44 protein-coding genes and 2 riboswitches (1 of these 46 running past the window's edge) are annotated in these 57,671 nt (G+C 61.0%); of the genes, 8 read left to right on the top strand and 36 right to left on the bottom strand.

The window, feature by feature from the left end; all coding sequences use genetic code 11:
- The 3 genes in view from rplD to rpsJ are tightly spaced (at most 14 nt apart) and all read right to left on the bottom strand, a layout consistent with a single transcriptional unit that may run on beyond the window.
- On the bottom strand, positions 1-133 hold the 5' end (the start) of the coding sequence (gene rplD, locus ACEE43_RS00220; RefSeq protein WP_449107459.1) for a 50S ribosomal protein L4. It extends 491 nt beyond the left edge of the window; only the first 133 of its 624 coding nucleotides appear in the window; its start codon is at positions 131-133; its stop codon lies off the left edge, out of view.
- Between the two features lie 6 nt (positions 134-139).
- Positions 140-796 carry a 50S ribosomal protein L3 gene (gene rplC / locus ACEE43_RS00215; RefSeq protein WP_135012885.1) on the bottom strand — a complete coding sequence of 219 codons (657 nt, stop codon included), beginning with the start codon at positions 794-796 and terminating at the stop codon, positions 140-142.
- A gap of 14 nt (positions 797-810) precedes the next feature.
- The gene (gene rpsJ, locus ACEE43_RS00210; RefSeq protein WP_449107458.1) at positions 811-1,119 is read right to left on the bottom strand and encodes a 30S ribosomal protein S10; all 309 of its coding nucleotides are present in this window, start codon (positions 1,117-1,119) and stop codon (positions 811-813) included.
- Positions 1,120-1,665: 546 nt separating this feature from the next.
- Between rpsJ and ACEE43_RS00205 the strand changes: the two genes are divergently transcribed.
- From ACEE43_RS00205 to ACEE43_RS00195, 3 genes are read left to right on the top strand one after another with little or no spacing between them, the layout of a single operon-like run.
- Positions 1,666-2,709 (top strand): tripartite tricarboxylate transporter substrate binding protein, encoded by a 1,044-nt coding sequence (locus ACEE43_RS00205; RefSeq protein ID WP_449107457.1) that lies wholly within the window; start codon positions 1,666-1,668, stop codon positions 2,707-2,709.
- Complete coding sequence (locus ACEE43_RS00200) at positions 2,706-3,272, top strand: tripartite tricarboxylate transporter TctB family protein (protein WP_449107456.1); 567 nt, start codon at positions 2,706-2,708, stop codon at positions 3,270-3,272. The genes ACEE43_RS00205 and ACEE43_RS00200 overlap by 4 nt, the downstream gene beginning before the upstream one ends.
- On the top strand, positions 3,272-4,783 hold the full coding sequence (locus tag ACEE43_RS00195; RefSeq protein WP_449107455.1) for a tripartite tricarboxylate transporter permease: 1,512 nt from the start codon (positions 3,272-3,274) through the stop codon (positions 4,781-4,783). The genes ACEE43_RS00200 and ACEE43_RS00195 overlap by 1 nt, the downstream gene beginning before the upstream one ends.
- 178 nt (positions 4,784-4,961) lie before the next feature.
- Here ACEE43_RS00195 and tuf read toward each other — a convergent pair whose 3' ends face one another.
- The 5 genes from tuf to ACEE43_RS00170 form a co-directional block, all read right to left on the bottom strand.
- Positions 4,962-6,152, bottom strand: coding sequence for an elongation factor Tu (gene tuf, locus ACEE43_RS00190; RefSeq protein WP_449107454.1), 1,191 nt, complete (start codon positions 6,150-6,152; stop codon positions 4,962-4,964).
- Between the two features lie 194 nt (positions 6,153-6,346).
- The gene (gene fusA / locus ACEE43_RS00185) at positions 6,347-8,461 is read right to left on the bottom strand and encodes an elongation factor G (RefSeq protein ID WP_449107453.1); all 2,115 of its coding nucleotides are present in this window, start codon (positions 8,459-8,461) and stop codon (positions 6,347-6,349) included.
- Positions 8,462-8,535: 74 nt separating this feature from the next.
- Complete coding sequence (gene rpsG / locus ACEE43_RS00180) at positions 8,536-9,006, bottom strand: 30S ribosomal protein S7 (protein WP_135012878.1); 471 nt, start codon at positions 9,004-9,006, stop codon at positions 8,536-8,538.
- A complete protein-coding gene (gene rpsL / locus ACEE43_RS00175; RefSeq protein ID WP_083090707.1) occupies positions 9,006-9,380 on the bottom strand; it encodes a 30S ribosomal protein S12 in 375 nt (124 codons plus the stop codon). The genes rpsG and rpsL overlap by 1 nt, the downstream gene beginning before the upstream one ends.
- A gap of 450 nt (positions 9,381-9,830) precedes the next feature.
- Entirely contained in the window at positions 9,831-11,921 is a 2,091-nt protein-coding gene (locus ACEE43_RS00170; protein WP_449107452.1) for a neutral/alkaline non-lysosomal ceramidase N-terminal domain-containing protein, read from the bottom strand.
- 152 nt (positions 11,922-12,073) lie between these two features.
- Here ACEE43_RS00170 and ACEE43_RS00165 point away from each other — a divergent pair, with 152 nt between their 5' ends.
- The gene (locus ACEE43_RS00165) at positions 12,074-12,979 is read left to right on the top strand and encodes a shikimate dehydrogenase (protein ID WP_449107451.1); all 906 of its coding nucleotides are present in this window, start codon (positions 12,074-12,076) and stop codon (positions 12,977-12,979) included.
- Positions 12,980-13,112: 133 nt separating this feature from the next.
- Here the strand turns inward: ACEE43_RS00165 and ACEE43_RS00160 are convergent, their stop codons facing one another.
- From ACEE43_RS00160 to modA, 17 genes are all read right to left on the bottom strand, one after another.
- On the bottom strand, positions 13,113-17,003 hold the full coding sequence (locus tag ACEE43_RS00160; protein WP_237237621.1) for a DNA-directed RNA polymerase subunit beta': 3,891 nt from the start codon (positions 17,001-17,003) through the stop codon (positions 13,113-13,115).
- Between the two features lie 56 nt (positions 17,004-17,059).
- Positions 17,060-20,560: a DNA-directed RNA polymerase subunit beta gene (rpoB, locus tag ACEE43_RS00155; RefSeq protein ID WP_237185973.1), complete on the bottom strand. Its 3,501-nt coding sequence runs from the start codon at positions 20,558-20,560 to the stop codon at positions 17,060-17,062.
- 282 nt (positions 20,561-20,842) lie between these two features.
- A complete protein-coding gene (locus tag ACEE43_RS00150) occupies positions 20,843-22,360 on the bottom strand; it encodes an L-serine ammonia-lyase (RefSeq protein ID WP_449107450.1) in 1,518 nt (505 codons plus the stop codon).
- Positions 22,361-22,488: 128 nt separating this feature from the next.
- The gene (gene gcvT / locus ACEE43_RS00145; protein ID WP_449107449.1) at positions 22,489-23,607 is read right to left on the bottom strand and encodes a glycine cleavage system aminomethyltransferase GcvT; all 1,119 of its coding nucleotides are present in this window, start codon (positions 23,605-23,607) and stop codon (positions 22,489-22,491) included.
- Positions 23,608-23,628: 21 nt separating this feature from the next.
- Positions 23,629-26,472, bottom strand: coding sequence for an aminomethyl-transferring glycine dehydrogenase (gcvP, locus tag ACEE43_RS00140; protein WP_449107448.1), 2,844 nt, complete (start codon positions 26,470-26,472; stop codon positions 23,629-23,631).
- 56 nt (positions 26,473-26,528) lie between these two features.
- Positions 26,529-26,641: riboswitch (glycine riboswitch) on the bottom strand.
- Positions 26,642-26,755, bottom strand: a riboswitch (glycine riboswitch).
- 191 nt (positions 26,756-26,946) lie between these two features.
- The gene (locus ACEE43_RS00135; RefSeq protein WP_449107447.1) at positions 26,947-28,167 is read right to left on the bottom strand and encodes an MFS transporter; all 1,221 of its coding nucleotides are present in this window, start codon (positions 28,165-28,167) and stop codon (positions 26,947-26,949) included.
- A gap of 10 nt (positions 28,168-28,177) precedes the next feature.
- Positions 28,178-28,966 carry a respiratory nitrate reductase subunit gamma gene (narI, locus tag ACEE43_RS00130; RefSeq protein ID WP_449107446.1) on the bottom strand — a complete coding sequence of 263 codons (789 nt, stop codon included), beginning with the start codon at positions 28,964-28,966 and terminating at the stop codon, positions 28,178-28,180.
- Positions 28,963-29,751 (bottom strand): nitrate reductase molybdenum cofactor assembly chaperone, encoded by a 789-nt coding sequence (gene narJ / locus ACEE43_RS00125; RefSeq protein WP_449107445.1) that lies wholly within the window; start codon positions 29,749-29,751, stop codon positions 28,963-28,965. Before narJ ends, narI begins: the two co-directional genes overlap by 4 nt.
- A gap of 2 nt (positions 29,752-29,753) precedes the next feature.
- A complete protein-coding gene (gene narH, locus ACEE43_RS00120; protein ID WP_449107444.1) occupies positions 29,754-31,388 on the bottom strand; it encodes a nitrate reductase subunit beta in 1,635 nt (544 codons plus the stop codon).
- Positions 31,388-35,110 carry a nitrate reductase subunit alpha gene (locus tag ACEE43_RS00115; RefSeq protein ID WP_449107443.1) on the bottom strand — a complete coding sequence of 1,241 codons (3,723 nt, stop codon included), beginning with the start codon at positions 35,108-35,110 and terminating at the stop codon, positions 31,388-31,390. Before ACEE43_RS00115 ends, narH begins: the two co-directional genes overlap by 1 nt.
- A gap of 119 nt (positions 35,111-35,229) precedes the next feature.
- Positions 35,230-36,450: a ThiF family adenylyltransferase gene (locus tag ACEE43_RS00110; RefSeq protein WP_449107442.1), complete on the bottom strand. Its 1,221-nt coding sequence runs from the start codon at positions 36,448-36,450 to the stop codon at positions 35,230-35,232.
- 12 nt (positions 36,451-36,462) lie between these two features.
- Positions 36,463-36,984, bottom strand: a complete 522-nt coding sequence (locus tag ACEE43_RS00105) for a molybdenum cofactor biosynthesis protein MoaE (RefSeq protein ID WP_449107441.1) — start codon at positions 36,982-36,984, stop codon at positions 36,463-36,465.
- Positions 36,974-37,477, bottom strand: a complete 504-nt coding sequence (locus tag ACEE43_RS00100) for a MogA/MoaB family molybdenum cofactor biosynthesis protein (RefSeq protein WP_237204761.1) — start codon at positions 37,475-37,477, stop codon at positions 36,974-36,976. The genes ACEE43_RS00105 and ACEE43_RS00100 overlap by 11 nt, the downstream gene beginning before the upstream one ends.
- Positions 37,474-37,965, bottom strand: a complete 492-nt coding sequence (gene moaC / locus ACEE43_RS00095) for a cyclic pyranopterin monophosphate synthase MoaC (protein ID WP_449107440.1) — start codon at positions 37,963-37,965, stop codon at positions 37,474-37,476. Before moaC ends, ACEE43_RS00100 begins: the two co-directional genes overlap by 4 nt.
- A gap of 81 nt (positions 37,966-38,046) precedes the next feature.
- The gene (locus ACEE43_RS00090) at positions 38,047-39,399 is read right to left on the bottom strand and encodes a molybdopterin molybdotransferase MoeA (protein ID WP_449107439.1); all 1,353 of its coding nucleotides are present in this window, start codon (positions 39,397-39,399) and stop codon (positions 38,047-38,049) included.
- Positions 39,396-40,265 (bottom strand): ABC transporter permease, encoded by an 870-nt coding sequence (locus ACEE43_RS00085; RefSeq protein WP_449107438.1) that lies wholly within the window; start codon positions 40,263-40,265, stop codon positions 39,396-39,398. The genes ACEE43_RS00090 and ACEE43_RS00085 overlap by 4 nt, the downstream gene beginning before the upstream one ends.
- 9 nt (positions 40,266-40,274) lie before the next feature.
- A complete protein-coding gene (gene modA / locus ACEE43_RS00080; RefSeq protein WP_449107437.1) occupies positions 40,275-41,042 on the bottom strand; it encodes a molybdate ABC transporter substrate-binding protein in 768 nt (255 codons plus the stop codon).
- A gap of 144 nt (positions 41,043-41,186) precedes the next feature.
- Between modA and moaA the strand changes: the two genes are divergently transcribed.
- The 4 genes from moaA to ACEE43_RS00060 all read left to right on the top strand — a co-directional run bounded on the left by moaA (position 41,187) and on the right by ACEE43_RS00060 (position 45,635).
- Complete coding sequence (moaA, locus tag ACEE43_RS00075; protein WP_449107436.1) at positions 41,187-42,320, top strand: GTP 3',8-cyclase MoaA; 1,134 nt, start codon at positions 41,187-41,189, stop codon at positions 42,318-42,320.
- A gap of 16 nt (positions 42,321-42,336) precedes the next feature.
- A complete protein-coding gene (locus tag ACEE43_RS00070) occupies positions 42,337-42,618 on the top strand; it encodes a MoaD/ThiS family protein (RefSeq protein ID WP_237194747.1) in 282 nt (93 codons plus the stop codon).
- Between the two features lie 12 nt (positions 42,619-42,630).
- Positions 42,631-44,484 (top strand): NTP transferase domain-containing protein, encoded by a 1,854-nt coding sequence (locus ACEE43_RS00065; protein ID WP_449107435.1) that lies wholly within the window; start codon positions 42,631-42,633, stop codon positions 44,482-44,484.
- A 140-nt stretch (positions 44,485-44,624) separates the two neighbouring features.
- Positions 44,625-45,635 (top strand): LacI family DNA-binding transcriptional regulator, encoded by a 1,011-nt coding sequence (locus ACEE43_RS00060; RefSeq protein ID WP_449107434.1) that lies wholly within the window; start codon positions 44,625-44,627, stop codon positions 45,633-45,635.
- 90 nt (positions 45,636-45,725) lie between these two features.
- On the opposite strand, the gene ACEE43_RS00055 is transcribed toward ACEE43_RS00060, so the two are convergent.
- The 11 genes from ACEE43_RS00055 to rplK form a co-directional block, all read right to left on the bottom strand.
- Positions 45,726-46,370, bottom strand: coding sequence for an N-acetyltransferase family protein (locus ACEE43_RS00055; RefSeq protein WP_449107433.1), 645 nt, complete (start codon positions 46,368-46,370; stop codon positions 45,726-45,728).
- A 279-nt stretch (positions 46,371-46,649) separates the two neighbouring features.
- Positions 46,650-48,635 carry a sucrose-specific PTS transporter subunit IIBC gene (locus ACEE43_RS00050; RefSeq protein WP_449107432.1) on the bottom strand — a complete coding sequence of 662 codons (1,986 nt, stop codon included), beginning with the start codon at positions 48,633-48,635 and terminating at the stop codon, positions 46,650-46,652.
- A gap of 197 nt (positions 48,636-48,832) precedes the next feature.
- Positions 48,833-49,399 carry a PTS sugar transporter subunit IIA gene (locus ACEE43_RS00045; protein ID WP_449107431.1) on the bottom strand — a complete coding sequence of 189 codons (567 nt, stop codon included), beginning with the start codon at positions 49,397-49,399 and terminating at the stop codon, positions 48,833-48,835.
- Between the two features lie 164 nt (positions 49,400-49,563).
- Positions 49,564-51,045, bottom strand: a complete 1,482-nt coding sequence (locus ACEE43_RS00040; RefSeq protein ID WP_449107430.1) for a glycoside hydrolase family 32 protein — start codon at positions 51,043-51,045, stop codon at positions 49,564-49,566.
- Between the two features lie 150 nt (positions 51,046-51,195).
- A complete protein-coding gene (locus tag ACEE43_RS00035; RefSeq protein ID WP_449107429.1) occupies positions 51,196-52,218 on the bottom strand; it encodes an endonuclease/exonuclease/phosphatase family protein in 1,023 nt (340 codons plus the stop codon).
- Positions 52,219-52,351: 133 nt separating this feature from the next.
- Positions 52,352-52,729, bottom strand: coding sequence for a 50S ribosomal protein L7/L12 (rplL, locus tag ACEE43_RS00030; RefSeq protein WP_185174250.1), 378 nt, complete (start codon positions 52,727-52,729; stop codon positions 52,352-52,354).
- 120 nt (positions 52,730-52,849) lie between these two features.
- Positions 52,850-53,359 carry a 50S ribosomal protein L10 gene (gene rplJ, locus ACEE43_RS00025; RefSeq protein WP_237185947.1) on the bottom strand — a complete coding sequence of 170 codons (510 nt, stop codon included), beginning with the start codon at positions 53,357-53,359 and terminating at the stop codon, positions 52,850-52,852.
- A 239-nt stretch (positions 53,360-53,598) separates the two neighbouring features.
- Complete coding sequence (locus tag ACEE43_RS00020; protein ID WP_449107428.1) at positions 53,599-54,657, bottom strand: ABC transporter ATP-binding protein; 1,059 nt, start codon at positions 54,655-54,657, stop codon at positions 53,599-53,601.
- Positions 54,658-54,812: 155 nt separating this feature from the next.
- Entirely contained in the window at positions 54,813-55,724 is a 912-nt protein-coding gene (locus ACEE43_RS00015; RefSeq protein WP_449107427.1) for a hypothetical protein, read from the bottom strand.
- 205 nt (positions 55,725-55,929) lie between these two features.
- On the bottom strand, positions 55,930-56,622 hold the full coding sequence (gene rplA, locus ACEE43_RS00010) for a 50S ribosomal protein L1 (protein ID WP_185174246.1): 693 nt from the start codon (positions 56,620-56,622) through the stop codon (positions 55,930-55,932).
- Between the two features lie 140 nt (positions 56,623-56,762).
- Entirely contained in the window at positions 56,763-57,194 is a 432-nt protein-coding gene (gene rplK, locus ACEE43_RS00005) for a 50S ribosomal protein L11 (protein ID WP_135012423.1), read from the bottom strand.
- Positions 57,195-57,671: the final 477 nt, after the last annotated feature.

Genomic DNA, 57,671 nt, shown 5'->3' with positions numbered 1-57,671 from the left:
GGTTCTTGGTCTTGTGGGTACCCTGGCGTGCTGCTGCGAGCTGGGCTACTACTACCTGGTGAAGCAGGGGAATAGAGGCCTGAGCGTCGAAGATGTCAGCGGGCAGGTCTACCTTTACGGTCTTGACAGCCATGGTTTATTAGGCTCCCTTCACAGCGGTGCGAACCAGAACAACGCCGCCCTTAGGACCGGGGATAGCACCCTTGATCAGAAGAACGTTGTTTTCGGCGTCTACACCCTGAATAGTGAGGTTCATGGTGGTGTGGCGTGCAGCGCCCATACGGCCTGCCATGCGCATACCCTTGAAAACGCGTGCGGGGTATGATGCGCCACCGATTGAGCCGGGCTTACGGTGGTTCTTGTGGGCACCGTGTGATGCACCTACACCTGCGAAGCCGTGACGCTTCATAACACCGGCGAAGCCCTTACCCTTGGTCTTGCCAACTACGTCGACCTTCTGGCCAGCTTCGAAGAGCTCAACGGTCAGTTCCTGACCGAGTGAGTATTCAGCGGCGTCTGAGGTACGCAGTTCAACGAGGTGACGGCGAGGAGTTACGCCTGCCTTCTCGAAGTGACCGGCGAGGGGCTTGGTTACCTTACGAGCTTCGATTGCACCGAAACCGATCTGGATAGCTTCGTAGCCATCGGTCTCAGCGTTGCGCAGCTGGGTAATAACGTTGGAATCGGCCTTGACGACAGTAACGGGCACGAACTTGCCGTTTTCGTCCCAGACCTGGGTCATGCCAAGCTTGGTGCCCAGCAGGCCCTTAACCTGGCGCTCGAACTTGTTAGTCATTTAGATGCGATCCTCTACAGCTTGATTTCGATGTTTACGTCTGCCGGAAGGTCAAGACGCATGAGGGCATCAACAGCCTTGGGGGTCGGATCAACGACGTCGATCAGACGCTTATGCGTGCGCATTTCGAAGTGCTCGCGGCTGTCCTTGTACTTGTGAGGCGAACGGATAACACAGTAAACGTTCTTTTCGGTGGGCAGCGGCACGGGGCCTACTACCATCGCGCCTGCACGCGTAACTGTCTCAACGATTTTCCGAGCTGAAGAATCAATGACCTCGTGGTCGTATGACTTCAGACGGATGCGGATTTTCTGTCCCGCCATCTGTCGGACTCTCTTTCTTGTCTACTTCCCTGTAACGGAGCGGTTGCTCCTTTATCTGGCGCTTGAGGTAAAGAGATGATTCTTCGTCTCTTTCGCGCCACCTCTGCGTAGGCTGAATCCGACATTTGCCGGGTTCCTCACCCTACCGAGGCACCGACCCCCGAACTCGGGCGTGTCGCTTTTTTGCCAGGGCAAAAAGGAGCGCACTTTTCCCTCGAACTGATCGATTGGGTCATATTTGGGCTTACCTTCACCCGATTCGAGAAGGAATCAGAGCTACTTTCACGGGGTAAGCGCTTGAACAACGTTATCCATCTTGCCAGAGTCCAAGCTTCCCCGCAAGGTTTTTCTGCGGGAAGTGCCCAGTCCCACATTTCACCTTCGTTTACAGACAGATTCAGCACCACACCCAAGCATCGGTCAACATATACCCTCTCTATTGAGTGCCATTCTTGCCATCTCAAGGAGAGATATATTCAACCCATCAAGTAGCGCAGGTCACTTATTTTCCTATAATCTGGCTCACACGCACTAGATGGAGACTACATGAAATCTACGCACCCACCACAGGATACGGTATCGCCCGCTACACAGGGCATCCGCATTACAAAACCACAATCCACAGCACTTCGTATTATTGGAGCTCTCTTTGCCGTAGCCACCATCGGCACGGCATCGGTCGCGTCCGTCCTTTCAGCCGACGACGGCGCCGATCTGACGTCCTCTCTCACGCTTGTCGCTCCGGCAGCAGCCGGTGGCGGCTGGGATACCCTCGCACGAGAAATGCAGCAGGCCCAACGAGCAAACGGAATTGTCAACAACACCCAGGTCATCAACATGCCCGGAGCGGGCGGAACAATCGCCCTCAACAACCTGGGGGCAATGACCGGAGACCCCACAACGCTCATGGTGGGTGGAACCGGTCAACTTGCTGCCACTATCCAGTTCGACAGCGACACAACCTACGAGGACATCACCCCGCTTGCCGTCACCATTGAAGAACTCGACGTTATCGTTGTCCCGGCTGATTCCCCCTACACCTCACTTGAAGAGCTGATGACGACGTGGAAGGCCGACCCCACGAGCGTCCCCTGGACCGGTGGCGGGTCCTTTGACCGTCTCGTTGCTACCGAAATGGCCATGAGTGCCGGCATCCCCGTTAGTGACATGATCTACGTCAACTCTGACGGCGGAGGTGAAGCTACCGCTGCCCTTCTCAACGGCACCGTCGCTGCTTCAGCGTCCGGCTACCCCGATTCAATTGACCAAATCGAATCAGGCCGCCTGCGAGCCCTAGCCCTCGTAGCACCGAACAGGATAGACGGTGTTGATATCCCGACCACCGTTGAGCAGGGGTACGACGTCACCATGACTAACTGGCGCCTCATCGCAGCACCCGGCGGTGTCACCGACGAAGAAAAAGCTGAACTAGAAAATATCATTCAAGAAACTGTTGATACCCCTGAATGGGATGCAGCTATAACCCGCTACAACTGGAACGAGAATCTCATGATGGGCGACGAACTAACTGATTTTCTAGCAGACGAAAAAGCACGTATTGAAACCCTGTACCAGGAGCTAGGACTATGAGTGCACCAGCTCTCCCCGAAACCATCACTCCCGTCAATGTCGGGCGCGAGTTGCTTATGCCGGCTTTGCTCCTGGCTCTTGCCGCCTATCTCAGCTACGGCATGCTCACCATGCAGGTACCCGACTCGGTAGCCTTTCCCGGTCCCCGTTTCTTCCCGCTTCTCATCACCATTGGTCTAGTCGCCCTCACAATACTCGATATAGCGGATATCTTCAGACGCGCTGCCCGCTACCGACAGCACACCGCCGCCCAGACAGATCAGGTAGAACTCGCCTACACCGCCCCCATCATGGTCTCTGCAGCCGAACCAACTAAAGCACTAGACCACCGTTCGCTGGCCTGGGTTACCCTAGGGTTTCTCTTTTTCGCGCTCACCCTGCCCTACACCGGGTGGGTCATCGGTGCAGGTCTACTCTTCTGGTGCGTAGCCCGAGGTTTTGGAGCCACAAGACCAATCTTCTCTTTGGTTGTCGGTCTAACCGTCAGCTCTTTCGCCTACATTATGTTCGATATGATTCTTGGGCTTTCGCTGCCCTCTGGCATTTTAGGAGGTAGCTTCTAGTGGAAGCTCTCACTATGCTCGCTGAGGGCTTTGCCAACGCCCTCACCTTACAAAATTTATTCTGGGTGGTTTTAGGCTGCCTCCTTGGAACTGCCGTGGGCGTCATGCCCGGGCTGGGTTCATCAATGGCTGTAGCGCTACTCTTACCCGTTACGTTTGCTCTTGAGCCCACAGCTGCCTTCATCATGTTCTCCGGCGTTTACTTCGGTGGACTTTTCGGAGATTCCACCATGGGTATCCTCATGAATACCCCGGGTCAGGCCTCGGCTATCGCCTCCACCTTTGAAGGCCACCGCATGGCAAAGAACGGACGGGCCGCCCAGGCACTTGCAGTCGCGGCTATCGGTGCTTTTATCGGCGGGTTTGTCTCGTCCATCGTGGTGGTTTTCGCTGCGCCTCTCTTGGCTGACTTTTCTACCAATTTTGGGCCAGCTGAATACTTTGCCCTAGCCCTGTTTGCTTTCATTGCAACTTCATCGGTGGTCACCGATTCAGCAATCCGTGGTTTACTGTCGCTTTTATTGGGTCTGGGTATAGCTGTTATTGGTATCGACGGGGTCACCGGTGTCCCCCGGTTTACGATGGGGTCACCTCAACTCTTCGACGGCATTTCACTCGTCACAGTGACAGTCGCTGTGCTAGCGCTAGGTGAGGTCATACACCAGGCTGTGGTTGCCCGTCACCACGCCGCCGGTCGCATGATTCGGCCTAAGGGACGCCCCTGGCTGTCTAAGGCTGAGCTCAAAGAAGCAGCCCCTGCCTGGGCTCGCGGCACCGCAATTGGTCTACCCTTTGGCGTTATCCCCGCTGGTGGTGCTGATATTCCGACCTTCTTGGCCTACGGTACCGAACGCCGTCTCGATGCTAGACGCAAAAATCCGCAGTTCGGCAAGGGCGCTATTCGTGGTCTGGCAGCACCCGAAGCCGCTGGTAACTCCACCACCGGCATGGCAATGGGAGCCCTGCTAGCCCTCGGTCTTCCCATTTCAGCAACCGCAGCAATCATGCTGGGGGCGTTTAGGCAGTACGGCCTTCAGCCTGGGCCCTTGCTCTTTGAACGGGCACCTGAACTTGTATGGGCTCTCTTGGCTAGCTTCTTCATCGCGATGATTGTTCTGCTCCTCATCAATCTACCTTTCGCAATGCTCTGGGCTAAGCTGCTCCTCATCCCCCACCACTACCTCTACGCAGGCATTACCGTCTTCTGTGGGCTCGGTATCTATGCTGTTTCGAACTCCACGTTCGATTTAGTCTTAGTGCTTCTCGTAGGCATCGTAGGTTTTGTCATGCGCATGAACGACTACCCGCTTGCGCCTCTCATTATCGGGATGGTCCTAGGGCCTCTCGCTGAGACGAGTCTACGAGACGCTCTAACAGCCTCAAACGGTGATTACTCGGTACTCGTTACAGGCCCAATTGTTATAGCTCTCTACAGCCTGTTGGCACTCGTTCTTGTTTTGACAGTTACAAAGAAGGTACGTGAGAGCCGCTCCGCTAAGGCAGCGCGTTAGTCTCTCCCCTCACCGAGGTAATACTCAGGGGCCGGTAGCTCAGCTACCGGCCCCATCTTTTTATGTGAAGGTAAGAAAAAAGGGGTTGGCCCCCGCAGATTGCTCTGCGGGGGGCCAACCCTCTATCGTCCTCCGCTAGCTGGACGCTAGCAGGAGTTCAGATCGGGAAGTAAGAAACTTACTTGATGATCTTGGTAACGCGACCTGAACCAACGGTGCGGCCACCTTCGCGGATTGCGAAGCCGAGGCCCTCTTCCATTGCGATTTCCTGGATGAGCTCAACGGTCATCTCAGTGTTGTCGCCGGGCATAACCATTTCGGTGCCCTCGGGAAGGGTGATAACACCGGTAACGTCGGTGGTGCGGAAGTAGAACTGGGGGCGGTAGTTCGAGTAGAAGGGGTTGTGGCGGCCGCCTTCATCCTTGGAAAGGATGTAGACGTTAGCCTCGAACTGGGTGTGGGGGGTGATTGAGCCGGGCTCAACAACAACCTGACCACGCTCTACGTCGTCGCGCTTCAGACCGCGAAGCAGCAGACCACAGTTCTCGCCTGCCCATGCTTCGTCGAGCTGCTTGTGGAACATCTCGATACCGGTAACGGTGGTCTTCTGGATGGGGCGGATACCAACGATCTCAACTTCGGAGTTGATCTTCAGGGTACCGCGCTCGGCGCGACCGGTAACAACGGTACCGCGACCGGTGATGGTGAAGACGTCTTCGATGGGCATGAGGAAGGGCTTGTCCTTCTCACGAACGGGGTCGGGAATGTAGTTGTCAACCTCGTCCATGAGCTCTTCAACCTTAGCAACCCACTCGGGATCGCCTTCGAGAGCCTTCAGAGCGGAAACGCGAACAACGGGAGCGTTGTCGCCGTCGAACTCCTGTGAGGAGAGCAGTTCGCGAACTTCCATTTCAACGAGGTCGAGCAGTTCCTCGTCCTCAACCATGTCTGACTTGTTCAGAGCAACGAGCAGGGTGGGAACACCAACCTGGCGAGCCAGCAGAACGTGCTCGCGGGTCTGAGCCATGGGGCCGTCGGTGGCAGCAACAACGAGGATTGCGCCGTCCATCTGAGCAGCACCGGTGATCATGTTCTTGACGTAGTCAGCGTGACCGGGGGCGTCAACGTGTGCGTAGTGACGCTTTTCGGTCTGGTACTCGATGTGAGAGATGTTGATGGTAATACCGCGCTGGCGCTCTTCAGGAGCGGAGTCGATCATACCGAAGTCGCGCTGCTCGTTCAGGTCGGGGTACTTGTCAGCCAGAACCTTGGAGATTGCAGCGGTCAGGGTGGTCTTACCGTGGTCAACGTGACCGATGGTACCGACGTTTACGTGAGGCTTGGAGCGCTCGAACTTAGCCTTAGCCAAGAGTATTCCTCCTATAGAGAAGATTTGAGAACCTGCACTCGGGTTTCACACCGGCGCACTCCGCCGTAAAAGGCGGTCTAGCTACCACAATAGCGGATAAGGCCGGTGGGGCGAAACCCGAATGCGGGTTCATTTACTAGGTTTTTTTGAAAAGCGGTGCGGCTCACACGGGGTGAGCCGCACCCGGGCAAGTATTACTCGCCGCGGCTCTTCTGGATGATTTCATCAGCAACGTTCTTGGGAACCTCGGCGTAGCTGTCGAACTCCATGGAGAAGACTGCACGACCCTGGGTCTTTGAACGGAGGTCACCGATGTAACCGAACATTTCTGACAGCGGAACAAGAGCGTGAACGATCTTGACGCCTGCTGCATCTTCCATGGACTGGATCTGACCACGACGTGAGTTCAGGTCGCCGATAACATCGCCCATGTAGTCCTCGGGGGTACGTACTTCAACAGCCATCAGGGGCTCCAGCAGGACGGGAGCGGCGCGGCGGGCGCCTTCCTTGAAGACCATTGAGCCAGCGATCTTGAACGCCATTTCTGACGAGTCAACATCGTGGTAAGCACCGTCGATCAGGGTTGCCTTGACACCAACAACGGGGTAGCCAGCGAGGATACCGAGCTGCATTGCGTCCTGGATACCGGCGTCAACAGAGGGGATGTATTCGCGGGGAACACGACCACCGGTGACGACGTTGTCGAACTCGTAGAGCTCTTCAGCATCGAGGGCGATGGGTTCGAAGGAGACCTGAACCTTCGCGAACTGACCGGAACCACCGGTCTGCTTCTTGTGGGTGTAGTCAACCTTTTCGACAGCCTTGGTGATGGTTTCGCGGTAGGCCACCTGGGGCTTACCAACGTTAGCCTCAACCTTGAATTCGCGCTTCATACGGTCAACGATGATGTCCAGGTGGAGCTCGCCCATACCGCCGATTTCGGTCTGGCCGGTTTCTTCGTTGAGTGAAACGGTGAAGGTGGGGTCTTCAGCAGACAGCTTCTGGATAGCGGTTGACATCTTCTCCTGGTCGCCCTTGGTCTTGGGCTCGATGGCCACGAAGATCACGGGGGCGGGGAAGGTCATGGATTCCAGAACTACGGGGTTAGCAGTGTCGCAGAGGGTGTCACCGGTGGTGGTGTCCTTCAGACCGATTGCTGCGTAGATGTGACCTGCCTGGATCTCTTCAACAGGGTTCTCCTTGTTGGAGTGCATCTGGAAGAGCTTACCGATACGTTCCTTCTTACCCTTGGTGGCGTTCAGAACCTGCTGGCCCTGTTCTGCCTTACCGGAGTAAACGCGGATGTAGGTCAGCTGGCCGTAGAAGGGGTGAGCTGCAACCTTGAAGGCCAGAGCTGCGAAGGGCTCGTCAGCTGAGGGCTTGCGGGTTACCTCAACCTCTTCATCAGAGGGCAGGTGGCCGATCATCGCGGGGACGTCCAGCGGTGAGGGCAGGTAGTCGAGAACTGCGTCGAGCATGGGCTGAACGCCGCGGTTCTTGAATGCTGAGCCACAGAAGACGGGGTAGGCTTCGTTAGCAACGGTCAGGGCGCGAACGCCTGCCTTGATTTCCTCGATGGTCAGTTCGCCCTCTTCGAGGTACTTTTCCATGAGGTCTTCAGAGGCTTCTGCTACGTTTTCAACGAGCTCGGCACGGTACTGCTCTGCCTTTTCCTGCAGGTCAGCGGGGATTTCCTGGATTTCGTAGGAAGCACCCATGGTAACGTCACCCTTGGCATCGCCGGGCCAGACGTAGGCCTGCATGGTGAGCAGGTCAACGACGCCGATGAAGTCGTTTTCAGCGCCGATGGGCAGCTGCATAACGAGGGGCTTAGCGCCGAGACGCTTGACGATGGTGTCTACGGTGAAGTAGAAGTCTGCACCCAGCTTGTCCATCTTGTTGACGAAGCAGATACGGGGAACTTCGTACTTGTCAGCCTGGCGCCAAACGGTTTCAGACTGGGGCTCAACGCCTTCCTTGCCGTCGAACACTGCAACAGCGCCGTCGAGGACGCGCAGTGAACGCTCAACTTCAACGGTGAAGTCAACGTGGCCGGGGGTGTCGATGATGTTGATCTGGTTGTTCTTCCAGAAGCAGGTGGTTGCCGCGGAGGTAATGGTAATACCGCGTTCCTGTTCCTGAGCCATCCAGTCCATGGTTGAAGCACCGTCGTGGGTCTCACCGATCTTGTGGTTGATACCGGTGTAGAAGAGGATGCGTTCGGTGGTGGTGGTCTTACCGGCGTCAATGTGCGCCATAATACCGATGTTGCGGACCTTATTCAGGTCGGTAAGCACGTCTAGTGCCACTTTGTTCTCCCTTGTGAGAAACTCCGAAAGCCTGCCGCTATGTACTTGTGCAATAACGGCAGGCTACGAAGAAATTACCAGCGGTAGTGTGCGAAGGCCTTGTTGGACTCGGCCATCTTGTGAGTGTCTTCGCGACGCTTCACAGCGGCACCGAGACCGTTGGACGCATCCAGGATCTCGTTCATGAGACGCTCGGTCATGGTCTTCTCGCGGCGGAGCTTTGAGAAGCCAACGAGCCAGCGCAGAGCCAGAGCGGTTGCGCGGCCTGCACGAACCTCGACGGGGACCTGGTAGGTCGCGCCGCCAACGCGGCGTGAGCGAACCTCGAGTGAAGGCTTGACGTTGTCCATTGCCTTCTTGAGGGTTACTACGGGGTCTGCGCCGGTCTTCTGGGCAACGCCTTCGAGGGCACCGTAAACGATGCGCTCAGCGGTTGACTTCTTACCGTCCAGCAGAACCTTGTTGATGAGCTGGGTAACCAGCGGTGAGCCGTAAACGGGGTCGTTTACGAGGGGACGCTTAGGAGCGGGACCCTTACGAGGCATTACTTCTTCTCCTTCTTTGCGCCGTAGCGTGAACGAGCCTGACCGCGGCCCTTAACGCCCTGGGTATCCAGTGCGCCACGTACAATCTTGTAACGAACACCGGGGAGGTCCTTCACACGACCACCGCGAACGAGCACGATGGAGTGTTCCTGAAGGTTGTGGCCCTCACCGGGGATGTATGCGGTAACCTCGACGCCGCCGTTGAGCTTAACACGTGCGACCTTACGCAGTGCTGAGTTCGGCTTCTTCGGGGTGGTGGTGTATACACGGGTGCATACGCCACGCTTCATGGGGTTGCCCTTAAGTGCGGGCGCCTTGGTCTTAACGACCTTGGGTGCACGGCCCTTACGGACCAACTGCTGAATTGTAGGCACTTGTTCTCCGTTTGGTATCGGTGGCCCCGTTAGGAGCTACCGGTTTACTTGCCTTCTGTCACTTGGGATAAGCGCAAAAGAAAATCTTCATGACTTAGCAGGAGCCCAGACACAACAAAAAATGGCATTTAGGCCTCAAGATCGCTGGTCGGGCTGAGTGCCCGGGCGAACAAGGCCAAAGGACGGTGTCCATTCTGCCATTGGTTCTTATGTACTGCTCAGAACGTGTCTGTGCGGGCAGTAGATACTACTGCTAAGTACTCCAGGTACTACTCTAGCTGGTTAGAAAGGCTTAATCTACCCCCTGCGTGCTCTGGGGGCAGCTTTAAGCTCTTTAATCGGGTGATGTCTGGCACTTAAGGCTTTTAAAAGCGCAAGGACGCCGGCGCTCCCCTCCCCTGCCAGGGGAAAGGGGTTGCCGGCGTCCGCGTCCTGAAGGAACCTGCCCGCCTAGCTGACGGTGAAGTTCTGGGTTGCCCCGGTGAAGGGGGTGATAGTACCGACACCGTTCTTGGAGTCCCCGTGGTAGAGAATCCGGTAGGTACCGGGAAGTGCGTCAGCGGGAATCTGCCATTCGATGGTTACGCGGGACTGGGCTGCCAGGTGGCGTTTCCAGTGGAAGCGGGTGGCCGGGTCGTTATCGCCGGCAACGGTCACCCACTGGTTACCCTCTAGACGCTGCACTTCAAGGTAGCTGGAATTGAGCTGCTGGTCGTTGTTGGGGTGGGCACCCACAAAGAGGGCACTGACGGTTGCGCCCCGGGCCGTGTTGGCGGGCTGGGTGAGCACCTTACCGTAGTAGTGGCCAGCGCCGGGCAGGTCGTACCAGACCTTACCCACGGCGCTCTTCATGGGGGTGCGCACGGAAGGCTTATCGCCCAACGGCAGCTCCGTGCCATCACGGAGGGAAGTCGCCACGGTGTTGAGGGTCTGACGGAAGGCCCCCATGGTGTTGATGCCAAAGACAGTAGCACCACCCTCGTACTGCTGAGAAAGATATTCCTGCGGGGTGGTCACATAGTGACTGTAGGCGTTGGTGTAGCCCTGCACGATAATCTGCGACTCGTCAACGCCCAGCAGGGCTGCCATATCCTGGCGGTACTGTACGCCGACTGCGCCGTTGTGTTCACCGGGCATACCCAGTAGGTAGTAGTTGCCAAAGCGCATGACCTGCACCGGCAGCTTCTGCTGCACCTTCTCGTGGACGGCAAGCAGGTTGGCCTTGGGGTACTGGCAGGCACTCAGGCTGGCAGATGAGCTGTAGGCCAGCCAGTTGAAATCGCTCCAGACCTTGTTCGCGTTAGCCCCCTCATTGAAGCCTGCCGCACCGGGGCCGTCCTCCACGCTGCCGGCGGCGAAGGGGGCACCGAGCGAGGCGTTACAGGTGGAACCTGCATAGCCGGTGCCCGTCCACCGGGCATCCACCTGCACCTTGGAGAAATCTACATACGTAATGCGGGAATCCAGCCCCTGCCCCACCGGGGTACCGGCGCTGGCGAGCTGGGTGCGGACGGCGTCCGCCTGCTTGGTTCCCTGAATCTCAAGGTTGGTGAACATGTCGTTGGTGGGGCCCATACCCGGTTGCAGCTGGGTGTTGGGTGAGACGTCACCGGTGTTGCTGTTGGCAAAGGCCGCGATGAAGGCATCGTCCTCGGAACCCGCGTTGAGGTTCACCCCGTGATCAACAGTTTCGAGCAGGTACTGGGCGTAGCCCTTGTTATCGGATGAGACCAGGGTGTTTTTGTTGGTGAGGGAGGTGGGGTGGATAGCAAACCAGTTGAGGACGGCGCGGGTCACCCCGTCGTGCTCAAATCGGAAGGTGGTGCTGGTAGGGTCTACCCCGTCGATCAGCGCATCGGTGAGGTTAGCCGGGTCTTGCTCCAGGGCCACCGCCGAGCGGTTGACGCCCACACCGGTGAGCTGGCTACTAGAGACCGTCACGTTACCGGGGGCAAGGTCAGCCAGTGCCTCGCGGATAGCCTGCATAGACCCGTTGACCTGGTTGTTAAAGGTGGGCTCGTTGAAGCCCAGGGTTGCCAGGTTGTACAGTACATCCTTACTCACACCGCCAGGGGTAGCATGACTGTGGGAGGCTGTAATCATAATGTTCGCTTCGGTGAACTCGGGGCCGAGCTCCGTCTGAATACGGTTCACCAGTTCAGCGCGAATACTGTTCCAGGCGCTTAGAGCATCGAGTACCACAATCAGGTTGCGGGAGCCGCTAGCAGGGTCAATGACCACGAAGGCGCGGGCGTACTGGCGGGTATGAATACCCGAGCCCTTTTGGGTGTCGGTACCGTAACCTACGAAGGCCACCTCTGCGACCTCACCGGTGATATCGGCAACGCCCGCCCCGACCAGGTAGGGGTTCGTGGCGGTTGGCTGGGTGGAGTTCACCAGCTGAGCCAGGCTCTGGGCATTGACACCCGCTGGCGTTAGTTCAACGTCGGCCTGGGACGGAATCAGATAGGCCCCGGCAGCTAGCGATAGGGCAGCCCCAAAGACGCCAAGTTTGACCCCTACATGTCGTGATAGTTTCATTCAACCCTCAAAGTGTGCGAAAGGTGAGCAGCTGAGGCCGCTCAAGTGTGCTCAAATAAGCCTACCGATGAGACAGCCATCTAGCTAGCTAGGCTTACCCAGCGATTCGTGGTAGAACGGAAGAGCTTTACTCGTAGACAAAGGACAGCCCCGTGAGCACACCCCAAGAGTCATACCTGGTCGGGTTACTGGGAAGCGGTATTACAGCTTCCTTGACTCCCCCGTTGCACGAGTTTGCGGCCGATCGAGCGGGACTGCGATATCTTTACCGTCCCATTGACCTTGATGCTTTAGGCCCTAGCCAGCGGGCAGCTGGCGCCCTGCCCATCGGTGAGCTCCTACACTGGGGCTTTGATTTTGGCTTCAACGCTTTCAACATCACCTTCCCCTACAAGCAAGCGGTACTTGAGCACCTGGATGAGGTGTCGGACGCCGCCGCCCGCCTGGGGGCTGTCAATACGGTGGTAGCACAGGAAGGTAGGCTTCTGGGCTATAACACCGATGTCAGTGGTTTTGCCTCGGCTCTGGGTCAGGGCCTCGCACCTGCCCCCGGCGATCTGAGAGAGGTCACCCAGCTAGGTGTGGGTGGTGCGGGGTCTGCCACCGCAGATGCCCTCCTCAGCCTAGGAACTAGAACGCTCAATCTATTTGACCTCGATACTCAAAGGGCTATAGCCAAAGCCCAGCAGCTGGCCGAGCTCTACCCGGGCGCAACCGTCCGCGCCGTCACGGAGGATGAGCTAGCTGCTGTTCTTGCTGCCTCTACCGGCCTGGTCAACGCCACCCCTATCGGTATGCACCATCACCCCGGCACTCCCCTACCCCTGGACTACCTGCACCCACAGCTCTGGGTCTTCGACGTCATCTACCTACCGCAAAACACACCGCTGATACAGAAAGCCCGTTCTATAGGGTGCAGGGTACTACCCGGCGGGATTATGGCAGTGGGACAGGCAGCCGATGCCTTTGAACTCATCACCGGCCTGAGCCCAGACAGGACAGAACTCCTTACTCATTTCGAAAGGCTCCTGGTAGCACAGGGCAACCAGCTCACCTAAGGGTTCCCCGCAAACAGGCGCCTGTCCGTCCGCCTGTTCCTTCGCGCAGACTCAACATACACCTACAAGCAAGGCCCTCCCCCGCAGAAGTGCGGGGAAGGGCCTTACCTATACCGGGCTAACGGCGGACGGTTTACTTACCGAACTCGTAGTCATCCAGCGGAATAGCCTGGAACTCGGGGCTGATAGCACCCTCGTTGGTCTCGGCGTAGCTGAAATCATTGTAGGGAGTTGCGGTCTGAGCAAACAGAGCCTCGCGAGCCTCGTCGGTGGGCTCAACCTCGATGTCGTTGTACATGGCAAGGCCAGTACCGGCGGGGATGAGCTTACCGATGATGACGTTTTCCTTGAGGCCGACCAGCGGGTCTTCCTTACCTTCCATCGCAGCCTGAGTAAGGACGCGGGTGGTTTCCTGGAAGGACGCGGCAGACAGCCAGGACTCGGTAGCCAGTGACGCCTTGGTAATACCCATCATCTCGGGGCGACCTGAGGCAGGACGCTTACCCTCAGCCAGAGCCGCACGGTTGGCGTTCTGGAAGGCGATGTTCTCAACCAGCTCACCGGGGAGCAGGTTGGTCTCACCGGAGTCGATGACGGTGATACGACGCAGCATCTGGCGAACGATAACCTCAACGTGCTTATCGTGGATGCCTACACCCTGGGAGCGGTACACGCCCTGGACCTCGTCCACCAGGTGCTTCTGAGCCTCACGGGGACCGCGGATACGCAGGATCTCCTTGGGGTCAACAGCACCGGCGACCAGCTGGGTACCGACGGTGATGTGGTCACCTTCAGCAACTTCCAGGCGGGCACGACGCAGCACGGGGTAGGCTACCGGGTCATCGCCGTTATCGGGGGTGACAACGACCTTGAGGGACTTGTCGGTGTCCTCGATGGTAACGCGACCGGTGACCTCTGAGATCGGGGCAACACCCTTGGGGGTGCGGGCCTCGAAGAGCTCCTGAATACGGGGCAGACCCTGGGTAATATCGTCAGCCGATGCGACACCACCGGTGTGGAAGGTACGCATGGTCAGCTGGGTACCGGGCTCACCAATGGACTGAGCCGCGATAATACCGACGGCCTCACCAATGTCGACCAGGTTGCCTGAGGCCATGGAACGGCCGTAGCAGAGGGCACAAACACCAACTGCTGACTCACAAGTCAGGACGGAGCGGACGCGAACCTCTTCGATACCGGCCTTGAACAGGTCGTCAATGACGATATCTGAGACGTCTGCGCCAGCAGCAGCCAGTACGGTGCCGTCTTCAGCCACAACGTCAACAGCCAGAGCGCGGCCGTGGATTGAAGACTCGACGTTCTCGTGCAGGGAGACGTTGCCAGCGGCGTCCTTCTCGATCAGGGGCAGAGTCAGGCCGCGGCGGGTGCCACAGTCGTGCTCGCGCACGATGACATCCTGAGAAACGTCGACCAGACGACGGGTCAGGTAACCGGAGTTTGCGGTACGCAGCGCGGTATCTGCCAGACCCTTACGAGCACCGTGGGTTGCGATGAAGTACTCCAGAACCGACAGGCCTTCACGGTAGGAAGACTTAATCGGGCGGGGCATAATCTCACCCTTGGTGTTGGACACCAGACCACGGATACCTGCAATCTGACGAACCTGCATCCAGTTACCGCGTGCACCCGAGGTGACCATGCGGTTAATGGTGGTGTTCTTCTCGGCCAGGTTTTCCTTCATGGCCTCGGCGACCTCGTCGGTTGCCTTGGTCCAAATGTCGATCAGTTCGGTACGGCGTTCGACGTCGTCGATCAGACCCATGGCGAACTGGGATTCGATGTTGGCTGCCTGCTCCTCGTAGCCTTCCATAATGGCGGGCTTGGTGGGGGGCGCTGCGATATCGGAGACCGCAACGGTCACACCTGAGCGTGAAGCGTAGTAGAAGCCGGTGTTCTTGAGCGCGTCAAGGGTCTTGGCTACCACGTGCATGGGGTACTTCTCAGCAAGGTCGTTGATGAGGGCACCCAGGGACTTCTTGTCGGCAATACCGGTGTACCAGGGGTAGTCGGCGGGCAGGGTCTCGTTGAAGATGACCTGACCGACGGTGGTTTCTACCAGGACGGGCTGACCGGGCTCGTAGCCTTCGGGGGCTTCCCAGCCCTCGTAGGGTACGAAGTCGTCCAGCACGATCTTGACCTTGGTGTAGAGCTCAATCTCGTGGCGGTCCATGGCCATGATGGCTTCTGCGTAGGACGAGAACAGGCGGCCTTCGTTCTTCTCACCGTCACGGGCGGTGGTCAGGTGGAAGAGACCGATGATCATGTCCTGGTCAGGTACCGCAACGGGGCGGCCGTCTGAGGGCTTCAGGATGTTGTTGGAGGACAGCATGAGGATGCGGGCCTCGGCCTGAGCCTCGGGTGACAGGGGCAGGTGGACTGCCATCTGGTCGCCGTCGAAGTCAGCGTTGAATGCTGAACAGACGAGCGGGTGCAGCTGGATAGCCTTACCTTCGACCAGCTGGGGTTCGAAGGCCTGAATACCCAGGCGGTGCAGGGTGGGTGCGCGGTTCAGCAGCACGGGGTGCTCGGTGATGATCTCTTCGAGGACGTCCCACACCTGGGGGCGGAAACGCTCGACCATGCGCTTAGCAGACTTGATGTTCTGGGCGTGGTTGAGGTCCACCAGGCGCTTCATCACGAAGGGCTTGAAGAGCTCCAGAGCCATCTGCTTGGGCAGACCACACTGGTGCATCTGCAGGGTGGGGCCACCGACGATAACGGAACGACCCGAGTAGTCAACGCGCTTACCGAGCAGGTTCTGACGGAAGCGGCCCTGCTTACCCTTGAGCATGTCAGAAAGTGACTTCAGGGGGCGGTTACCGGGACCGGTGACGGGGCGACCGCGACGGCCGTTGTCGAACAGGGAGTCAACAGCTTCCTGCAGCATGCGCTTTTCGTTGTTCACGATGATCTCGGGAGCACCAAGTTCCAGCAGACGCTTGAGGCGGTTGTTGCGGTTGATGACGCGACGGTAGAGGTCGTTCAGGTCGGAGGTCGCGAAGCGGCCACCGTCGAGCTGCACCATGGGGCGCAGTTCCGGCGGGATGACGGGAACGTAGTCCAGTACCATACCGAGCGGTGAGTTGTCGGTGGTCAGGAAGGCATTGACAACCTTCAGACGCTTGAGGGCGCGGGTCTTCTTCTGGCCCTTGCCGGTCTGGATGATGTCCTTGAGAGCCTCTGCTTCAGCTTCCATGTCGAAGTTCTCAAGACGCTTCTTGATTGCTTCTGCACCCATGGAGCCTTCGAAGTACATGCCGTACTTGTCGACCATGCCACGGTAGAGAGCCTCATCGCCTTCAAGGTCGGCGACCTTGAGGTTCTTGAAGCGGTCCCAGACGCGCTCGAGCTGCTCGATTTCGCGTTCTGCGTTCTTGCGGACGGACGCCATCTGGCGCTCGGCTGCGTCGCGCAGCTTGCGCTTTTCGGCGGCCTTGCCACCGTCAGCCTCGATCTTGGCGAGTTCCTCTTCGGTTTCGCGAGCGATCAGGTTGATGTCGGCTGCGAGCTGGTCCTGCAGGACCTTCTTGTCGCGGTCGTGGGCGGCCTGCAGGTTGGGCAGGTCCTCGTGGCGGGCTTCTTCGTCCACATGGGTAATCATGTAGGCGGCGAAGTAGATGATCTTTTCCAGGTCCTTGGGAGCCAGGTCAAGCAGGTAGCCCAGGCGTGAGGGTACGCCCTTGAAGTACCAGATGTGGGTCACGGGAGCCGCCAGCTCGATGTGGCCCATACGCTCGCGGCGCACCTTGGCACGGGTTACCTCTACGCCACAGCGCTCACAGATGATGCCCTTGAAGCGTACGCGCTTGTACTTACCGCAGTAGCATTCCCAGTCGCGGGTAGGGCCGAAGATGCGCTCGTCGAAGAGGCCTTCCTTCTCGGGCTTCAGGGTTCGGTAGTTGATGGTTTCGGGCTTCTTAACCTCGCCGTAGGACCAATCCAGGATGTTCTGGGAGGTCGCTAGGCCAATACGCATCAAACCAAGTGAAGATTCGTTGGACATTTGGTCCTTATCTCTTTCCTAGTGTTTTGAAGTCTTGTTCGAACAGATGGGAGGGTTTAGACCTCTTCGACAGAGCTGGGCTCTGCGTGGGACAGGTCGATGCCCAGGTCATCTGCTGCTCGGAAGCCTTCGTCTTCTACATCGCGCATTTCGATGGTCTTACCGTCGGTTGAGAGAACCTCAACGTTCAGGCAGAGGGACTGCATTTCCTTGATCAAGACCTTGAAGGACTCGGGCACACCGGGTTCGGGGATGTTCTCGCCCTTGACGATGGCTTCGTAGACCTTCACGCGGCCGTGAACGTCGTCAGACTTGACAGTCAGGATTTCCTGCAGGGTGTAGGCGGCACCGTATGCTTCCAGTGCCCACACTTCCATTTCACCGAAGCGCTGGCCACCGAACTGGGCCTTACCGCCCAGGGGCTGCTGGGTGATCATGGAGTAGGGGCCGGTGGAGCGTGCGTGGATCTTGTCGTCCACCAGGTGGTGCAGCTTCAGGATGTACTGGTAGCCAACGGATACCGGCTCGGGGAAGGGCTCGCCGGAGCGGCCATCGAGCAGGCGGGCCTTACCTGAGCGGTTGATCAGGCGGTCGCCGTCGCGGTTGGGGTTAGCGTGGTCCAGTAGCTCGAAGAGTTCCTCTTCGCCGGCACCGTCGAACACGGGGGTTGCGACGTTGGTGGGGCCGGTTTCCTTGGGGAAGTTGTGGAGCTTGTCCAGCCAGGCGGGGTTGCCCTCGATCTTCCAGCCCTGCTTAGCCAGCCAGCCGGTGTGAACTTCGAGTACCTGACCGATGTTCATACGACCGGGGACGCCCAGCGGGTTGAGGATGATGTCAACGGGGGTGCCGTCTTCCATGAAGGGCATGTCCTCGATGGGGAGGATCTTGGTAATAACACCCTTGTTACCGTGGCGGCCTGCCAGCTTATCGCCGACGGTGATCTTACGCTTCTGGGCAACGTAGACGCGCACCAGCTGGTTAACGCCGCTGGGCAGGTCTTCGTCGTCGGTTTCGCGGTCAAAGATACGGACGCCGATAACGGTACCGGACTCGCCGTGGGGAACCTTGAGTGAGGTGTCACGGACTTCGCGGGACTTCTCACCGAAGATGGCGCGCAGCAGGCGCTCTTCGGGGGTCAGTTCGGTTTCGCCCTTGGGGGTGACCTTACCGACCAGGATGTCGCCGGCCTCAACCTCGGCACCGATGTGGATGATGCCGCGCTCGTCGAGGGCTGAGAGCACCTCTTCGGAGACGTTGGGGATGTCGCGGGTGATCTCTTCGGCACCCAGCTTGGTGTCGCGGGCATCGATTTCGTGCTCTTCAATGTGGATTGAGGTGAGCACGTCGTCGGAGATCATGCGCTGGGACAGGATGATGCCGTCCTCGAAGTTGAAGCCTTCCCATGACATGTAGGCCACGAGTAGGTTCTTACCGAGTGCCAGTTCGCCCTTGTCGGTTGAGGGGCCGTCAGCAATCAGGCTGCGCTCTTCAACGCGGTCGCCCACCTTAACAACAACGCGGTGGTTGTAGCAGTTACCGGGGTTGGAGCGCTGGAACTTGAGGATGGGGTAGGAGGTGGTGGTGCCATCATCGTTGCGGACGACAACCAGGTCAGCAGAGACCTCGGAGACCACACCGGCCTTCTTAGCGACAACGGAGTCACCGGAGTCAAGAGCCGCGTAGCGTTCCATACCGGTACCAACGACAGGTGCCTCTGATTCGAGCAGGGGCACAGCCTGACGCTGCATGTTAGCACCCATCAGTGCTCGGTTAGCGTCGTCGTGTTCCAGGTAGGGAATCAGAGCGGTTGCCACAGACACCATCTGGCGGGGGGAGACGTCCATGAACTCAATCTCGGAGGCGTCTACCAGCACAGCTTCACCAGAGCCGTCGCCTGCACGGCAGAGGACCTGCTCTTCGGCGAAGGTCATGTCTGCGTTCAGGGGCGCGTTAGCCTGAGCGATGGTGTTGCCCTTTTCGTCATCGGCGGTGAGGTACTTGACCTCGTCGGTGACCTGACCGTTCTTGACGATACGATAGGGGGTCTCGATGAAACCGAAGGGGTTGATGCGGGCGTAGGTTGCCAGCGAGCCGATCAGACCGATGTTGGGGCCTTCAGGGGTTTCGATGGGGCACATACGGCCGTAGTGGGAGGGGTGCACGTCTCGCACTTCCATGCCTGCGCGGTCACGGGAGAGACCACCGGGGCCCAGAGCTGAGAGACGACGCTTGTGAGTCAGACCTGCCAGCGGGTTGTTCTGATCCATGAACTGGGAGAGCTGGGAGGTACCGAAGAATTCCTTGATGGAGGCAACCACGGGGCGGATGTTAATCAGGGTCTGAGGGGTGATGGCCTCGACGTCCTGGGTGGTCATACGCTCACGAACGACGCGCTCCATGCGGGACAGACCGGTACGAATCTGGTTCTCGATCAGTTCGCCCACGGCGCGGATGCGGCGGTTACCGAAGTGGTCGATATCGTCAACGTCAACGCGGATGTCGACTTCCTGGCCGTCGCGGATGCCCTTGATGCTGGTGCCACCTGCGTGCAGGGTGACCAGGTAGCGAATCATGGCTGCGATGTCGTCCTGGGACAGCACTGATGCTGAGGGGTCGTTGACGGGGGTGTCGATGCCGAGCTTGCGGTTGACCTTGTAGCGGCCGACCTTTGCCAGGTCGTAGCGACGGGGGGTGAAGTACATGTTGTCCAGCAGGTTCTGGGCAGCATCAACCGTCGGGGGTTCGCCCGGGCGCAGCTTGCGGTAGATGTCAAGCAGGGCCTCTTCGCGGGTCTGGACGGTGTCCTTCTCGAGGGTGGCGCGGATGGAGTCAAATTCACCGAACTCAGCCAGAATCTTGGCTTCGCTCCAGCCCAGGGCCTTGAGCAGGGTGGTGACTGACTGCTTACGGCGGCGGTCCAGACGGACGCCTACCTGGTCACGCTTATCGATTTCGAGTTCGAACCAGGCACCGCGGGAGGGGATAATCTTCGCGGTGTAGATGTCCTTATCGGAGGTGCGGTCGGCGGTCTTTTCGAAGTAGGCACCGGGTGAGCGAACCAGCTGGGAAACAACGACGCGCTCGGAGCCGTTGATGACGAAGGTGCCGGATTCGGTCATCAGGGGGAAGTCACCCATGAACACGGTCTGCTGCTTGATTTCGCCCGTGTTGTTGTTCATGAATTCGGCCTTGACGTACAGGGGAGCTGCGTAGGTCGCATCGCGATCCTTGCACTCTTCCATGGTGTACTTGGGGTCGGCGAATTCGGGATCGGAGAAGGACAGGGACATGGTGCCCTGGAAGTCTTCGATCGGGGAGATTTCTTCGAAGATGTCGGCAAGACCTGAGGTCTGGCTGACGGAGGTATCGCCGGTTTCTGCTGCTACAGCTGCTTTAGCTGCCCAGCGTTCGTTACCGACGAGCTGATCAAAGCTGTCGAGCTGGAGCGCGAGCAGGTTGGGAACCTGCAGGGGCTCAGCAATTTTTGCGAATGAGATTCGGCGCTGCGAACCTACGCCGTTAGCGGCTTCAGTATTAGAGGTGCTCGAGGCGACCAAGATTGGATCCTTCCACAGACATGTCTGTTCGTACCCGCTCCCCCACCAGGGGCGGTACACTCAAGGACCCTTTGAAAAGGCAAACTAGCCTGTTATAGCACCTGTGCCGTGCTGGGATAGTGGCTAGATTGATGTTCGGGGTACTGGGGCGTACTTAAAACCTGTTACAACCTGCCCACCGCTATATGAAGGCACAGAAGATTAGGGAAGCGCAAATATTCATGCTACAGCAAAACATTTGCGCTGTCTATACCCAATCTCTGCAACTTTTGCAAACTCCGGCTAGCACTCCACCACGTTGACGGCCAGGCCACCCATGGAGGTTTCCTTGTAGCGGTGCGACATATCTTCGCCGGTCTGGCGCATGGTTTCGATGACCTGGTCCAGGGAGACCCGGTGCTGGCCGTCCCCGCGCAGGGCCATCTTGACGGCGGTAACGGCATTGGATGCTGCCATGGCGTTGCGCTCAATGCAGGGAATCTGCACCAGGCCACCGACGGGGTCGCAGGTCAGACCGAGGTTGTGCTCCATGGCAATTTCGGCGGCGTTTTCTACCTGCTCGTTGGTGCCGCCCATAACCTGGGCAAGACCGGCTGCGGCCATGGACGAGGCGGTGCCTACCTCACCCTGGCAGCCCACTTCGGCTCCAGAGATGGAGGCCCGCTTCTTGTAGAGGGCCCCGATGGAGGCGGCAGCTAGGAAGAAGTCAACCACGGCGTCATCGATGACCTTTTGGCCGCGGTGGCGCACTGCGGGCACGTAGTTGAGGGCGTAATGCAGCACAGCCGGGATAATGCCGGACGCCCCGTTGGTGGGGGCGGTGACGATCCGCCCGCCAAAGGCGTTTTCCTCGTTGACGGCCAGGGCGATGAGGTTAACCCAGTCAATGGCGAACTCGGGTGACTTCTTAGGGTCTTCTGCCAGCAGGTCTCGGTGCCACTGGCCAGCACGGCAGCGCACTTTAAGCGGGCCGGGCAGGTAACCCATTCGCTCTAGAGACGAGCCAATGCATTCCTTCATAACCTGCCGAATATGCAAGATCCCGGCGCGTACTTCGCTCTCGCTGCGCTCGGTCTTCTCGTTTTCCATCTTGAGCTGGGCGATGGACAGGCCCGCACTATTGGCCATGTCAAGGAGCTCTTCGCCCGACCCGAAGGGGTAAGGAGCCTTAGATAGCCCGGTGGAACCCGATGATTCTTCGTTTTCTTCAACGATGAACCCGCCGCCGATGGAGAAGTAGGTGCGCTCTAACAGTAGGCTCTCCCCCGCGTAGGCGGTGACCTTGATACCGTTGGTGTGGCGGGGAAGTACGGTGAGCGGACGCAGGGTGATATCGGCTTCCTTGTAGGCCAGGACGGGCCCGCTCACCTTGGTTGTCTCGGGGCCGGGGGCACCGGACTCGAAGGCTGCCGAGGGGTAGCCTGCCAGGGGCAGGGTACCGTCCACCTGGTTGCGGTCCATGAGGGCCTCGGCGGCAGCAATGTCGATGGTTTCGGGCACGAAACCAGCCAGCCCCTTAATGGCTGCGCTCATGGTGCCGTGCCCGGCGCCGGTGGCTGCTAGAGAGCCGTAGAGGTCGATATGGACCCGGGTGACGTCCTTGAGTGTGCCTACGTCAATCAGTTCGGCGATGAACCGGTTGGTGGCTCGCATCGGGCCCACGGTATGGGAGCTGGAGGGGCCAATACCGATGGAGAACATCTCGAAGACAGAGATGTCATAGTCCAGGGCTTCTGCTTTGGTCTGCGCTTCTGAATGGGGCGGATCAGAAAGGTAGTCGGGGGTGTCGTTGAGGTCCATCGGTGATGCTCCTGCGGGGTGTCAAGGGGGCCTAGGTCAGAAAGAACCCTGTGCTACCAACCGATCCAAGGCCGGTTGTGACGGGGTGGCAGTAGCACAGGGTTCTAAAAAGGGGCGCGCTGAGCGGCTTACTTCTCGCGCTTGTAGAAGGGCAGCTCGACGATATCGAAGGGAGCAACCTTACCACGGATATCGACGTTGACGGTCGCACCTGCGGTAGCGTGCTCGGTGGCCAGTAGAGCCATAGCAACGGGGTAGCCCAGGGTGGGTGAGGGAATACCCGAGGTAATCTCACCGATCTCGGTGCCATTCTCGTCTACCAGCTTGGAGCCCGCTCGGCCGGGGCGCTTGCCCTGGGCCTTGAGGCCCACCAGAGAACGAGCCGGGGTCTGCTCGGAGAGCTGGACCAGGGCGTCCTTACCCACGAAGTTGGCGGACTTCTTGGTCAGGGCGATCTCAACCAGCTTGCCCATGCCCGACTCGAAGGGGGTAATGTCGCGCCCCAGTTCGTGGCCGTAGAGGGGCATACCGGCTTCAAGGCGCAGGGAGTCACGGGCCGCGAGGCCTGCGGGAATAGCCCCGTGCTTCTCGCCGCGCTCGGCGGCCAGAGCCCAGAGCTTGGCGGCGTCCTCGTTAGCGACATAGATTTCGAAGCCGTCCTCACCGGTGTAGCCGGTGCGAGCCAGCAGGGCCTCAATATCGCCGAAGCGGATGGGGGCAGCTGCGTAGTAGCCCATGGAGGTGATGGTCTCGGCGTCGGAGGGGTCCATGTCGAGCAGGATGGCTTCAGAGGCCGGGCCCTGAACAGCAACCAGGGAAGTCGCCTCAGTCTCATTGACCAGCTGCACGTCGAAGCCTGCGGTGCGGGCGCTCATGGCCTCGTAGTCGGCGGCGACGTTGGCGGCGTTGGGAATGACCAGGAACTCTTCCTCGCCCAGGCGGTAGGTAATCAGGTCGTCAATGACGCCGCCGTCCTCAGCCAGAAGCAGGGAGTACTTGGCCTTGCCCACCTTGAGAATCGACATGTTAGAGAGCAGGGCGTAGTCCAGGAAGGCGCCGGCGTCGGGGCCGGTGACGCGGAATTCGCCCATGTGGGAGAGGTCGAAGAGACCGGCAGCTGAGCGCACAGCCTTGTGCTCTTCAACGTCGTTGGTGTACTTGAGGGGCATGTCCCAGCCGCCGAAGTCGGTGAAGGCGGCGCCCAGGTCTGCGTGGACCTGGTAAAGGGCAGTTTTCTGGGGTGACATAGGGGTTAGACCTTTCTCGCCTTAGGCACTGTGGACTTCGATGTCGAAGGCTTCCATGGGCGGGCATTCGCAGACAAAGTTACGGTCGCCGCCGGCACCGTCGATACGGCCAACGGGGGTGAAGTACTTGTTCAGGCGCAGCTCGTGCACGGGGTAGGCGGCCTGCGAACGGGGGTAGGGGCGGGTCCATTCGTCGGCGGTGACGACCTCGGCGGTGTGCGGGGCGTTGCGCAGCACAGACTCCTCGGCGCTGACCTTACCGTCGATGACTTCCTGAATCTCAGCGTGGATCTGGGTCATGGCCTCAATGAAGCGATCCAGCTCAGCTAAGGACTCTGATTCGGTGGGCTCGACCATGAGGGTGCCGGGCACGGGGAAGGCCAGGGTGGGGGCGTGGAAGCCGTAGTCCATGAGGCGCTTACAGACGTCCTCGGCGGTGATTCCGGACGCCGCGGTCAGCTCGCGCAGATCCAGGATGCACTCGTGGGCGACCAGGCCGGTCTCACCCGCGTAGAGCACGGGGTACAGGGAGCCCAGCTTCTTGGCGATGTAGTTGGCCGAGAGGATGGCGGTTTCGGAAGAAGCTCGCAGGCCCTCAGCACCGGTCATAGCGATGTACATCCAGGAGATGGGGAGCACACCGGCAGAACCAAACATAGCCTGGGAGATGGGCAGGGGTGCATCTGCCAGCTTGCCTTCGGCGTCCGCCTCGAAGCCGTTACCGGGCAGGTACTTCTCGAGGTGGGCGCCGACAGCAACGGGGCCGACGCCGGGGCCACCACCGCCGTGGGGGATGGCGAAGGTTTTGTGCAGGTTCAGGTGGGAGACGTCGCCACCAAACTTGCCGGGCTGGGCCAGACCCATCTGGGCGTTGAGGTTGGCGCCGTCTACGTAAACCTGGCCACCGGCGTCATGCACCAGCTGGCAGACCTCAACGACCTGCTCCTCAAAGACACCGTGGGTGGAGGGGTAGGTGATCATGATGCCGGCGATGGTGTCACCGTATTTTTCGATCTTGGCCTTGAGGTCTTCAACGTCGATGGAGCCGTCGGGGGCGGTTGCCACACCGGCGACGGACAAACCTGCCAGGGCAGCGGAGGCGGCGTTGGTGCCGTGAGCGCTCATGGGAATCAGGACGACGGTGCGCTGGGTATCGCCGTTAGCCTCGTGGTAGGCGCGGATAGCACGCAGGCCAGCGTACTCGCCAGACGCACCGGAGTTGGGCTGCAGGGAGATAGCGTCGTAGCCGGTAATTTCAACCAGCCAGGCTGAGAGCTCATCAATCAGGGCCTTCCAGCCGGCAGCCTGGTCGGCAGGCACGTTGGGGTGGATGGAGGCGAACTCGGGCCAGGAAATGGGTTCCATCTCGGCTGCTGCGTTCAGCTTCATGGTGCAAGAGCCCAGGGGAATCATGGTACGGTCCAGGGCCAGGTCCTTGTCTGAGAGGGAGCGCAGGTAGCGCATCATGGAGGTCTCAGAGCGGTAGAGGTGAAAGACCGGGTGGGTCATGTAGTCGTCGGTGCGCAGCAGAGCCTCGGGCAGCTCGTAGGCATCGGTCTCCCCCAGTTCACCGCCCAGGGCAGCGGCCAAGGCTTCCAGTACCTCATCGGTGTGGGACTCGCCCACTGAGATGGAGATACGATCTGCTGAGATTTTACGGACGTTAATACCGGCGTCCAGGGCCTTGGCAACCAGCTCGTCGGCGCGTCCTTCGGCCTCAAAGGCAACGGTGTCGAAGAAGGTCTCGTGGACCAGCTTCAGGCCGGCTGCGGTACCAGCGGCGGCGATACGGGCGGCATTATCGTGCAGGCGACCCGCGATAACCCGCAGGCCCTCAGGGCCGTGGTAGACGGCGTAGGCACCGGCGGCGATAGCCAGCAGGGCCTGGGCGGTACAAATGTTTGAGGTGGCCTTTTCGCGGCGGATATGCTGCTCGCGGGTCTGCAGGGCCAGGCGGTAGGCGGGCTTGCCGAAGGCGTCCTGGGAAACACCGACCAGACGGCCGGGCAGGTTACGTTCCATACCCTTAGAGACAGCCATGAAAGCTGCGTGGGGTCCGCCGTACCAGAGGGGCAGGCCAAAGCGCTGGGAGGAGCCAACAGCGATGTCAGCGCCCTGGTGGCCGGGGGCGGTCAGCAGGGTCTGGGCCAGCAGGTCGGCGATGACGGTAACCAGGGCGCCACGCTCCTTGGCGGCCTTGATGACCGGCTCAATATCGCGGACTTCACCATCGTGGCCGGGGTTGGAGATAATGACGCCGTAAAGGTCGCCCTCGGGCAGGCCATCGGCAAAATCGGTAATCACAAAAGGAATGCCCAGGGCTTCAGCGCGGCCACGGACAACCGAGAGGGTCTGGGGCAGGGCACGGGAGTCAATAGCGAAGAAGCCGTTCTTGACCTTGCGGTTGGCCCGGTGCATCATGACGGCGGCCTCAGCAACGGCGGTTGCCTCATCCAGCAGAGAGGCGTTAGCGATGGGCAGGCCGGTCAGTTCCATAACGGTGTTCTGGAAGTTCAGTAGCGCTTCGAGACGACCCTGGGAGATTTCGGGCTGATAGGGGGTGTAGGAGGTGTACCAGCCCGGGTTTTCAAGAATGTTGCGGCGAATCACAGCCGGGGTGATGGCGTCATAGTAGCCGGCGCCAATCATCTGGTGCTTGACCTGGTTAAGGGCGGCGTAGGAGGCAATCTTGTTCTGGGCCTCAAGTTCGGTCAGGGGGGCGGGCAGGTTGAGGTCGCCCTCTAGACGAATATTGGAAGGGATGACCTCGTTGATGAGGGCGCCAAGGCTGTCATAGCCCAGCACCGAGAGCATGGTTTCTTGGTCGTTTGAGCGGGGGCCAAGGTGGCGGTCGATAAATGACATGGTGACTCTCCAGGGTAGAGGGTAAACCTGCCCACAGGGGTGCCCTGTGGTGGTGCCCTCCCCGCTCTGTTAAAACCTGAGAGTTTTGGTTCGCAGCTACCCATCACGCTTGGTAGCGGGCGCGAATTTTGCCCCTTCGGTGGGGGTTTAACGCCCCTCTCCAGAGTTGCCTAACTGAGCGGTACATGTGCCTGAGAGTTTCCCGGGGAGGGTTTGCTCCTTCGGCGCCGGTGCCCGTGGTCCCTCAACCTCGAGCATGTACGGTCTCTCCCGCACCAGTTGTAACGGCGTTTTAGTTGTAACAACCCTTATTGTGCCACACCTTACACCCAAAGCACCACATGAGGGAATTTTGGGGTGGAAAAGTCGATTTTACGGGGGGCGGACGCAACCGCGCCCCGCCCCTGCCCAAAGGCAGGAAAGCGGGGCGCGGGCGTCCGGAAATCTCCCTGGACGGAGAGTGCCAAGCCAAGCTTAGGCGGCGCGGGCGGGTTTCTTATCTGAAGCCATCCAGAGGGAAACCAGAATAGAAATCACGCAGGTAGAAGCCAGGGCCAGCACGCCCCAGAAATAGTTGCCGAAAGCGGTGTAGGCAGCGCCCATAATCAGGGGCGGGAAGTAGCCGCCCAGGCCACCGGCAGCCGAGACCAGACCAGACACGGTACCGGTATCTTGCGAGCGCACAACCTTGCCCAGCCAGCCGTAGATGGTGCCGGTACCGAAGCCCACAAAGAGGGCCATGACCACGTGAATCAGGGTATTCACGGCGGTGCTCTCAGGCTCAAAGGCAATGCAGATGGCCAGCACGGTCATAGCAACGAAAACGATGAGAGTGGTGAGCTTGCCGCCGAACTTATCGGCTGCGACCCCGCCGAAGGGGCGGGCCAGCACTGCGCAGGCCGCGAACATGGCCGCAAAAGTACCGCCGGCAACGGCCTCGTAGCCGTAGATGTTCTGCATGTAGGTAGAGAGGAAGTTCGAGAAAGCTACGAAGGCACCGAAGACCACAGCGTAGATGAAGCAGAGCTGCCAAGTGACCAGCTTCTTAGACACAGCCAGAATCTTGGGTAGAACCGGCTCGGGGGTGCGGGCCTTCATAACGGGTGAGTCACGGATGAAGAGCCAGACGATGACGGCGTAGGTCAGGGCTACGCAGCTCATAATGACGTGGGTGGGAAAGTAGCCAAAAGCAGCCAGCATGCGGGGGTTGAAGAAGGCGGCGCAGGCGGTACCGACCATGCCCATGCCGAAGATACCTGTGGCGAGGCCCTTGCGGTGGGGCTCAAACCAGGCAGCGGCGAAGGGAATACCCACCGCGAAGATGGAGCCACCGATACCCAGGAAGAAGGCTGCCAGCAGAAGCAGGGAGAAGTTACCCATCTGCCCCACCAGGCCGGTAACGAGCACCATGGACCCGGTAAGGGTCAGCATGATGGTGAACATAATGCGACCACCGAAGCGGTCGGTCAGTGCACCCACCGGAATACGGGCCAGGGACCCAACGATCACCGGGGTAGCGATCAGCAGGGAGCGCTGCCCCTCGGTCAGGCCGTAGGTTTCGGTGTAGTACTTGGCCAGGGGGCCAATCATGGTCCAGCCCCAGAAGCCAATCATGGAGGCCAGGGCCGCCATAATGACGTACTTGAACTGGCCAGCAAGCTGCGGATCTTTCGCAGCAACAGCCGTAGTAGACATGGTGTTTTCCTTAGTGGTGGTGGTGCTGGCGCTCGACCGTGCGGGCGTCCTTATTCACGGAGTCTGCGGTGCCTACCGGCGACCAGCCGCGGGCGTGGTTACGCTTGCCCCGCGAGCGGTAGACGATGTAGGGCCGGAAGATGTAGTGCAGGGGTGCGGTGAAGGCGTGCACCAGGCGGGTGAAGGGCCAGAGGCAGAAGAGAATCATGGCCACAATGACGTGGATGTGGAAGGAAGTAGTAGCGCTGGCCATGGCCTCGACGTTGGGCTGGAAGTAGAAGAGGGAGCGGAACCAGACCGAGACGGTTTCACGGTAGTTATGCTCGCCCTCGATCTCCATAGCGTTGAAGAGGGTGGCAACTGAGCCAAGGACGATGGCGCTGGTCAGGGCTACATACATCATCTTGTCGTTCCAGGTGGTGGCGCGGAAGACGGTGGCCGAGGTGCGGCGGCGGTAAATCATGGCGAAGAGGCCGATCAGGGTAGCAACCGCCGCAATGGAGCCCAGCACCAGGGCGTTGATGTGGTAGAAGTGCTCGGAGATGCCAACCGCGTCAGTCCAGGACTTGGGGATCACCAGACCCACGATGTGGCCCACGAGCACGACCAGGATGCCGTAGTGAAACATGGGCGAGGCGATGCGTAGCAGGCGGGATTCGTACATCTGGGAGGAGCGGGTGGTCCAGCCGAACTGGTCGGTCTTGTAACGCCAGATGGTACCGCCGATGACAATGGCGAGGGTGATGTAGGGGAAGATGCCCCAGAGGAAGAAGTCGAGGGCGTTAACTGTGCCGGTCACAGGGTGGCTCCGTTCTTATGGTCGGCACCGATGGTGGCGCCGGGTGTCTGTTCGTGGGGCAGCAAGAGGGGTAGCAGGCGGGGGTCGCCGGGGGCCAGGGCTAGGCCGACGGCTTCAGCGGGTGGGCCTGCTGTGACGAGTTTCTGCACGTCTGCCTGGGTTTCGGGGGAAACTCCGGGCAGGGTCTGGCAGACCGCTTCGATGAGCTCGTAATAGGGCAGGTTGTCGTCCCGTAGGGCCAGGCGTAGCAGCTCCAGGGAGGGGCGGTAGGCCTGCAGAGCAGCGCGGCCGGCGCGGGCGTCCACCAGGGCGGTGAACTCCAGCACCATGGGCAGGTAGTCGGGTAGTTCCCCGTGCAGGGTGGTGACCATGCCGGAGTCTCGGTACATCTGCTTGAAGCGGGCTAGGGCCTCGCCGCGGCGGCGGGTGTCGCCTTCGGTCCAGTAGGACAGGTGGAAGGCGTGCCGGCGTGACAGGTCGTATTCCTGTACGTATTCGGCCTGCATGGCGTCAAGCTCGGTTGCCTCGTACCAGGTCTTGATGCGGGCTACACCGCGCATTAAGTAGTCATTACCGGTTTCTTGGGCAAGCGCGGTAAGTTCCGGTAGCAGGGCGCGGGTTTCTTCGGTGGGGTAGCGCATGAGGACGCTGGTGAGCTGGTAGACCACGGCGTCGGTGGGGTGCCCGCTCCCCCAGTCCATGTCGAAGGGGTCGCCCGAGGGCGGGGTGGGTGGTTCCACCTCCGCCGCGTTGCGTTTGAGGAGTTTGGAGAAGAATCCTGCCACGGCTAGACCTTCTTGCTTCCGGAAGTATCGGGGAAGAGGGAGTCGGGGCGGGTTTTGCCGTCCCACATGAAGATATCGACCTTGCCGTCGGCACGGGCGGCGTTGGCGTAGGATCCTGCTGAGACGGGGACGGGGCGGTCACCGGGGTCGGTGAAGGCTCCGTCGTAGAGCATGCCGGGGCCGCCGTCGGTGTCGAGGGAGCAGCCGATTTCTTCGAGGTTGTGGGCGTCTTCGAGGTGGGCGGGCGGGATAACGTAGCGTTCTTCGTACTTAGAGATCGCCATGAGGCGGTACATCTCGTACATTTCTGCACCGGTCATGCCGACTTCGCGGGCGATGTCTTCGTTGCCGACGCCGCCAAGGGTGATGTCTCGCATGTAGGCGCGCATGGCGGCCAGCTTTTTGAGGACGTTGACCACGATGGTGGTGTCACCGGCGGTGAAGAGTTCTGCCAGGTATTCGACGGGGATGCGCAGGGAGTCGATGGCTCCGAAGAGGTTGGCCTGGGACTCTGCGTCGTGGCCTTGTTCCTTGAGTAGGTCGATGATGGGTGAGAGCGGCGGAACGTACCAGACCATGGGCATGGTGCGGTATTCGGGGTGCAGGGGAAGAGCGATCTTCCATTCCTTGGCCAGCTTGTAGACCGGGGACTTCTGGGCTGCGGTAATCCAGGAGTCAGGAATACCCTGCTTGGTTGCCTCGCGAATCACCTCGGGGTCAAAGGGATCGAGCATGATGTCGAGCTGGGCCTGGTAGAGCTGCTTTTCATCGGGTACAGAGGCAGCTTCGGTGACGCGGTCGGCGTCGTAGAGGAAGATGCCAATGTAACGCATGCGACCCACGCAGGTTTCGGCGCAGACGGTGGGAATACCGTATTCGATGCGGGGGTAGCAGAAGGTACATTTTTCGGCTTTGCCGCTCTTGTGGTTGAAGTAGATCTTCTTGTAGGGGCAGCCGGTGATGCACTGGCGCCAGCCGCGGCACTGGTTCTGGTCGACCAGCACGATGCCGTCCTCTTCGCGCTTGTAGATAGCGCCGGAGGGGCAGGACGCCATGCAGGAGGGGTTGAGGCAGTGCTCGCAGATGCGGGGCAGGTAGAACATGAAGGTGCGTTCGAATTCGAACTTTATCTTCTCTTCTGACTGCTGACGCACCTTTTCAACCAGAGGGTCCAGGTGGCCGGACTCGTGGGCACCGCCCAGGTTGTCGTCCCAGTTGGGACCCCATTCGATGGAGGTGTCCTCACCGGTAATCAGAGATTTAGGACGCGCGGTGGGAAAGTCATCGCCTAGGGGCGCGTTGGTGAGGTTCTCGTAGTCGTAGGTCCAGGGTTCGTAGTAGTCCGAGAGTTCGGGCTGAACCGGGGAGGCGAAGAGGGTAAAGAGTTTCTTGAAGCGGTTACCGCTCTTGAGCTCCAGGCGTCCGCGCTTGTTCAGCACCCAGCCGCCCTTCCACTTTTCCTGGTCTTCGTAGCGGCGGGGGTAGCCCTGGCCGGGGCGGGTCTCGACGTTGTTGAACCAGACGTATTCGGTACCGGCTCGGTTGGTCCAGGCCTGCTTACAGGTGACGGAGCAGGTGTGGCAGCCCAGGCACTTGTCGAGGGCCATGATCATTGAAACTTGTGCCATGACGCGCATTAGTAGGTTACCTCCTGCTTGCGGCGGCGAATTCTTGAAACGATATCTCGCTGGTTACCGGTGGGTCCCAGGTAGTTGAAGGCGTAGGCCTGGTGGGCGTAGCCACCGATCAGGTGGGTGGGTTTGACCATGATACGGGTGACGGAGTTGTGAATGCCGCCTCGCTTGCCCGAGACCTCTGACTTGGGAATGTTGACCAGGCGCTCCTGGGCGTGGTGCACGTAGACCACACCTTCGGGCATACGGTGGGAGACCACCGCGCGACCCACGAAGACGCCGTTGGCGTTCTCACACTCAATCCAGTCGTGGTCCTTGACCCCGATTTTGGCGGCGTCCGCCGGGCTCATCCAGGCATGGGTGCCACCGCGGGAGAGGGTCTGCATGTAGAGGTTGTCGTGGTAGGAGGAGTGGATAGCCCACTTGTTGTGCACCGTCACGTAACGTACAGCCACCGACAGGTCACCGGTCTCACCAATTTCAGGTTCACCGAAGAGGTTGTGCATATCGAGCGGCGGGCGGTAGACCGGCAGCTGCTCGCCCATCTCGCTCATCCAGTCGTGGTCTAGGAAGAAGTGCATACGACCGGTGAGGGTGTGGAAGGGCTTGAGCTGTTCGATGTTGAGGGTGAAGGGGGCGTAGCGGCGTCCACCGGTCTCTGAGCCTGACCATTCCGGTGAGGTAAAGACGGGGCAGGGCCGGTCCTGGGTATCGCGGAACTTAATGCGCTTTTCTTCGTTGCCCTCAGCAAGGTGGTGCATCTTTTTGCCCACCCGCTTTTCCAAGGCCTTGAAGCCCTTGAGGGCCACGGGGCCGTTGGAGGTACCCGAAAGAGCCAGGATGGTGTCGGCCAGTTTGATATCGGTGTCGAGAGCCGGCAGGCCAGCGCCCTTACCGCTACCCATCACCCCGTGTTCCTCAGCTAGCTGGGCCAGCTGCTCGTTGACGTCCACGGTCACGAACTTGGTGGTGGTGCCCAGCTTGGAGAGCAGGGGGCCGACCGAGGTGTACATGTCGTAGATAGCCGGGTAGTCGCGCTCCACCACGGTGAAGATGGGCATATTCTTGCCCGGGATACCGGCAATTCCCTGGTTCTTCCAGTCAGGTGCATGGCCGCCGGGCTGGGCCAGCTGGCCGGGGGTATCGTGCTGCAGGGGCACGGATACCAGGTCGCTGCGCTTGCCCAGGTGCTTGGCTGCCCACTTGGAGAACAGATAGGCCAGTTCCTTGAAGACCTGGTGGTCGGTCTTGGTCTCCCAGGGCGGGGTAATGGCCGGGGAGAAGGCGTGGATGTAGGGGTGCATATCGGTGGAAGAGATATCGTGCTTCTCGTACCAGGTAGCGGCGGGGAAGACGATGTCCGACAGCAGGGTGGATGAGGTCATGCGGTAGTCGGTAGTCACCAGCAGGTCCAGCTTGCCCTCGGGCGCGCTCTGGGCCCATTTAACCTCGGCAGGCTTGAAGTCCTCGGCGTCCTTACCCATGACCGAGTTATGGGTGCCGAGCAGGTGCTTGAGGAAGTATTCCTCGCCCTTGGCGGACGATCCCAGCAGGTTGTTGCGCCACAGCACCAGGGTGCGGGGCCAGTTGACCGGGTTATCGACGTCCTCCACCGAGAAGTCCAGGTCGCCAGAGTTAAGGCGCTGGGCAACGTAGTCTGCCGGGGACTCTGCGGTGCCTGCGGCAACCGCTGCGGCACCGGCGTCCGCAAGGTCCAGGGAGTTTTCGGGGAACTGGGGGTAGAAGGGCATCCAGCCCATGCGCACGGAGCGGGCTAGGACGTCCGCGGTGTGAACCCCGCGCAAATCCCCCTTGGCTAGGGGTGACTGCAGGGAGTCGGTGGTACGGCCGTCGGAGCGGAACTGGTCGGTGTGCATGTACCAGAAGGCGGTGCCTGCCTGGGTACGCGGCGGGCGAATCCAGTCCAGGGCGTTGGCCATGTGGGACCAGCCGGTGATGGGGCGAGCCTTTTCCTGGCCGACGTAGTGGGCCCAGCCGCCGCCGTTGCGGCCTTCAGCGCCGCACATCATGAGCAGGGCTAGAATCGCGCGGTAGGTGGTGTCACCGTGGTACCACTGGCAGATACCGGCACCCATGATAATCATGGTGCGGCCACCCGAATCGATGGAGTTCTGGGCGAATTCGCGGGCGGTGCGAATCACAGCATCGGCGGGTACGGAGGTAATGGCTTCCTGCCAGGCCGGGGTGTACTGGGTTTCGGCGTCCTCAAAACCGGCAGCCCAGGTACCGGGCAGGCCGGGGCGACCGATACCGTACTGGGCCAGCATGAGGTCGAAGACGGTAGTGACGGTCTTACCCTCAACCGTGATGGTGGGTACGCCGCGGGTAATGATCTTGCCGCGGCCCGAGGGCTCGTCAAAGGCGGGCATCTGGATTTCGACGGCACGCTCGGCGCCGGTGGGCAAATCCAGGATGGACAGGGCAGGCTTGACGCCCTGTAGGTCCAGGTTCCATTTGCCCTCGTCCTCAGCGTTGTAGCGGTACCCCAGGGAGCCGTTGGGCACCACGACCTCGCCGGTTTCGCGGTTGAGCAGGGCGGTCTTGAAGGACGCATCGGGCACCTGGGCGTGCTCGGCAAGGTTGGCGGCGGTGAGGAACTTAGCCGGAACCGTCACCCCGTCTTCGCGGGTCTCAAGGGTGACCAGGAAGGGGAAGTCAGTGTAGGTGCTCACGTAGTTCTCGAAGAACTCAACGCGGCGGTCAACGAAGTTCTCCTTGAGAATTACGTGACCCATAGCCATGGCCAGGGCAGCGTCGGTGCCGGCCTGGGCGGGTAGCCACTCGTCGGCGAACTTGGTGTTATCGGCGTAGTCGGGGGAAACCGAGACGACCTTGGTACCGCGGTAGCGCACCTCTGCCATCCAGTGAGCGTCGGGGGTGCGGGTGACCGGGATGTTGGAGCCCCACATCATCAGGTAGGTGGCGTCCCACCAGTCACCTGACTCGCGCACGTCCGTCTGGTCACCGAAGACCTGGGGTGAGGCAACAGGCAGGTCGGCGTACCAGTCGTAGAAGGAGGTCATCACGCCGCCGATGAGCTCAATGTAGCGAGCGCCTGAGGCGTGGGAGACCATGGACTTAGCCGGAATAGGTGAGAAGCCGATGTTGCGGTCGGGCCCGTAGGTCTTAATGGTGTGAATCTGCGCGGCGACCACCATTTCGAGAGCTTCGGCCCAGGAGCCGCGCACCAGGCCGCCCTTACCGCGGGCGCTCAGGTAGCGGGATCGCTTTTCGGGGTCAGAGACAATCGAGGCCCAGGCTTCGACGGGGTCGCCCAGGCGGGCGCGGGCTTCGCGGTACATTTCAAGCAGCACGCCGCGGATGTAGGGGTACTTCACGCGGGTCGGTGAGTAGGTGTACCAGGAGAAAGCTGCACCGCGGGGGCAGCCGCGCGGTTCGTACTCGGGACGGTCGGGGCCGACGGTGGGATAGTCGGTGGCCTGGGCTTCCCAGGTGATTACGCCGTCTTTGACGAAGACTTGCCAGGAGCATGAGCCGGTGCAGTTGACGCCGTGGGTGGAGCGGACGACTTTGTCATGGCTCCAGCGGTTGCGGTAGAAAACGTCGCCTGCGCGGCCGCCCTTGAGGAAGGCTGCGCGGCCGTCGTCGGTTTCGTCCCACTTGGTGAAGAATTTGCCAAATTTGATGAGCTTGTCAGTGAGCGGCCCGTCGGGCCCAGGTGTGTGTGATGCCTGCTGTGTCATGGGCACCAGTTTACCCAATAATTCGCACAATAAATACCGAATAAAAATCTTCGCTAATTAAGCATCAGGCATGCACATATTCAGCGGTGGCAAGGCTTTAAAGCACCCGCTCAGAAGCCCTACCCCTGGCTTGTCAGCCAGGAGTCAATGCCACCTTCCACGCTGTAGAGATCACTGAAACCAGCATCGGTGAGCAGCTTCAGCGCCTTGAGCGAGCGCACCCCCGCCGCACAGTAGAGGGCATAGCGCCCCTGGTGACTGGGCAGGATCGTGTCAATAGCCGACCCTAGAGCCGGATCGGTGGAAGCGGCTTCAATCAGCGACAGGGGCAGGTTGAAGCTACCCGGAACAGCTAGCGCTGCATGCTCGTGGGGCTCTCGCACATCAATGAGGGGAACCCCCTCAAAGTAGGGTGAGCTGGCAATATCAGCCCAGGTAACTTCCATACCGTACTGGTCAGGTTCGGCAGTAGCGGGTTCCCAGTCGGCAGCAGGCGGACGCAGGGGCGCAGGGGCCTGCCCCTTCCCCGCTACCTGCCCACCGGCGTCCGCACCGGAACCCGCCGTGCGGGCACTCGAGTCGGCACCCGAACCAGAAGCGGCGCGGGAGGTAGAGGCAAGCAGGGGGATGTACTCCCAGCGGCCGGTCAGACCGGTATAGTAGCCCACCTCGCCCATCAGCGGCTGTCCTATACCGGTCAGCAGCTTAATAACTTCCAGGGCCATCGCGGTTCCAACGACCCCAGCCAGGGCACCGATCACCCCTGCGGTAGCGCAGTTGGGTACCGAACCGGGGGCTGGTTCGAGCGGGTAAAGGTCCTCGTAGACCGGCCCATGACCCGCCCAGAAGACGCTCATCTGGGCGTCAAACCCGAGAATGGCACCCCACACATGGGGAATGCCCAGGGCGGCAGCAGCGCGAGAAGCGGTGTAGCGGGTGGGGAAATTATCGGAACCATCGACCAGTACGTCCACCCCGGCTAGCAGCTCTGCCGCATTAGCGTCGGTCAGACGCTCTTTGACAGCTTCGACCCTAATCAGGGGGTTGAGTTCGCGCAGGGTTTGGGCGGCTGAGTCAGCCTTGGAGGCCCCTACCCGGGCATAGGAGTGGATGACCTGACGGTGCAGGTTAGAGGTTTCTACCGCATCATCGTCGATGATGAGAATACGACCGACACCCGCCCCGGCCAGGTAGAGCAGAGCCGGGGAGCCCAGGCCGCCTGCCCCGATCACCGCAACCGTTGCCGCGTTCAGCTTTTCCTGACCAGCCTGCCCCATCTCCGGCAGAATCATCTGCCGCCCGTAGAGCTGGTAGGCCAGCGAGGTTAGTTCAGAGGTCATGGTGGGCCCTTTCTAGCCGGTAGGCGTATCGATTCCTACCCACTGCACGCTGCCGTCGGTGAGTTCTTGTTCTTTCCAGATGGGTACTTCTGCTTTGATGCGGTCAGCTGTCAGGGAGCAGGCAGTGAAGGCTGTGCCGCGGTGGGCGGCGGCGGCGAGTACGGTGAGGGCTGATTCTCCGATGGAGATGGGGCCGATGCGGTGGGCTGCCCAGAGGCGCACGCCGGGGATTTCTTCTGCCACCGAGTGCAGGACGCGCTCCAGATAGTCGGTTGCCTGCGGGTGGGCGGTATAGGCCAGGGCCGCTACAGGATCCCCGTGGTCGTGGTCGCGCACGATACCGTCAAAGACGACCAGGGCGCCCATGGCGCGGGTCATGGTCGCTTCTTTAGCTCCTGCCAGGAGCGGTTCGAGGGGGTCTTCGGTAATGGAGGCGTGAACGACCGTGGAGTCCACCGGTTCGAGCGGACGCCCCGCGTAGGGGTTAGCCACCGAGGGGCCTGTGGCATGAGGGTCTGGGTGGTTAGTGGTCATGGTAGTCCTCTAGCTGGCGGCAGATGTGGGTAACGAGGGGTTCGAGCACGGCACAACCGTCTTTGACTCCGCCGGTGGAGCCGGGCAGGGTCATGATGAAGCTGGTGCCGATGACGCCTGCGATTCCGCGGGAGAGGACGGCGGCGGGGGTGTTTTTGAGGCCCTGATTCCAGAAGGCATGCATGATGCCGGGGACTTCTTTGGTGAGGTGGGGGCGCACGGCTTCGACGGTTGTGTCGTCTGAGTTGAGGCCGGTTCCACCGCTGGTCAGGATGAAGGTGGGCAGGTTACCGGCAGCGACTAGCCGGTCGATGTAGGCGGGGACGTCGGCGTCCGCTACGACGACCGCGTCAGGGGTGTCGAAGCCCTGGTCGCGCAGCCAGGCTACGGCCAGAGGGCCAGACTTGTCTTCGTAGATTCCGCGGGCGGCCCGGGTAGAGGCCACGATCACTAGGCCGGTGCGGTTCTCGGGCAGGGTGTAGCTGCTGCTCACTGCTCCACCTTCCAGTCGCCGGATTTTCCGCCGGTTTTTTCCAGAACCCGCAGGCCGGTGATGGTGGCCTGCTTATCGACGGCCTTGATCATGTCATAGACGGTGAGGGCTGCGCCGGAGACCGCGCTGAGGGCTTCCATTTCTACGCCGGTGACGCCGCGGGTTTTGACCAGGACTTCGATGCGGACGCGGTCGGGGTGGCGTTCGAAGTCGATGGTAATTTTGCCCAGGGGTAGGGGGTGGCAGAGCGGGATGATGTCGGGGGTTTTCTTGGCTGCCATGATGCCGGCGACGCGGGCGACGGGCAGAGCGTCCCCCTTGGGCAGGTCGGCGTCGAAGATTTTGTCGATGACGTCCGCCCGGGTGATGACGTAGCCTTCGGCTATAGCGGTGCGGGTGGTTTCGTTCTTTTCGGTGACGTCAACCATGTGGGCACTGCCGTCGGCACGCACGTGGGTGAGGTTTCCGTTGGGGGTGGGGGCGGTCATGGTTCTTGGCTTAGCCTCTCAACACAAAATTAATCAGTATTTACTATACGTGATTTGCTGGCAGGGGTGTCTATCTGCACCTCACAGGGCAATATACCGCACCGGTTCACCGCCGCGGTAGGTGCGCCCCGGTTCCAGTTCCACCAGGGCATCGGCGCGGGCTGCCTGCAGGAGCAGATGGGAGCCGGTTGCGGCGTCCGGAGTCAGCAGGGCAAGGACGCTCCCGTCCGCCCGAGCCTGCCGAGTCAGGTGGGCGCGGCGGTACTGGGTTTTTCCAGCCGGTGCCGCGATGGGGGCATCGAGCACCAGCTGGCCGTAGGCGTCCGGCTGATCTTCTGCTGCCAGGTGGGCCAGGGCAGGGCGCAGGAGCAGGTGGTAGCTAATGAGGGTGCTCACCGGGTTGCCCGGCAGGCAGAGTACCGGTAGCACCCTGCCGTCGGGGGCCTCGAGTAGGGCCAGCCCCTGGGGGCCGCCGGGCTGCTGGGCAACATGGCCAAACCAGCTAGCCCTCACCCGCCCCCCACCGGCAGGAGCAGTAGCCAGAGCCGCCAACCCCAGACGCACCACCTCGTATTTACCGTGGCTGATACCACCGCTGGTCACGATAAGGTCGGGCACCTGATGGGCCAGAGCCTTCTGCAGGGCCGTGCAGAAATCTTCTACCGAGTCCCCGATGGGCAGGTGGTCGGTGGTACAGCCGTCCTGATGAAGCAGGGCCGCCAACACCGGGCCGTTGGCGTCAAAAATCTGCCCGGTAGCAGGCGCCCGGCCCGCCCCAGCGACCTCGTCGCCACCTGTCACCACCAGCACCCGAAGGGGGCGGTAGACCGGCACGCTCGCGATTCCCTGGGCGGCCAGGGCGCCGATGAAGGCCGGGGTCAGGCAACTGCCGCTTTCTGCCAGGAGCTGGCCTGCGGCAACGTCCTCTCCCACAGCCCGTACGAAAGTACCGGGGGTAGCCGGGGGTATCTCCACCTGCCCGCCCTCGGCTACGAAGCCTGCGGCGTCCGTCTCTCCGGCCACAGGGCTGGTGCGCTCGACGGGAACAACGGTGGTGTAGCCATCCGGCAGCGGAGCTCCCGTCATGACCGGGTAAACCAGAGTATCGCTCACCGGCAGCCCCTCCCCGGTGGCTCCGGCAGGAACGTCCCGCCCTACCCGAAAAACCCGCTGGCCTGCCCGGGCGGCAGTGCTGGTGAGGGCGTAACCGTCCATCTGGGAGTTAGCGAAAGAGGGCTGGGGGGCAAGCGCGTAGAGGGATTCAGCGAGCTGGTACCCGGCGACCTCCCCCAGGGGCAGGCTATAGGGGGTGCGGGCGACGGTGGCAGCTACCAGGTCGCGCACACAGGAAGCGTAGGCCCGCGGCTGAAGGCGGGAGCCGGTGGGAAGCAGATGGGCAAGGGTTTCTGTAGAGGTTTCTGTCGGCAGCATCATGAGGGGCGGTCTCCTTTCAGTCGCCCCAGCCAGAGGGCCAGGGCTCCGGCGGCAAGCAGGCTGAGGTAGAGGGCAATAAGCATGAGGGCTGCGCCCAGGGCTGCCTCCATGCGGTTGGAGCTCAGAGCCAGCTCAATGGCCAGGGGGATGGTTCGGGTGACGCCCTCGATATTTCCGGCGAAGGTAACGGTTGCCCCGTATTCACCCAGGGCACGGGCGAAGGTCAGGACGGCCGCCGTCAGCAGGCCTGGGGTAGCCAGCGGGAGCAGCACCCGGGTGGTGACCTCCGCGGGGCTGGCCCCCTCAAGCCGGGCGATTTCGGCATACTCTGGCGGCAGGGCCCGCAGGGTGGTGACCAGGGTGGCCACGAAGAAGGGCAGGGCAACAAAAGTCTGGGCCAGCACCACAGCCAGCGGGGTGTAGGCCACCGAGATACCGGCGGTATCGAGCCAGGAACCGAGCAGCCCGCGTCTACCCCAGAAGAAGAGCAGGGCTAGACCCGAGACCACCGGGGAGAAAATGATGGGGGTATAAATCAGTCCGTAGAGGGGCCAGGTCAGGCGGCGAGCGCGAGACCGTTCGAGAACCGTGGCTAGCACCAGGGCTGTAGGGGTGCCCAGTAGGGCTGATACAGCGGTGGCAGCTAGAGCGGTGAGCACCGAGAGCCGGACGGCAGCCAGGGCAGCTGGTTCTGCCAGTAGCTGGGGCAGACTCCCCCAGGGCGTACGGACCAGGAGGGAAAGCAGGGGACCCGCAATAACTGCCAGGGTGATCAGGGTGGGCAGCACGGCATGCACGGGGACGGATGTGAAGGAGCTGGCCCGCCCTCGTGGCGGCGGGGTGGGTGCGGGGCCGGGTGTGCTCATGGTTCTAGTTTAGGCAGGTTCGAAGCCGTAGTCGGCCAGAATCTGGGCGGCAGCCTCAGAGGTGGCCAGCCAGTTCGCAAAGTTTTGGGCGCTTTCCTTGCCTTGACCGCTGCTGGTGAGGGCTAGGGGGTAGGCGTTGCGTTCGACCTGGGGCAGGGTGATGACGGTGATATCGTCGGTGGCTGAGATAGCGGTGGCGTCGGTGGAGTAGATGAAGCCGGCATCCACCTGGCCGGTGGCCACCTTGGTGGAAACTGCCGAGACGTTAGCTTCTTCGGTGGAGGTCGCCGGGGTGATTCCCTGGCGGGTGAGCTCCTGGTGGGCCAGGCGTCCGCAGGGTACTTCCTGGGCACAGATTGCGGTCATGACGTCGCTTGCCGCCAGATCATCCACGCTATCGATCGCAGAGGGGTTGCCGGGGGCGGTGGCCAGCACCAGGGCGTTGGTGGCGATGGTTTCGGGGGTGACGCCGGCCAGTCCTTCAACCGTGTCGATAGCCTGGTTCATGGTGGTGCTATCGGCTGTAATGAGCAGGTCGGGGGTAGCGCCTTCGACCATCTGCGTAACCAGCTGGGATGACCCTGCGTAGGTGGCAGTGATAGAGACCTGCGGGGTTTCTTGACGATAGGCTGCTATGAGCTCATCGCCCACAGCTCCTAAGGAGGCCGCCGCAAAGAGCTGTACCTCAGCGTCCTGCCCCTGTGGGGAGGTTGCTGCTCCCCCGCAGGCGGTAAGACCCAGCAGAAGGGGGACGAGAAGGGTGCTCAGGCGGCGCATGGGGTCTCCAATGACGGGGTAACAGTGGCTAGCAGAGGGTCTTTGTCTATAGATTAGTGTAGAGCCAGGTGGTGTTCTTCACCCGGTTTAGCTAGGCTAAATATTACATCTGAAATGCCGATTAAGATTTGTGAAAGTGCGGGTATGCCCCAGTCTTCAGCCCCCAATCCCCCGGTGCCCCTGGGTTCGTCTATCCCAGTTGTGACCGGCGGTGCCAGTGCAGCTGCACACCCGGGCGCGCCCACCACCGGGCCTCTTGCCGACCGCTGGGGACGAACCGCCACTGACCTGCGCATTTCCCTGATGGACAAGTGCAACCTGCGCTGTGTCTACTGTATGCCTGCTGAAGGCCTCAACTGGCTGCCCGGCACACAGCTTCTAACCCTCGATGAGGTCACCCGCCTGGTAAGGGTAGGTGTACGAGATCTAGGAATCGAAGAGGTACGCTTTACCGGTGGCGAGCCCCTAGTACGAGCTGACCTCACCGATATTATTGCTGCCGTCCGCGCCGAACACCCCCACCTGCCCATCGCCCTGACAACCAACGGCATCGGACTCGATAAAAAGGTAGATGCCCTGGTTCAGGCCGGGCTCAACCGGGTCAATGTCTCCCTCGACACCATCTGCCCCGAAACGTTCGCTCAGCTCACCCGCAGGGATAAGCTAGCCTCGGTACTCACAGGTATTGAAGCCGCAGCTGCCGCCGGGCTCACCCCCCTCAAAATCAACGCGGTCCTCATGGCCGGGGTCAACGACACCCAGGGCCATGAACTCCTCACCTGGGCTTTAGAGGGCGGCTACCAGCTCCGCTTCATCGAACAGATGCCTCTGGACGCCGACCACAACTGGACCCGCGAAGGCACCATCACCGCCGAGCAGATTCGTCAGCGCCTGGCTGACCACTACGACCTGCTGCCCCACGGGCGTCCGCGCGGGGCCTCCCCCGCAGCCCTCTGGGACGTCTACCCACTGGGTCACGCCGGCACAGCAGAGCCCCTGGGCCAGGTAGGCATTATCGCCTCGGTCACCGAGCCCTTCTGCTCGGCCTGCACTCGCACCCGCATCACCGCCGACGGCAAGGTGCGCTCCTGCCTCTTCTCCCTGACCGAAACCGACCTTATGGGTGCCCTGCGCGGCGGGGCCAGCGATGCTGAACTGGCCCAGATTTGGCGCGGAGCCATGTGGGCCAAGCCCAAGGCCCACGGCAAGGACACCGTCGGCTTCGATACCCCCGATTTCACCCAACCTACTCGATCAATGAGCGCCATCGGCGGCTAAGATTCAAGGACTTTCCATGCAGATTAACTTTTTCGCCGCAGCCCGGGCGGCAGCGGGCCGCCCCAGCCTCACCCTCGACCCAGCCCAGCTACCTGCCCCTACTCTTGCCCAGGTTCGTACCTACCTGGCAGAAGAATTCACCGGCAGCACTCCCTCGGGCCAGACCCTGGCCGATATTCTGCCGCGCTGCACCTTCCTCGTCGACGGGGTTGCCGCCACCGACGAGCAACTCGATGACCCGATGCTCCTGAAACAGGCTGAACGCCTGGATGTTCTTCCGCCCTTTGCCGGTGGCTAGGAGGACAACCCGGTGAACACCCCCAGCTACTCGGCCCTGATCCTGGCGGGCGGACGCTCCTCCCGCCTCGGCGGGGTACCCAAGGCCCTGCTCTCCAACGGTGAGCACACCCTGCTCGACGGAGTTATCGCCGCTTGCACGGGTGCGGAGCACCGCGTGGTCGTCGGCCCGGCAGAGCTCACCCTGCCCGCGGGCGTCCTACAGACCCGAGAAGAACCAGCTTTTAGCGGGCCAGCAGCCGGTATTTCTGCCGGGCTTGCGGCCCTGGCAGCAGCCCAGCATGACTTGTCGGCACTCTCCCACCACTGGGTACTGGTCCTTTCCTGCGACCTGCCCCGAGCCCGGGCCGCTGTGCCCCTACTTTTGCAGACGGCGGCGTCCGCACCGGAGCAGGTGACCGGCTACTGGGCTGTAGCGGAGGGTATCACTCAGCCCCTGCTGGGCATCTACCGGGCCGCGGCTCTGGCTCCTGCCTTTGCAGGGGATACCGCCAACGCCTCCGTCCGCCGTTTTCTCAGCCCCCTTGCACCCGCCGATCTAGAACTGCCCGCCGAACTCACCGCCGACGTCGACACCTGGGAAGCCGCCCGTGCTGCTGGCTACACCCAGGTTCCCCTACCCCCTAAGGACAGCACCGTGCACCACACCAGCTGGCAGCAGGCCAGGCAGCTCCTGCACCGGGCAGGGGCGACCCTTGCTCGAACCGATGAAAAGGTGCCCCTCGCCCAGGAGGCTATCGGCAGAACCCTGAGCCAGGACGCCCGCGCCCTGCTGCCGGTGCCCCACTATGATTCCTCAGCTATGGACGGCTACGCCACCGCCGGTGCCCCACCCTGGCAGCTGCTCACCCACCCGCCAGCAGCAGAGGGCGAGAATATCCACCAACGAGTTCTGCCCCTAACCCCCGGCCAGGCTACCCCCGTTCTGACCGGCGGGCTCATCCCCCCGGGCACCGACGCCGTGCTCCGCCAGGAACACGCCCTAGTAGACGGCAACACGCTCAGACCCGACCCCAAAGTTTTTGGTCAAGGCTATCCGGCACTCGGTGCCGATATACGACGGGCAGGTGAAGAACTTTCAGCCGACAGCACGGTACTTCCCGCAGGAACACCCATTACCGCCCGCCACCTCGGCGCGCTCGCTACTCTCGGCCTTGACACCCTCACCGTCACCGCCCGCCCCGCCGTCGCCATCGCCTACACCGGCAACGAAATTATTACCTCCGGGCTACCCGGCCCAGGCCAGGTGCGCGACGCCTACTCCATGGCCTTCCCCCACATCATCGAACACATGGGAGCCAGTGTTAGCAGCGTCCGCCGTCTGCCCGACAGCAAAGCTCAGCTCACCAGCTGGCTCACCACCACCGGCGCCGACCTGCTACTTATCACAGGCGGCTCCTCTACTTCCACCGCAGACTGGGTACGCCGCGCCCTAGCCGACCTAGACGCCAGCTACCTCTTCGAATCCGTCGCTATCCGCCCTGGCCACCCGGCCCTGGCCGCCCGCCTACCAGCCATAAGCAACCCGGAGACCCCACTCGTCCTGGGCCTACCCGGCAACCCCCTAGCCGCCTACACCGCCCTCTACTCCTACCTAACTCCCTGGCTCATCGGCGCCACTGGTGCTCCCCTGGCCGATCTGGCCGAAGGCGTCCTCACCCACCCGGTACCCGGCTACCGCAAAGAGGATCTAAGGCTCATCCCCGCACGCCTTACCCCAACAGCCGAGGGAAAAGCGCTGATTCCCCTGCCCAAAACCCAATCCCACATGCTTACCTCCTTCGCCACCGCCGACGCCCTAGCCCTCATACCGCCCCAGGGGGCAGCAGCAGGCAGCACCGTACGCTACCTCCTGCTTCCCAGCTAGCTTTACATCCCTCCCCTCCCCCTGATGGTCTCAGAATTAGGCAAACATTCCGTCACAGAGCTCAACAGTTCCCACCCCTGTTAGACAGGACTTATAATTGAGAACAACCTGAGCCCTCCCCCAACAGACCGGAGCCCCGCGTGCCTAAACCAAAACTCGGCGATGTCGCTGCGCTCGCAGGCGTCTCCCCCACCACAGTCTCCCGCGTGCTCAACAACCGGGGCTACCTCTCCGAAACAACCCGCGTCAAAGTCTTCGACGCCATGCAGCAGCTCGGCTACCGGCCCAACGCCATCGCCCGCTCCCTGCAGGGGCAAAAAAGCCAGCTCATCGGCCTAGTCTTCCCCTCCGTCGCCAACCCCTTCTACGGGGAAATGGCCTACCGCATCGAATCCCACCTGGCCGATATCGGCTACAAGACGATTCTCTGCAACAGCAACGACCACCCCGAATCAGAGCAGCGCTACCTCGATATGCTCATAGCCAACCAGGTCGACGGCGTCATCACCGGCGCCCACTCCCAGGTTGTTGCCAACTTTCCCCATCTGGGTGCGCCCCTGATTACCATCGACCGCCAGCACACCGGCCGCGGCCCCAACATCAGCTGCGACAACTTCGACGGGGCCTACCGGGCCACCCACCTGCTTCTTGACGGCGGGGCCACGAATATTCTGCACATCACCTCAACCATCTCCCTCGACAACGCCCGCCAGCGCGGCTACCAGCTAGCGGTCACCGAAGCCGGTTACACCCCGCATATTCTCGAACTGGGCTTCACCACCCCGCAGGCCACCAAACGCGAGCGCATCTTCACCTACCTCGACGAGCACCCGCAGGTTGATGCTGTCTTCGCCTCAAACGATGTCTATGCCGCCATGGTGCTGGGCTATGCCCGCGCTAGCGGCCGGCAGGTGCCCCAGGACCTACAGGTCATCGGCTTTGACGGCACCGAAACCAGCCGGGCCCTCCTGCCCGAGCTAACCACCGTGGTGCAGCCCATCGACGCAATGGCCCAGCGGGCCGTCGCCCAGCTCATGCACGCCATGAACGGCGAAGAAAAAGAGCTCACCGGCAGCGATGTGCTACCGGTGAGCCTTCATGAGGGGTCAAGCACCCGCTCCCTGCTCTGGGTAGAGAGCGCGGTGGCATAAGCTAACGTCCCCTGCCCGACCTCTCCGCGATTTCTATTCTTTGACACAGAGCTCACTCGTGAACGCCCCTGAACCAGAGGAAAAAGAATATTACTTATTCCGGTGGTGGTCATGAAGCGATACCTGGGTCACCGGCGCCGGGTGCAGCATACCCAGGGCGGGCTTGCCGCCCTTAAACCGGAAAAGCTCAACAAACCCGTGACGGGCATAGAGAGAAGCTGACCGGTAGGTAGAAGCCTCCAGGTAGGCGGGCACCTCGCCCAGACGCTCGCGGCGGTAATCCAGCAGGTGGGAGCCGATGCCGTGCCCGCGGGCGTCCTCGTGCACACCGATGGTGTAGAGGTACCAGTGGTCGAATTTTGGGCGGGCCGCCAGCAGGCGCAGCTCGGTGACGGTGGCACGAGCCAGCCCCTTCCCCAGTACCCGGTAGTAGTCGGGCAGGGCCTTAATGTCGGCCAGCAGGTTACCCTTCTGGGCCTCGGGCGAGAGCCACAGGGCAGCGCCCAGCACCTTGCCGTCGGCGGTGACGGCGATATCGATAGTGCCCTTCGGGGCGTAGGTGGTGCGCAGCTGGAACTCAAAAAGCCCGCGGACGGTTTCGGTGTGGCCGTCCCCGCCCATAGCCTTGTTCATGACCGGGTCGTGCTCAAAGGCATTGGTCAGCGCCTCAATCACGCCGGGGTAGTCAGCTTCGGTCGCTTCACGCACGGTAAAGTCGTAGGTTTGCTCGGGCATGGAATCCTCCTGGGTACGGTGTTACCTTTCAAGATTACCCGGTCAAGAAAGCTCTAGAGAGAGTTTTCCTTGCACCTTCTACGGAGGGGGTGACCCTGCATCGCAGCTCGTTGGCTCGGGGCTGGCGTGAATTGCGACGAGCCCCCGGGCGAGGAGCAAGAGGGTCACGAGCCAAGATGTAGGGGCACCCCCGTACTGGTATAGCGCAAAGCAACCCGCCCCGCGCGCGTCCTTACTATCAGGACGGGCACGGGGTGGGTTTTCTTTCTTGGGAAGGTTTTAGACGGTTGCGGTCTTAGCGGCTACGCTGACCAGCTCGTCGCGGCCTGCGGCCACGGTTGAGCCTGTTGCAACGGCAAGAGCGGTTGAGTCAACGGTCTTCTTGGCGTTGGTGATGACCAGCGGGGTGGTCAGGGGGTAGCCTGCGGCCTTGATGGCGGCCATGTCGAACTCCACGAGCACGTCACCGCGCTTGACTTCCTGGCCCTTTTCGACCTTGGGAGTGAAGTGCTTGCCGTCCAGCTCGACGGTGTCGAAGCCGATGTGCATGAGGACTTCTACGCCCTTGTCGGTGCGCATGCCGATGGCGTGGCCGGTGGGGAAGGCTACGGTGACCTTGCCGTCGGCGGGTGCGTAGAGCTTGCCTTCGGTGGGTTCTACGGCTGCGCCGGGGCCCAGGGCGCCGGAGGCGAAGGTGGGGTCTGATACCGCTGAGAGTTCCACGGCGGTGCCGTTGAGGTGGGCGGTCAGTTCGTAGCCTTCGGTGGCTGCTGCGGGGGCGGACGCGGCGGGGGCAGCTACAGACGCAGCGGTAGCGGCGGGGGCGGCGGCTTCAACTTCTTCTTCGGCAACCTGGCCGGCGAAGGCGCGCTTACCGTAGATGAAGGAGGCACCGGTGGAGAGAGTAGCTGAGGTGAGAGCGGCAATGATGAAGCCGGTCCAGCCCATGCCCTGCTGGTTGTCGATAGAGGGAATGCCCAGGAAGCCAGCAGCACCCAGGCCCGATGCCTTGACACCGAAAATAGCGATCATTGCAGATGCGATAGCTGAGGCACCCATTGCGATGTAGAAGGGCCAGCGCAGGCGCAGGTTCACACCGAAGATAGCGGGTTCGGTAATACCGAGGAAGGCGGAAGGAGCGGTAGCACCTGCCAGACCCTTCATCTTCTTGTCCTTGGTGGTCAGGTAAACACCGAGAGCTGCACCGCCCTGGGCAATGTTCGCCATCGATGCAGTAGCGAAGATGAAAGAGCCACCGGCAGCAATGAGCTGAAGTTCGATGGGCGGGAAGGACTGGTGCAGGCCGGTAATGACGATCGGTGAGTAGACCAGACCGAAGAGGAAGCCACCCACGGGGCCAGCGGTGTCATATACCCAGTTGATACCTTCACCGAGTAGGGTACCGAGCTTGAACATGGGCGGGCCGACCAGCATGAAGGTGGCAAAGCCGGTGATCAAGAGGGTCAGGGTGGGGGTGAACATGAAATCAATGACACCCTTGAGAATCTTGTGGAAGAACTTCTCAATGTTGGCCAGGATGAAAGAAACCAGGATAACGGGAAGGACGGTACCCTGATAGCCAGCCTGCTGCACCTGGATGCCGAAGACGTCCCAGTAGGCCATGGTACCGTCCTGCAGGGCGGCAGCTACGTTGTAGCCGTTGACCAGGGAGGGGAAGACCATGGCAGCGCCCATGGTCATACCCAGGTAGGGGTTACCGCCGAATACCTTGGTGGCGGTGAAGCCGACGAGCACGGGCAGGAAGGCGAAGGCCGCTGCTGAGAGCAGGTTGACGATTTCAGCGAAGCCGGTCCAGGCGGGGTAGAGCTCAATGAGTGACTTTTCAGGGTCGAAGATACCGGTTGCGGTCAGCACGTTGTTGAGTGCCATGAGCAGACCGGAACCGACCAGCACGGGGATGATTGGCAGGAAGATTTCTGAGACGACCTTGATGAAGCGGGTGAAGAGGTTGCCCTGGTCCGCTGCGACGTTCTTGAGTTCGTCCTTGGAGACCTGCTTCATGCCGGCGGCGGCCATGTGCTTGTAGACCTCGTCAACGTCGCCGGGGCCCACGATGATCTGGAACTGGCCGGAGTTGTTGAAGGTACCCTTGAGGTCCTCGTCGTTGTCTAGGGCGGCCTGGTTGATGACGTTCATGTCTTTGAGCACCAGTCGCAGGCGGGTGGCGCAGTGGGCGCCTGCTGCGATGTTGTCCGTGCCGCCGACGGCGGTGAGGACTCGCTCAGCCACGGATTTGTGGTCCATGTCTTCTCCTTGGTGTATGGGCCAGGCTCCCCCTACATCTGTGGTTCAGCCTCGGCGCGAGTGTGTATGTTGTGTGTAAAAACAAACATGCCAATCGTTTGACATACTAGCACCAAAAAAGGGGCCAAAACAGCCCCTTGCAGAAGGTCGGTGGCCACCTGTGTTAGGTGGCCACCGACCCTATCTCAAGCTTTGTTTTAGCCCTTGCGAGCTACGGTGATGAAGTCAGCACCGGCTGCTACGTCGCTTCCTGCGTTGGCAACTGTCAGGTCGGCAACGGAGCTCTTGGCGTTGGTGATAACAAGCGGGGTGGTCACGGGGTAGCCTGCAGCCTTGACCTGCTCCAGGTCGAGCTCCACCAGCACCTGGCCGCGAGTGACGGTATCGCCCTTCTTGACCTTGGGTTCGAAGAACTTGCCGTCCAGTTCCACGGTATCGAAGCCTACGTGGATCAGGATTTCCAAGCCGTCTGCGGTACGGATGCCGAAGGCGTGCCCGGTGGGGAAAGCGACAGTTACTTCGCCGTCTGCGGGAGCCACAACCACACCTGCGGTCGGCTCAATGGCGGCGCCGGGGCCCAGGGCGCCTGAGGCGAACATCTGGTCGCTCACGCCGGCAAGCTCAACAACGGTACCGTTCATGTGGGCGGTCAGAGCGGACGCGCCAGCGGCGGACGGTGCTGCCGCGGGAGTAGTTGCGGGAGCGGGAGTCTGCGCTGCGGTGTCGTCGCTGCCGCCGAAGAGCTTTTTGAAGAAGCCTGCCATGATTGTCACCTCATAGTGGTTGGGAGTGGTGGGGCCGCTGTGTGCGGCGTCTCTACCAGCCTACCACCGTCGACAACCTGTGAGACAGGTCTTACTGTTTCCTGCCGGTGCCAGGTCACGGAAAATTTTTCGCCCCACGCGCTAAGGCACCGGCGCCATTTACCCTAGTCTTCTACAAGCCGGGCAGCTTCGAGGCTCCGCACGGCCGCCTCGTCTGCTACCAGGCGGACGGTGCGCTTAGCTCCGGTGAAGTAGGTTCGGGATGAGAATACGGCGGCTCCCCCATCGAGGAAGAGTTCGGTTCCGGAGGCATCGACCAGCAGGTCGAAGGTGCGGGTAGCGCCCTGCTCTAGGGTGCGGTGGCGTTCTGCCCCGCCCACAGTGTAGCGGCTGCCGGTGCGATCCAGGTGGGCACCGTCCTCGCTCAGGGTCAGAGCTAGAGCCTGGCCTGCGGCGTCCTCAACGATAATCTGCACGGGGCTAGTCACCTCAACCTCACCGCGCAGGCGCCAGACGCGGGCGTCCGCCAGTTCCGCAATCTCCCCCTCAGCCCCAGGTGCTACCGGGGCAGGTGCCAGGGCGTTATCGAGTTGTTCCACGGGGTTCTGGTACACACGACCCGCGCGCAGGGTCAGGCGGCGGGGGTAGGTCTGCATGTGCACCCAGTGGTTCTCCCAGGAGGGCTGGTCATCCTGGTCGGCGTTACCGAACCAGCCCTGGAGTACAGCGTGGGAGCCGTCTTCGCCCACCCCGTGGAAGCACTGGGGGGCGTAGAACTCTGTGCCGGCGTCTAGTTCGGTGAAGGGGGTGGTGACCTCAAAATGGGTACCGGTGAGGGTGCCGACCACGTAGCCGGTCTGGAAGATATTGTTGTACTTTTCCCCGTCCGCTTCCATGCCCTGGGGGCTGAAAATCAGCACGTCCTTGAGCTCGCCGCTTTCTTCATCGCGCAGCTGAATCAGGCCGGGGCACTCGTACATATAGCCTAGCTTGGCCAGGGCCGGGTCTGAGAAAGTGATCTCGCCGTCGAAGGTCCAGGTGCGGCGGTCGGGTGAGGAGTAGAGCACCACGGCCCCGGTTTCGTCCTCGCGCTGGGCGCCGATGACGGCGTAGAAGCTGCCCTCGCGTTCAATTACATGGGGGTCGCGGTAGTGGGCGGTGTAGCCCTCTTCGGGGCCGTTGATAAAGACCTCTTGCTTGGTGAAGGTCTTGCCCTGATCGGGTGAGGTAAAGAGTACCTGGTAGGCCTCCCGGTTACCGTCGGCGTCCTTGACGTTGCCGGTATAGAAGAACTCAAAGGTGCCGTCCTCGCCCACGAAACCCGAGCCCGAGTAGCAGCCGTTCTTATCAAACCAGTCGGTGGGGGCGATGGCGGTGCCGCGGTCCTGCCAGTGGGTGAGGTCGTCGCTGGTGGCATAGCGCCAGAAGACGGCGCGGGTGGGGTGCACCGGGGAGTACTGGTAGAAGGCGTGGTAGGTGCCTTCATGATAGATCAGCCCGTTGGGGTCATTGAGGCGACCCACGGGCGGTGCTAGGTGCAGGGCCGGGTAGTCGGGGTCGGTGCGCACCCGCTCGTGGTAGGTGGCATAGGCTTGCTCTGCGGCTGCGAGCAGTTCGGCGGCGTCCGGACGTCCGGGCTTAGTCACGCGGGGCTCCTTGAGTGGGTGCGGTAACGGGTTCTGTCAATCGTTGATCATATCCAGCTTACCCCCTGTCCTCTCCCCAGGTCTTAGGTCAGCAGCGTGCAGGGCAGACCGGCAAATATTCCAGTTTGTGATAGGGGCTAGCCCACGCGCCTAGCTGCAAAGGTCTACGACGGCACTCACTGCCAGGTGGTCAGAATTGCCCACCTGCTGGTAGGTCACTTCTTCACCACCAGCAGGTGGCCCCTGCATCACCATGATGTGGTCGATCGGGGCCCGCATTCCTAGCACTCCGCCGACTGGCCAGGTGCCCTCAATCCGGTGGGTGGCCAGGGCAGCATCCGCACCCAGGTGTGAGCCTACCCCCGCGTAACTGGCCAGGCCGCCGTGGAGCAGGGTCGCGTTGAAGTCGCCAGCGATTAGGTCAGGGCGGTTCTCATCGCGGGCCAGGCGGTCGATGGTGGCTAGGTCATCGCGCCACTGCTGCATGTAGGAGGGCACGGGCGGGGCCGTGTGCACCGCAAGCAGTGAGGGGTGACCACTATCGTCATTTTCAGGAGCCAGAATGAGGGCGCCGAAGGTCATGGGCACTTCCTGCGCGGTGTAGGTGCCCAGCCGGTCGCTCACCAGGGTCAGTGTCGGGGCGATGTGGGCCTTTCCGCTGGTGGAGGCGAACAGCTGGTAGCCCGAAACGCCGCCAGCAAGGGCGGGTGTATCGGGTGAGACTTCAGGGAGCACCAGGAAATCCGGCTCATCGGCCAGCAACCGAGCCAGGGACTGGTCGGTCAGGGTATCGAGGGCGTTGTAGGTAGTGACCCGGTAGGTCTGCATATTAACGCACCCAATAGCAGGTACCCCGCGTGCCTGATATCGCACAGCCCCGTAGGGGTCAATCACCGCCAGCAGGCTAGAAGCGGCACAGGCTAGTGCCGTCAGCCCGGCGAGGCAGCGGGTGATTGTGCTGGTTCTAGAGCGCAGGGCTACCAGCAGGGCCACTATCAGGACGCCCGCCCCGGCAACCGCAAGCAGGGCGGGGAAGGCAACGGCCTGGGCAATGACCAAGCGGGTGGTCAGCCAGGCGGTCACCGGGTGCCCCGGCCAGAGGAGGATAGCTAGCCAGGTCAGAAAACCTGCCAACAGCAGGCACCAGAGCACACGAATCAGAGTCTTACCCATGACCCCAGCCTAGCTAAAACCAGCAGGCAGGGGAAGAGATAGGCGGCGGCGTCCGTCCTTAAACAAAAAGCCGCAAGGGCGGCAACCCGTGATGGGTGCCGCCCCTGCGCCAAAGATAAGAAAAGTAAGAAACTTACTTGAGGGTGACGGTTGCGCCAGCGCCTTCGAGAGCTTCCTTAGCCTTCTCTGCGTCTTCCTTGGAAACGCCTTCGAGAACGGGCTTGGGAGCGCCGTCAACGAGGTCCTTAGCTTCCTTCAGACCCAGTGAGGTGAGGGCGCGAACTTCCTTAATAACGCCGATCTTCTTGTCGCCAGCTGATTCGAGGATAACGTCGAATTCTGACTGCTCTTCAGCAGCACCAGCGTCGCCACCGGCAGCACCAGCAACAGCAACGGGAGCAGCTGCGGTTACGTCGAATTCTTCTTCGAATGCCTTAACGAATTCGGAAACCTCAACGAGTGACAGTTCCTTGAATGCTTCAATGAGTTCTTCGATTGAAAGCTTAGCCATGAGATTGGCTCCTTCTTTGATTCAGTTGCAAGCCTCAGTATTTCAGCCTGCGAGCTTGAAAATTGTGGGGTGGCCCGGGCAAGTGGGCCGAAGTCTGTGCGGTGGGCAGCTTCGAGGCGATTACTCGGCCTCGGGTGCTGCGCCTTCCTGCTCTTCGAGCTTGATACGCAGAGCGTCAACGGTGCGAGCAACCTTTGCGATTGCGCCCTTTGCGCCGCCTGCGACCTTTGCAAGAAGTACCTCGCGTGATTCGAGGCTTGCAAACTTGTTGATGCCAGCTTCGTCGAGAGCTTCGCCCTCGAAGTAACCGCTCTTAACGATCAGCTGGGGGTTAGCCTTGGCAAAGTCACGCAGACCCTTCGCAGCATCAATGAAGTCGCCCTTGATGAATGCGATTGCGCTGGGGCCGTGGAGCTGACCATCGAATGCGTCGATGCCAACTTCCTTAGCCGCGATAGCGGTCAGAGTGTTCTTTACCACGGCGTACTCGGTCTCAGCACCCAGTGCACGACGAAGTTCCTTCATCTGTGCAACGGTGAGACCACGGTACTCGGTGAGAATTACGCCGTTTGAGGATTCAAGGAGTTCCTTGATCTCAGAGACGGCAGCAATCTTATCCTGTGTTGCCATGGTGTTCCTTCCAGTTCTTATCCCGCCAGGCCAACAAAAAATGCCCCGACGCGCAGGCATCGAGGCATAATACAAACTCAGCAAAAACTGGTTTGTATTCTGTTATCGGCACCTACGCAGGTGGGCTGGTTAGCCCTTATCGTGCCTGTAAAAGGCACAGACCGGCGGTCTTTGGTTACTTCATCTAACCACGGTTTGCGGGGCTCTGGCAAGTTAGAACCGGGTTTAAGGGTGCTTAATCACTTAAATACGTGCAGAGTACCTGGTCGGAGCTTCAGGCAGAGCCCCTCTTCCGTACCTACCGGAGTTTCTGGCAGCACAGCGGTCAGCGAGCTACCGGCGGGAATGGTCACGGCACCATCCGGGTGTGGCAGCTCTACCGCCTGGGTAGTTTCAAGGCTAAAACGGCTCCCTGCCGTATGGGCGAGCACGCCCAGCACCCGTACGGACAGGGTACCCGGGGTGTCGGCGTCCGTCCGCTCAAAACCGTGGGCAGAGATACCGGCCGGTATTGCCCGCCCATCCCGTTCTACCTCTAGCTCGTTGTAGAGCGGGTGCAGCAGGCGGGCAACCTGCGCGGACGCCGGTGCGGCCAGCACCTGCCCCGGGGCGGCAACCTGGGCCAGGCGTCCGCCCTCTAGCACCGCAAGCTGCTGGCCCATCGCGAGGGCTTCGTCGGGGGTGTGGGTGACGTAGATGCCCGTGAACCCTAGCTGGCGGTGCAGGGTCAGCAGGTCAGCGCGGATAGCTTCGCTCAGGTGCTCATCAACGCTAGAGAGCGGCTCGTCAAAGAGAGCCAGCGTGGGTTTACGCACCAGGGCCCGAGCAATACCGGCCCGCTGGGCCTGGCCGCCCGATAGTTGCGTCGGCCTCTTGCGCAGGTGCTCCCCCAGCCCCAGGGTGTCGACGAGGGAAAGGTAGTGGTCACGGTCTAGCTGCTCCTGGGCGCGCAGGCGCTGGGCGAAGAGGATGTTCTCTTCCAGGCTCAGGTGGGGGTAGAGCACGGGTTTTTGAAAGACAAACCCCACCGGCACAGCCCCTGCCTGCCGGGTCTTGGCCGAGCCTTTGATGCGGGCGCCTCCCCCAACGCCTACCGGCCGGTGGCCGAAAAGCACACGGCCGGCGTCAGCCTGTTCCAGCCCGGCAATAATGCGCAGCAGGGTGGATTTGCCCGACCCCGACTCCCCCACCAGGGAGAGCAGGCTGCCGCCGGGCACGGTCAGGTCAATACCGCTAAGCACGGCGGACGCACCAAACCGCTTGGTCAGGCCGGTGATGGTAAGGTCGGGGCTGGTCATGACCTCTATTATGCCCGACGGTTGCACGGTACGCCCTGACCGCAGCCTTCCCACCACAGCGCACCCCTGATTCAATCGAGCGTGCGTTGTATCGCCGAGTGTGCATCTATCTGCGGCACGCTCGGCGATAAGGCGCACGCTCGTTAGGGAAGCACTTAGCCTCGTGCCCTCTCAATACGATCATCGGGGTAGATAATCTCCCCCTGCTCTACCAAATCTCGAATTGAACCGGGCAGGTTCTCACCGCTCAGCCCGGGAAGTAGCCCTGCATCAGCTTCACGACCCCACGCCGTGGGTGCCAGGTCTCGGCCCCATTTGAGGACGCCACCCCCTCTATGAATCTTCGCGGTATAGCCGATACTAGGGGCAAGCTCCCCCGGGTGGGCTGGCCTGTCGCTGACTGTATCGGGGTGAAAAACCTGCACCAGGCGGTTGAGAGGTGGCAGGGGTTCCTCGTCGTCGGTATGCTGCGCGAGCTGCTCTGTGTACCAGGTGCAATCTTCGCTGTGCTCTACTGCGAACCAGTGGGGCAGATAGCGCTCGAAGTTATGTTCGTTGATGGTCAGCTCCTCACTCAGAAGCTGCGGGAGGTCCCAGGTGATAACCTGCCCTTCTTCGATGGTCTCAGGGGCTTTGGCCGGTGCCTGGGCCAGGTACTCAATCAGGGTTTTCACATGCGGGTGTAGCCAGTGGCCGGGGTCTTGTTCATCCCAGCGGATTTCTCCGGTGCGGGTCAGAAGCCCTTGCGAGATGAGTTTTCCAGCGCGGTCTTCGAAACGGGAGTGCGCTTCAAACTGATACATTAGCTCGCCGTCCCCGCGTTCTTCTGCAGGCCCCAGAGCGGAGATATTGATGCGCATTTCGCTCTCGAGGGGGCCACCAGCATAGTTATAGATGGTGTAGTCGGTGGGAAAGTCCCCCTCGTACAGGGTTTCTAGGCGGTAGAGAAAGACGGTTTGGCTCACCGGTTCTTGCAGGGCAAGCAGCCCGGGATAGAGCGACTTTTCATCGCGGTAGGCGGGCAGGTCGGACGGACGCGGGTAAGGGAAGTAGGCGACGCGGTACACGAGAGTTGGGCCTCCAGACATCATTGAAAGGGATGTGCTCTTGACCACAAGAATAGCTGGCTGTGCCTGCGAAAGCTAGACCCGGACGTCCGCGCACCCCGCTCTTGCTTCGACATCGCTCTGCCTGCCCGCCACAACAAAAAGGCAGGCTCCCCGCAACACATGCGGAGAGCCTGCCTTGTTTAACCGTTAGGGTCTAAGAAACTTAGGCTACGGTTGAGGGGTCAACGGGAACGCCAGGACCGAAGGTGGTGGCGATGGTTGCCTTTGAGATGTAACGACCCTTAGCTGATGAGGGCTTGAGGCGGTTAACCTCTTCGAGAGCTGCTTCGAAGTTCTCGGTCAGCTGCTCAGCGGTGAAGGAAGCCTTACCGATGATGAAGTGCAGGTTTGAGTTGCGGTCAACGCGGAAGTCAATCTTACCGCCCTTGATGTCTGCAACTGCCTTAGCAACGTCCATGGTGACGGTGCCGGTCTTGGGGTTGGGCATGAGGTTACGGGGACCCAGAACCTTACCCAGACGGCCAACCTTGCCCATCATGTCGGGGGTTGCAACTGCTGCGTCGAAGTCGGTCCAGCCGCCAGCGATCTTTGCGATCAGGTCGTCTGAGCCAACGAAGTCAGCGCCAGCTGCTTCTGCTGCTTCAGCCTTTTCACCGGCTGCGATAACTACAACGCGGGCGGTCTTACCGGTGCCGTTGGGCAGGTTGACGGTACCGCGTACCATCTGGTCTGCCTTGCGGGGGTCAACGCCGAGTCGCAGTGCGACCTCAACGGTTGAGTTGGGCTTGTCTGCCGCGATGTCCTTTGCTACTGCAATAGCCTCGGCGGGTGCGTAGAGCTTGTCCGCTTCGATCTTGGCTACAGCTGCCTGGTACGCCTTGCTGCGCTTTGCCATCTGCTTTTCTCCTTTGCAGGTGTGGTCTTTGGTGAGCCGCGCTCGGCTCTGCCACATGCCTCCCGGGTGGGAGACTCTAACAATTGTCTTTGGGTGAAGTGTGAACCTCGGTTCCCCGCGATGGGCGGGGTGGAAGGGTTTTAGCCTTCGACGGTGATGCCCATGGAGCGGGCGGTGCCGGCGATGATCTTCGCTGCGGCGTCGATGTCGTTAGCGTTGAGGTCTTCCATCTTGGTCTGGGCGATTTCCTTGACCTGGTCCAGGGTCAGTGAGCCGACCTTCTGGGTGTGGGGTACGCCGGAGCCCTTAGCAACGCCAGCTGCCTTCTTGATGAGCTGTGCTGCGGGAGGGGTCTTGGTGATGAAGGTGAAGGAGCGGTCCTCGTAGACGGTGATTTCTACGGGGATGATGTTGCCGCGCTGGGATTCGGTGGCTGCGTTGTAGGCCTTGCAGAATTCCATGATGTTGACGCCGTGTGCACCGAGTGCGGGGCCAACGGGGGGCGCGGGGTTAGCGGCGCCTGCCTGGATCTGCAGCTTGATGAGGCCTGCGACCTTCTTCTTGGGAGCCATTTGTGTTTGGTCCTTTTCTTAGCTGGTGGACCGGCGCACAGGAGTATGCACCGGGCGGTGGTGCTGCCATGGCGGCGGCGGCACCGTGTAGGGGCGCACCGGCGTGGGTGCGCACATACAGTCTTCTATCTTAGTACGGTCTGGGCTTTAAAGCTATTGCGGGGCGGACGCCCGCCCCTGGGTGCTTGCTCACAGGCGAGCGGGGGCGGGGTTAGGTCGATTGTGTAAACGCCCTCACGATAGACTCCCCCGCATTTATTCTGGTTTACCCGCAACTAGTTGCGGGTAAACCAGAATAAATGCGGAAAACTCTAGTAGCCCTCTCCCACTTTTGAACAAAAACAAAAGGGCCGCCCCACATCAAGCGGGGCGACCCTTGACCAGACAAGCTGGTTTTACATCTTGGTGACCTGTGAGAAGTTCAGGGTCACGGGGGTCTCGCGTTCGAAGACGGAAATCAGCACAACCATTGATGAG

This window comes from Rothia sp. 11254D007BW, assembly GCF_053548195.1.
The sequence above is the reverse complement of the archived record's forward strand: the minus strand, read 5'-3'. Positions and strand labels throughout refer to the sequence as shown.

Bases quoted from the DNA above. Each gene is read 5' to 3' on its own strand.
- rplC (WP_135012885.1), bottom strand. From the start codon at position 796: ATGACTAACAAGTTCGAGCGCCAGGTTAAGGGCCTGCTGGGCACCAAG.
- rpsJ (WP_449107458.1), bottom strand. From the start codon at position 1,119: ATGGCGGGACAGAAAATCCGCATCCGTCTGAAGTCATACGACCACGAG.
- ACEE43_RS00205 (WP_449107457.1), top strand. From the start codon at position 1,666: ATGAAATCTACGCACCCACCACAGGATACGGTATCGCCCGCTACACAG.
- ACEE43_RS00200 (WP_449107456.1), top strand. From the start codon at position 2,706: ATGAGTGCACCAGCTCTCCCCGAAACCATCACTCCCGTCAATGTCGGG.
- rpsG (WP_135012878.1), bottom strand. From the start codon at position 9,006: ATGCCTCGTAAGGGTCCCGCTCCTAAGCGTCCCCTCGTAAACGACCCC.
- ACEE43_RS00170 (WP_449107452.1), bottom strand. From the start codon at position 11,921: ATGAAACTATCACGACATGTAGGGGTCAAACTTGGCGTCTTTGGGGCT.
- ACEE43_RS00160 (WP_237237621.1), bottom strand. From the start codon at position 17,003: ATGTCCAACGAATCTTCACTTGGTTTGATGCGTATTGGCCTAGCGACC.
- ACEE43_RS00150 (WP_449107450.1), bottom strand. From the start codon at position 22,360: ATGGACCTCAACGACACCCCCGACTACCTTTCTGATCCGCCCCATTCA.
- gcvT (WP_449107449.1), bottom strand. From the start codon at position 23,607: ATGTCACCCCAGAAAACTGCCCTTTACCAGGTCCACGCAGACCTGGGC.
- gcvP (WP_449107448.1), bottom strand. From the start codon at position 26,472: ATGTCATTTATCGACCGCCACCTTGGCCCCCGCTCAAACGACCAAGAA.
- ACEE43_RS00135 (WP_449107447.1), bottom strand. From the start codon at position 28,167: ATGTCTACTACGGCTGTTGCTGCGAAAGATCCGCAGCTTGCTGGCCAG.
- narH (WP_449107444.1), bottom strand. From the start codon at position 31,388: ATGCGCGTCATGGCACAAGTTTCAATGATCATGGCCCTCGACAAGTGC.
- ACEE43_RS00115 (WP_449107443.1), bottom strand. From the start codon at position 35,110: ATGACACAGCAGGCATCACACACACCTGGGCCCGACGGGCCGCTCACT.
- ACEE43_RS00110 (WP_449107442.1), bottom strand. From the start codon at position 36,450: ATGACCTCTGAACTAACCTCGCTGGCCTACCAGCTCTACGGGCGGCAG.
- ACEE43_RS00105 (WP_449107441.1), bottom strand. From the start codon at position 36,984: ATGACCACTAACCACCCAGACCCTCATGCCACAGGCCCCTCGGTGGCT.
- moaC (WP_449107440.1), bottom strand. From the start codon at position 37,965: ATGACCGCCCCCACCCCCAACGGAAACCTCACCCACGTGCGTGCCGAC.
- ACEE43_RS00090 (WP_449107439.1), bottom strand. From the start codon at position 39,399: ATGATGCTGCCGACAGAAACCTCTACAGAAACCCTTGCCCATCTGCTT.
- ACEE43_RS00085 (WP_449107438.1), bottom strand. From the start codon at position 40,265: ATGAGCACACCCGGCCCCGCACCCACCCCGCCGCCACGAGGGCGGGCC.
- modA (WP_449107437.1), bottom strand. From the start codon at position 41,042: ATGCGCCGCCTGAGCACCCTTCTCGTCCCCCTTCTGCTGGGTCTTACC.
- moaA (WP_449107436.1), top strand. From the start codon at position 41,187: ATGCCCCAGTCTTCAGCCCCCAATCCCCCGGTGCCCCTGGGTTCGTCT.
- ACEE43_RS00070 (WP_237194747.1), top strand. From the start codon at position 42,337: ATGCAGATTAACTTTTTCGCCGCAGCCCGGGCGGCAGCGGGCCGCCCC.
- ACEE43_RS00055 (WP_449107433.1), bottom strand. From the start codon at position 46,370: ATGCCCGAGCAAACCTACGACTTTACCGTGCGTGAAGCGACCGAAGCT.
- ACEE43_RS00050 (WP_449107432.1), bottom strand. From the start codon at position 48,635: ATGGACCACAAATCCGTGGCTGAGCGAGTCCTCACCGCCGTCGGCGGC.
- ACEE43_RS00045 (WP_449107431.1), bottom strand. From the start codon at position 49,399: ATGGCAGGCTTCTTCAAAAAGCTCTTCGGCGGCAGCGACGACACCGCA.
- ACEE43_RS00035 (WP_449107429.1), bottom strand. From the start codon at position 52,218: ATGGGTAAGACTCTGATTCGTGTGCTCTGGTGCCTGCTGTTGGCAGGT.
- rplL (WP_185174250.1), bottom strand. From the start codon at position 52,729: ATGGCTAAGCTTTCAATCGAAGAACTCATTGAAGCATTCAAGGAACTG.
- rplJ (WP_237185947.1), bottom strand. From the start codon at position 53,359: ATGGCAACACAGGATAAGATTGCTGCCGTCTCTGAGATCAAGGAACTC.
- ACEE43_RS00020 (WP_449107428.1), bottom strand. From the start codon at position 54,657: ATGACCAGCCCCGACCTTACCATCACCGGCCTGACCAAGCGGTTTGGT.
- rplA (WP_185174246.1), bottom strand. From the start codon at position 56,622: ATGGCAAAGCGCAGCAAGGCGTACCAGGCAGCTGTAGCCAAGATCGAA.
- rplK (WP_135012423.1), bottom strand. From the start codon at position 57,194: ATGGCTCCCAAGAAGAAGGTCGCAGGCCTCATCAAGCTGCAGATCCAG.